53 protein-coding genes and 9 pseudogenes (1 of these 62 only partly in view) are annotated in these 56,712 nt (G+C 68.0%); 24 read left to right on the plus strand and 38 right to left on the minus strand.

The window, feature by feature from the left end; translation table 11 throughout:
* The coding region (locus AB0D18_RS37410) for a transposase (protein ID WP_362429560.1) at positions 1-161 on the plus strand (161 nt) is incomplete at its 5' end.
* Between the two features lie 15 nt (positions 162-176).
* Here AB0D18_RS37410 and AB0D18_RS37415 read toward each other — a convergent pair.
* Positions 177-514 (minus strand): annotated as a pseudogene (locus AB0D18_RS37415) (helix-turn-helix domain-containing protein); the annotation flags it as partial.
* Positions 515-601: 87 nt separating this feature from the next.
* Positions 602-967, minus strand: a complete 366-nt coding sequence (locus AB0D18_RS37420; RefSeq protein WP_362429412.1) for a VOC family protein — start codon at positions 965-967, stop codon at positions 602-604.
* Between the two features lie 95 nt (positions 968-1,062).
* Here AB0D18_RS37420 and AB0D18_RS37425 point away from each other — a divergent pair, with 95 nt between their 5' ends.
* Together AB0D18_RS37425 and AB0D18_RS37430 are read left to right on the plus strand one after the other, a co-directional pair.
* Positions 1,063-2,028, plus strand: coding sequence for a WYL domain-containing protein (locus AB0D18_RS37425; protein WP_362429414.1), 966 nt, complete (start codon positions 1,063-1,065; stop codon positions 2,026-2,028).
* Between the two features lie 62 nt (positions 2,029-2,090).
* A complete protein-coding gene (locus tag AB0D18_RS37430; RefSeq protein ID WP_362429417.1) occupies positions 2,091-2,240 on the plus strand; it encodes a hypothetical protein in 150 nt (49 codons plus the stop codon).
* Between the two features lie 203 nt (positions 2,241-2,443).
* Here the strand turns inward: AB0D18_RS37430 and AB0D18_RS37435 are convergent, their stop codons facing one another.
* The 4 genes and pseudogenes from AB0D18_RS37435 to AB0D18_RS37450 all read right to left on the minus strand — a co-directional run.
* A complete protein-coding gene (locus AB0D18_RS37435) occupies positions 2,444-2,806 on the minus strand; it encodes a transposase (RefSeq protein ID WP_362429420.1) in 363 nt (120 codons plus the stop codon).
* Between the two features lie 679 nt (positions 2,807-3,485).
* Positions 3,486-4,190 carry a hypothetical protein gene (locus tag AB0D18_RS37440; protein ID WP_362429423.1) on the minus strand — a complete coding sequence of 235 codons (705 nt, stop codon included), beginning with the start codon at positions 4,188-4,190 and terminating at the stop codon, positions 3,486-3,488.
* A gap of 34 nt (positions 4,191-4,224) precedes the next feature.
* Positions 4,225-5,109 (minus strand): helix-turn-helix domain-containing protein, encoded by an 885-nt coding sequence (locus AB0D18_RS37445; protein WP_362429426.1) that lies wholly within the window; start codon positions 5,107-5,109, stop codon positions 4,225-4,227.
* A 500-nt stretch (positions 5,110-5,609) separates the two neighbouring features.
* Positions 5,610-5,759 (minus strand): annotated as a pseudogene (locus tag AB0D18_RS37450) (UDP-N-acetylglucosamine--N-acetylmuramyl-(pentapeptide) pyrophosphoryl-undecaprenol N-acetylglucosamine transferase); the annotation flags it as partial.
* A 486-nt stretch (positions 5,760-6,245) separates the two neighbouring features.
* Here AB0D18_RS37450 and AB0D18_RS37455 point away from each other — a divergent pair.
* From AB0D18_RS37455 to AB0D18_RS37470, 4 genes are all read left to right on the plus strand, one after another.
* Positions 6,246-7,826, plus strand: a complete 1,581-nt coding sequence (locus AB0D18_RS37455; RefSeq protein ID WP_362429429.1) for an ISL3 family transposase — start codon at positions 6,246-6,248, stop codon at positions 7,824-7,826.
* A gap of 105 nt (positions 7,827-7,931) precedes the next feature.
* The gene (locus AB0D18_RS37460) at positions 7,932-8,447 is read left to right on the plus strand and encodes a hypothetical protein (RefSeq protein ID WP_362429432.1); all 516 of its coding nucleotides are present in this window, start codon (positions 7,932-7,934) and stop codon (positions 8,445-8,447) included.
* Between the two features lie 444 nt (positions 8,448-8,891).
* The gene (locus AB0D18_RS37465; RefSeq protein WP_362429435.1) at positions 8,892-9,704 is read left to right on the plus strand and encodes a hypothetical protein; all 813 of its coding nucleotides are present in this window, start codon (positions 8,892-8,894) and stop codon (positions 9,702-9,704) included.
* 304 nt (positions 9,705-10,008) lie between these two features.
* A complete protein-coding gene (locus AB0D18_RS37470) occupies positions 10,009-10,134 on the plus strand; it encodes a hypothetical protein (RefSeq protein WP_362429437.1) in 126 nt (41 codons plus the stop codon).
* A gap of 107 nt (positions 10,135-10,241) precedes the next feature.
* Here the strand turns inward: AB0D18_RS37470 and AB0D18_RS37475 are convergent, their stop codons facing one another.
* The 4 genes from AB0D18_RS37475 to AB0D18_RS37490 form a co-directional block, all read right to left on the minus strand.
* Positions 10,242-11,375, minus strand: a complete 1,134-nt coding sequence (locus AB0D18_RS37475; RefSeq protein ID WP_362429440.1) for a serine hydrolase domain-containing protein — start codon at positions 11,373-11,375, stop codon at positions 10,242-10,244.
* Positions 11,376-11,484: 109 nt separating this feature from the next.
* On the minus strand, positions 11,485-12,672 hold the full coding sequence (locus tag AB0D18_RS37480) for a DUF4185 domain-containing protein (protein WP_362429443.1): 1,188 nt from the start codon (positions 12,670-12,672) through the stop codon (positions 11,485-11,487).
* A 148-nt stretch (positions 12,673-12,820) separates the two neighbouring features.
* Positions 12,821-13,933: an alpha/beta hydrolase-fold protein gene (locus AB0D18_RS37485; RefSeq protein ID WP_362429446.1), complete on the minus strand. Its 1,113-nt coding sequence runs from the start codon at positions 13,931-13,933 to the stop codon at positions 12,821-12,823.
* A gap of 220 nt (positions 13,934-14,153) precedes the next feature.
* Complete coding sequence (locus AB0D18_RS37490; protein ID WP_362429449.1) at positions 14,154-16,727, minus strand: helix-turn-helix transcriptional regulator; 2,574 nt, start codon at positions 16,725-16,727, stop codon at positions 14,154-14,156.
* Positions 16,728-16,882: 155 nt separating this feature from the next.
* Here AB0D18_RS37490 and AB0D18_RS37495 point away from each other — a divergent pair, with 155 nt between their 5' ends.
* Both AB0D18_RS37495 and AB0D18_RS37500 read left to right on the plus strand, forming a co-directional pair.
* A complete protein-coding gene (locus AB0D18_RS37495; protein ID WP_362429452.1) occupies positions 16,883-17,110 on the plus strand; it encodes a hypothetical protein in 228 nt (75 codons plus the stop codon).
* A gap of 128 nt (positions 17,111-17,238) precedes the next feature.
* Positions 17,239-17,388, plus strand: a pseudogene (locus AB0D18_RS37500) (TetR/AcrR family transcriptional regulator); the annotation flags it as partial.
* Positions 17,389-17,423: 35 nt separating this feature from the next.
* Here AB0D18_RS37500 and AB0D18_RS37505 read toward each other — a convergent pair.
* Both AB0D18_RS37505 and AB0D18_RS37510 read right to left on the minus strand, forming a co-directional pair.
* A complete protein-coding gene (locus AB0D18_RS37505) occupies positions 17,424-19,112 on the minus strand; it encodes a PQQ-binding-like beta-propeller repeat protein (protein WP_362429455.1) in 1,689 nt (562 codons plus the stop codon).
* Positions 19,113-19,125: 13 nt separating this feature from the next.
* Positions 19,126-20,526: a PQQ-binding-like beta-propeller repeat protein gene (locus AB0D18_RS37510; RefSeq protein WP_362429458.1), complete on the minus strand. Its 1,401-nt coding sequence runs from the start codon at positions 20,524-20,526 to the stop codon at positions 19,126-19,128.
* A 93-nt stretch (positions 20,527-20,619) separates the two neighbouring features.
* Between AB0D18_RS37510 and AB0D18_RS37515 the strand changes: the two genes are divergently transcribed.
* The 3 genes from AB0D18_RS37515 to AB0D18_RS37525 all read left to right on the plus strand — a co-directional run bounded on the left by AB0D18_RS37515 (position 20,620) and on the right by AB0D18_RS37525 (position 22,687).
* The gene (locus AB0D18_RS37515) at positions 20,620-20,748 is read left to right on the plus strand and encodes a hypothetical protein (RefSeq protein WP_362429460.1); all 129 of its coding nucleotides are present in this window, start codon (positions 20,620-20,622) and stop codon (positions 20,746-20,748) included.
* Positions 20,749-21,521: 773 nt separating this feature from the next.
* Positions 21,522-21,671, plus strand: a complete 150-nt coding sequence (locus tag AB0D18_RS37520) for a hypothetical protein (RefSeq protein ID WP_362429463.1) — start codon at positions 21,522-21,524, stop codon at positions 21,669-21,671.
* Positions 21,672-21,820: 149 nt separating this feature from the next.
* Entirely contained in the window at positions 21,821-22,687 is an 867-nt protein-coding gene (locus tag AB0D18_RS37525) for an SMI1/KNR4 family protein (protein WP_362429465.1), read from the plus strand.
* 16 nt (positions 22,688-22,703) lie between these two features.
* On the opposite strand, the gene AB0D18_RS37530 is transcribed toward AB0D18_RS37525, so the two are convergent.
* Positions 22,704-23,459 carry a transposase family protein gene (locus tag AB0D18_RS37530; protein ID WP_362429468.1) on the minus strand — a complete coding sequence of 252 codons (756 nt, stop codon included), beginning with the start codon at positions 23,457-23,459 and terminating at the stop codon, positions 22,704-22,706.
* Between the two features lie 166 nt (positions 23,460-23,625).
* Complete coding sequence (locus AB0D18_RS37535) at positions 23,626-24,474, minus strand: hypothetical protein (protein ID WP_362429471.1); 849 nt, start codon at positions 24,472-24,474, stop codon at positions 23,626-23,628.
* 414 nt (positions 24,475-24,888) lie between these two features.
* Between AB0D18_RS37535 and AB0D18_RS37540 the strand changes: the two genes are divergently transcribed.
* On the plus strand, positions 24,889-25,233 hold the full coding sequence (locus AB0D18_RS37540) for a transposase family protein (RefSeq protein WP_362429474.1): 345 nt from the start codon (positions 24,889-24,891) through the stop codon (positions 25,231-25,233).
* Positions 25,234-25,553: 320 nt separating this feature from the next.
* Here the strand turns inward: AB0D18_RS37540 and AB0D18_RS37545 are convergent.
* Positions 25,554-25,664 (minus strand): annotated as a pseudogene (locus AB0D18_RS37545) (IS5/IS1182 family transposase); the annotation flags it as partial.
* Between the two features lie 294 nt (positions 25,665-25,958).
* Here AB0D18_RS37545 and AB0D18_RS37550 point away from each other — a divergent pair.
* Entirely contained in the window at positions 25,959-26,408 is a 450-nt protein-coding gene (locus AB0D18_RS37550; RefSeq protein ID WP_362429477.1) for a hypothetical protein, read from the plus strand.
* A gap of 169 nt (positions 26,409-26,577) precedes the next feature.
* Here AB0D18_RS37550 and AB0D18_RS37555 read toward each other — a convergent pair whose 3' ends face one another.
* The 5 genes and pseudogenes from AB0D18_RS37555 to AB0D18_RS37575 form a co-directional block, all read right to left on the minus strand.
* Positions 26,578-27,228, minus strand: coding sequence for a transposase (locus AB0D18_RS37555; RefSeq protein WP_362429480.1), 651 nt, complete (start codon positions 27,226-27,228; stop codon positions 26,578-26,580).
* 132 nt (positions 27,229-27,360) lie between these two features.
* Positions 27,361-28,173, minus strand: coding sequence for an ISL3 family transposase (locus AB0D18_RS37560; protein WP_362429483.1), 813 nt, complete (start codon positions 28,171-28,173; stop codon positions 27,361-27,363).
* A complete protein-coding gene (locus AB0D18_RS37565; RefSeq protein WP_362429485.1) occupies positions 28,170-28,616 on the minus strand; it encodes an aldehyde dehydrogenase family protein in 447 nt (148 codons plus the stop codon). Before AB0D18_RS37565 ends, AB0D18_RS37560 begins: the two co-directional genes overlap by 4 nt.
* Before the next feature lie 113 nt (positions 28,617-28,729).
* Positions 28,730-29,200 (minus strand): annotated as a pseudogene (locus tag AB0D18_RS37570) (DUF6192 family protein); the annotation flags it as partial.
* Positions 29,201-29,615: 415 nt separating this feature from the next.
* Positions 29,616-30,188: a dihydrofolate reductase family protein gene (locus AB0D18_RS37575; protein WP_362429488.1), complete on the minus strand. Its 573-nt coding sequence runs from the start codon at positions 30,186-30,188 to the stop codon at positions 29,616-29,618.
* A gap of 163 nt (positions 30,189-30,351) precedes the next feature.
* On the opposite strand from AB0D18_RS37575, the gene AB0D18_RS37580 reads away from it, so the two are divergent.
* The gene (locus AB0D18_RS37580) at positions 30,352-31,020 is read left to right on the plus strand and encodes a winged helix-turn-helix transcriptional regulator (protein WP_362429490.1); all 669 of its coding nucleotides are present in this window, start codon (positions 30,352-30,354) and stop codon (positions 31,018-31,020) included.
* 85 nt (positions 31,021-31,105) lie between these two features.
* On the opposite strand, the pseudogene AB0D18_RS37585 reads toward AB0D18_RS37580, so the two are convergent.
* From AB0D18_RS37585 to AB0D18_RS37615, 7 genes and pseudogenes are all read right to left on the minus strand, one after another.
* Positions 31,106-31,326 (minus strand): annotated as a pseudogene (locus AB0D18_RS37585) (IS30 family transposase); the annotation flags it as partial.
* Positions 31,327-31,403: 77 nt separating this feature from the next.
* A complete protein-coding gene (locus tag AB0D18_RS37590) occupies positions 31,404-31,631 on the minus strand; it encodes a hypothetical protein (RefSeq protein WP_362429493.1) in 228 nt (75 codons plus the stop codon).
* Between the two features lie 59 nt (positions 31,632-31,690).
* On the minus strand, positions 31,691-32,539 hold the full coding sequence (locus tag AB0D18_RS37595; RefSeq protein WP_362429496.1) for an IS982 family transposase: 849 nt from the start codon (positions 32,537-32,539) through the stop codon (positions 31,691-31,693).
* A 539-nt stretch (positions 32,540-33,078) separates the two neighbouring features.
* Positions 33,079-34,050, minus strand: a complete 972-nt coding sequence (locus AB0D18_RS37600; RefSeq protein WP_362429563.1) for a right-handed parallel beta-helix repeat-containing protein — start codon at positions 34,048-34,050, stop codon at positions 33,079-33,081.
* Positions 34,051-34,251: 201 nt separating this feature from the next.
* Positions 34,252-35,082, minus strand: a complete 831-nt coding sequence (locus AB0D18_RS37605; protein ID WP_362429499.1) for a chitosanase — start codon at positions 35,080-35,082, stop codon at positions 34,252-34,254.
* A gap of 660 nt (positions 35,083-35,742) precedes the next feature.
* Positions 35,743-35,880 carry a hypothetical protein gene (locus AB0D18_RS37610; RefSeq protein ID WP_362429502.1) on the minus strand — a complete coding sequence of 46 codons (138 nt, stop codon included), beginning with the start codon at positions 35,878-35,880 and terminating at the stop codon, positions 35,743-35,745.
* Between the two features lie 329 nt (positions 35,881-36,209).
* Positions 36,210-36,388: pseudogene (locus tag AB0D18_RS37615) on the minus strand (5-amino-6-(5-phosphoribosylamino)uracil reductase); the annotation flags it as partial.
* Between the two features lie 173 nt (positions 36,389-36,561).
* On the opposite strand from AB0D18_RS37615, the pseudogene AB0D18_RS37620 reads away from it, so the two are divergent.
* Positions 36,562-36,714 (plus strand): annotated as a pseudogene (locus AB0D18_RS37620) (5-amino-6-(5-phosphoribosylamino)uracil reductase); the annotation flags it as partial.
* A 43-nt stretch (positions 36,715-36,757) separates the two neighbouring features.
* On the opposite strand, the gene AB0D18_RS37625 reads toward AB0D18_RS37620, so the two are convergent.
* A complete protein-coding gene (locus AB0D18_RS37625) occupies positions 36,758-37,408 on the minus strand; it encodes a hypothetical protein (RefSeq protein ID WP_362429505.1) in 651 nt (216 codons plus the stop codon).
* 136 nt (positions 37,409-37,544) lie between these two features.
* Positions 37,545-37,868 carry a hypothetical protein gene (locus AB0D18_RS37630; protein ID WP_362429508.1) on the minus strand — a complete coding sequence of 108 codons (324 nt, stop codon included), beginning with the start codon at positions 37,866-37,868 and terminating at the stop codon, positions 37,545-37,547.
* An 828-nt stretch (positions 37,869-38,696) separates the two neighbouring features.
* Here AB0D18_RS37630 and AB0D18_RS37635 point away from each other — a divergent pair.
* The 3 genes from AB0D18_RS37635 (at position 38,697) to AB0D18_RS37645 (ending at position 41,495) form a co-directional block, all read left to right on the plus strand.
* Positions 38,697-39,101, plus strand: coding sequence for a hypothetical protein (locus tag AB0D18_RS37635; RefSeq protein ID WP_362429511.1), 405 nt, complete (start codon positions 38,697-38,699; stop codon positions 39,099-39,101).
* Positions 39,102-39,704: 603 nt separating this feature from the next.
* Positions 39,705-40,331 carry a DUF6461 domain-containing protein gene (locus AB0D18_RS37640; protein ID WP_362429514.1) on the plus strand — a complete coding sequence of 209 codons (627 nt, stop codon included), beginning with the start codon at positions 39,705-39,707 and terminating at the stop codon, positions 40,329-40,331.
* A gap of 750 nt (positions 40,332-41,081) precedes the next feature.
* Positions 41,082-41,495 (plus strand): hypothetical protein, encoded by a 414-nt coding sequence (locus tag AB0D18_RS37645; protein ID WP_362429517.1) that lies wholly within the window; start codon positions 41,082-41,084, stop codon positions 41,493-41,495.
* Between the two features lie 92 nt (positions 41,496-41,587).
* On the opposite strand, the gene AB0D18_RS37650 is transcribed toward AB0D18_RS37645, so the two are convergent.
* From AB0D18_RS37650 to AB0D18_RS37675, 6 genes are all read right to left on the minus strand, one after another.
* A complete protein-coding gene (locus tag AB0D18_RS37650; RefSeq protein ID WP_362429520.1) occupies positions 41,588-43,609 on the minus strand; it encodes a phosphodiester glycosidase family protein in 2,022 nt (673 codons plus the stop codon).
* A 1,602-nt stretch (positions 43,610-45,211) separates the two neighbouring features.
* The gene (locus tag AB0D18_RS37655; RefSeq protein WP_362429523.1) at positions 45,212-45,652 is read right to left on the minus strand and encodes a hypothetical protein; all 441 of its coding nucleotides are present in this window, start codon (positions 45,650-45,652) and stop codon (positions 45,212-45,214) included.
* A 346-nt stretch (positions 45,653-45,998) separates the two neighbouring features.
* A complete protein-coding gene (locus AB0D18_RS37660) occupies positions 45,999-46,871 on the minus strand; it encodes a hypothetical protein (RefSeq protein WP_362429525.1) in 873 nt (290 codons plus the stop codon).
* Between the two features lie 108 nt (positions 46,872-46,979).
* The gene (locus AB0D18_RS37665; RefSeq protein WP_362429528.1) at positions 46,980-49,418 is read right to left on the minus strand and encodes a site-specific integrase; all 2,439 of its coding nucleotides are present in this window, start codon (positions 49,416-49,418) and stop codon (positions 46,980-46,982) included.
* Entirely contained in the window at positions 49,411-50,610 is a 1,200-nt protein-coding gene (locus tag AB0D18_RS37670) for a site-specific integrase (protein WP_362429531.1), read from the minus strand. The genes AB0D18_RS37665 and AB0D18_RS37670 overlap by 8 nt, the downstream gene beginning before the upstream one ends.
* Positions 50,611-50,664: 54 nt before the next feature.
* Positions 50,665-51,312 (minus strand): hypothetical protein, encoded by a 648-nt coding sequence (locus tag AB0D18_RS37675; protein WP_362429533.1) that lies wholly within the window; start codon positions 51,310-51,312, stop codon positions 50,665-50,667.
* A 52-nt stretch (positions 51,313-51,364) separates the two neighbouring features.
* On the opposite strand from AB0D18_RS37675, the pseudogene AB0D18_RS37680 reads away from it, so the two are divergent.
* The 4 genes and pseudogenes from AB0D18_RS37680 to AB0D18_RS37695 all read left to right on the plus strand — a co-directional run.
* Positions 51,365-51,751 (plus strand): annotated as a pseudogene (locus tag AB0D18_RS37680) (site-specific integrase); the annotation flags it as partial.
* Between the two features lie 50 nt (positions 51,752-51,801).
* On the plus strand, positions 51,802-52,146 hold the full coding sequence (locus AB0D18_RS37685) for a metalloregulator ArsR/SmtB family transcription factor (protein WP_362429536.1): 345 nt from the start codon (positions 51,802-51,804) through the stop codon (positions 52,144-52,146).
* Between the two features lie 335 nt (positions 52,147-52,481).
* A complete protein-coding gene (locus tag AB0D18_RS37690) occupies positions 52,482-52,745 on the plus strand; it encodes a hypothetical protein (protein ID WP_362429538.1) in 264 nt (87 codons plus the stop codon).
* A gap of 389 nt (positions 52,746-53,134) precedes the next feature.
* Entirely contained in the window at positions 53,135-53,563 is a 429-nt protein-coding gene (locus AB0D18_RS37695; protein ID WP_362429540.1) for an RICIN domain-containing protein, read from the plus strand.
* Between the two features lie 204 nt (positions 53,564-53,767).
* Here AB0D18_RS37695 and AB0D18_RS37700 read toward each other — a convergent pair whose 3' ends face one another.
* The gene (locus tag AB0D18_RS37700) at positions 53,768-53,938 is read right to left on the minus strand and encodes a hypothetical protein (RefSeq protein WP_362429543.1); all 171 of its coding nucleotides are present in this window, start codon (positions 53,936-53,938) and stop codon (positions 53,768-53,770) included.
* Between the two features lie 169 nt (positions 53,939-54,107).
* On the minus strand, positions 54,108-54,908 hold the full coding sequence (locus AB0D18_RS37705; RefSeq protein WP_362429546.1) for a DUF6042 family protein: 801 nt from the start codon (positions 54,906-54,908) through the stop codon (positions 54,108-54,110).
* Between the two features lie 750 nt (positions 54,909-55,658).
* Between AB0D18_RS37705 and AB0D18_RS37710 the strand changes: the two genes are divergently transcribed.
* A complete protein-coding gene (locus tag AB0D18_RS37710) occupies positions 55,659-56,096 on the plus strand; it encodes a transposase (protein ID WP_362429549.1) in 438 nt (145 codons plus the stop codon).
* 161 nt (positions 56,097-56,257) lie between these two features.
* On the opposite strand, the gene AB0D18_RS37715 is transcribed toward AB0D18_RS37710, so the two are convergent.
* A protein-coding gene (locus AB0D18_RS37715; protein ID WP_362429552.1) for a SpaA isopeptide-forming pilin-related protein crosses the window boundary here: on the minus strand, positions 56,258-56,712 show its 3' end. It continues 2,443 nt past the right edge of the window; 455 of the gene's 2,898 nt are visible here — the last part of the coding sequence; the start codon falls outside the window, past its right edge; it ends in the stop codon at positions 56,258-56,260.

Genomic DNA, 56,712 nt, shown 5'->3' on the forward strand with positions numbered 1-56,712 from the left:
GGAAGCGGCTCGGACGACACCGCTGGACCATCGAACGCACCATGGCCTGGCTCGCCGGCTGCCGCCGACTCCACCGCCGCTACGAACGCAAGGCCACCCATTTCCTCGCCTTCGCCAGCATCGCCTGCACCCTCATCTGCTACCGCCGAGTCGCCAAATGAGATGGCTTCTTAGGCGAGGCGGTTCAGTCGGGCCGATCGCAGGATCCGGTGCACTGTCGACGGGGCGATGCCGAGTCTCGCGGCGAGCTGGACCGGTCCTTCTCGTAGACGTTGGCGAGGCTGACGCACCGCTTCGTCACGGCCTTGGGAGTCCTGTTTGGAGACCTTCGCGGCCGTGAGGTTCGGTCCTGCATGGACTCGCCTGCAAGGTAGCGGTCGACCCAGCGCTTTACGGTCGGCCAGGAGACCTGGAACCGGGCCGCGACTTCGCTGATTGGCCAGCCGTCGTCGACGACGAGTCGAGGGACGTTCAGACGGTGGCGCGGGGTGAGGACGGCGTTCGGATGGGACATTTCTGCGCTCCTGGACAGGTTGAAGGGCCAGCCATCGTGTGTGGCCGGCCCTTCGACAACTTGAGGTGTGGAGAGGGGACGTACAGCTCAGTCGACCGGGGAGACCCGGATGAGGTTTCCATCGGGGTCAGTGATCACGAACGTGCGGCCGAAGACAGCGTCGTGCGGCTCCTCGACGACATGGACCCCCTTCGAGACCCAACTCGTGAAGACCTCGTCAACTGCGGACGATGGTCCCGGCATCATCAGTCCGACTTCGCTCGTGCGAGGAGTGCTCGGGACAGCGTGCTCGCTGTATCCCGTCCACAGCGCGAACAGGACGCCGGGGACAACCTCGAAGGCCACGTAGTGGGGACTGGTAAAGGTCGGTTCGAGCTCGAACAGGTCGCTGTAGAAGGCGGTAGCGGCCTGGGCGTCGCGAACGCCGATCAGGAACAGGTTCGGTGCGGCCATGGAGCGCTCCTCAACTAGTTGATTTCTTGGTACTGCTCCAGCGGATCGTCTGATCGCGACAGAACCTGTCACCTTTTCTGCGAACATTGGCGAGCATGAAGGCTTCGCGGCTCTTGCACCTACTGCTGCTCCTGCAGACCCGTCAGCGCATCACCACCAGCGAGCTCGCCAAGCGGCTGGAGGTGTCTCGGCGGACTGTGCTGCGGGATGTGGAGGCACTCTCAACTGCGGGTGTGCCTGTTTATGCAGAACGGGGGCGGAACGGCGGGATCATCTTGCTCCCCGGTGCGCGGCTCAACGCATCCCACCTGGACCCACCAGAGCTGGAGGCGCTCTCCGTGGCTGGCTTGGACAGCGCGCAGCTTGAGGGCATGGGCCTGTCTGGGGTGTGGGAATCGGCCGCGCGCAAGATCGCTGCCCGCCAGGCTGGATCACCTGGGCCACCGAACTTGCTGCGATTGGCGGACCTGGTGCTGGTGGAAAGCACCTCGTGGTTCGCTGGCTCAGAGGCGGCGATCGACGTAGCGGATCTGGCTACGGCACTGCGGCACCGCCGTCGGCTGCGCATCCGGTACCGGCGCAGCGCCGAGAGTCGGGCCTCGACGCGAGTGGTCGACCCGTACGGGATCGTGGCGAAGTCAGGCCGCTGGTATCTCATCGCCGACGACCAGGGGGACGGTCGGCTGTTCGCTCTGGAACGACTCTCGGCCTGCGAACAGCTCAACGCGCCGGCTGTTCTTCGACCTGGTGAGACCCTTCACACCAGGTGGGCCGCGTTGAAGGCACGCACCGAGGCGCAGGGCCGCGTGAGCGTGACCATCCGCCTGCCGGAAACTGGCATCGACCTGGCGCGGCGCATACTCGGCAACCGCATCCACGAAGTTTCCGACCCAGAAGATGGTTGTTGCACCGTCGTCGTGCGCTATCCCAACATCGAGTCAGTGCGCCAGCTCCTCCAATTCGGTGACCATATCGAGGTGCTCGCCCCAGAGAGGGCCCGCGAACGCATCAGTCAGCTCGCCAGAGACCTGCTTGAACGCCACTCGGCCCCCACCTCGTAACTGCTGATCGGAGCGCCGTGCTTTCGATCAACGTCTCCGGTCAGTACATCTAGGCGGCACCCATGACCACCACACCCGCCCCGCTCCCCGCGCTCTCCTCGTACGGACCCCGCCAGACCGCCGACTGCCGCGCCCTCGCCGACGGGCAATCCGACCGGGGCTCCCTCCCCGTCTCCCTCCGGAACGCCCTCACCCCGGACACCTCCCGGTGACCGCCGCACTGCCGCCCGCCGCTCTGCTGCCGCCGTACGCGCGGCGACAGCAACAGGGCGGACGCACCCACTAGTGCGACGCCGTCGCCGTCCGCACCCGGAACGGCGTCCGCGCCTTCGCCGTCCTCGACGGCATCGGCGACACCCCCGCCGTACGCTGATGCGGATCCGCGATTTTGGTTCTGGCCGCAGTTTCGTGAAGCTCATGGTCGGGTGGGGATGCGGATCCGGAGGAGCCGGAAGGATGCCCGGTTGCACATGCTCCGCTTGATCGTTTTCACTCGGTTCACGTTGCCTTCGACGACGCCGGAGCTCCATTCCAGGGTGAGGCCGGCGGTGACGGCGTCGAGGTCTTGGCGGAGGAATCCGGCGAAGCCGCGGACGGGTGCGGGAGCGTTCTGTTCGGCCTGGCGGATCCAGTCCATCAGCAGGTGTCCACGGCGGTATGTGGCCAGGTCGTGGAAGGTGCGGGCGAGGTCGCAGGCGCGGGTGATGTCGGGGCAGGCGAGCCGGACTTGGAGGAGTCGTTCGTAGTCTTTCGTGCTGAGGTCTTCCCGGCGGCACATGATCCACGAGGTGATCTTCCGAGGGCTGGGGATGTCGGCGCGGACGGGTTCGGCGGTGCCGTCGCGCAGGGCGGCCCCGCCGTGTCCGTACGGTCCGCCGGGTTAATCAGCAAGCGGCAGGCCAATCCCGCCCACCCGTCCGTGGTCGGAGCATCCGGACGGCTGTGGCACAACCTGACCGCCCATCGGGCACAACAAATCGATGGCAATCCGGTCACGGAAGACCGCGTCGCCGCCCGGCAAGGGGGCCGCGTCCTCGGCGGATGCGGCCCCCTCCCCCGGGGTGTCCGGATCAGTTACACAGGCGGATGAACCACACGGTCTGCCAGTTGAAGCTGGTTCGTGATTCGCCAGGCTGTGCCGTGGTCACGAGGCGACGTTGCCCGTCGTACATCCTGACCACGTCCCTGCGTCGGTTCTCCCATGAGCCGTGGTGCCATTGAGGGGTCTCGTACCAACCGCAGGACCCGACCTGCCATACCGGGCCGGGCCAACCGGCCTCGGAGTACCCGCAGAAGTAGTTGGAGGGGCAGGAAGCGACGGCTGCCGGCTCCGCCGTCTGCGCGGTGGCGGGGGTCGCGATGAGCCCTGCTCCGAGCAGGAGCACTCCCAGTACGCTTGCTGTGTGCCTTCTCAGCTGCACGGTGATGTCACCTTCCTGAGGCAGCGGTGTGCGGGCTCAGCAGGGCCTGACGTACCAGACAGGTCCCCAGTTGCCGGATGCGTCGGAGGAGTACGCGCCCGGTGTGGTGTAGATGAGTGACTTGCTCTTGTTGTACATGCGTGCCTTGGTGCCCGTGGACTGATTGTTGATCCACGAGCCTCCGCTGTTCCAGCCGTTGGGAATCTCGTGGAGGGCGCACGAGGCGATGTTCCACTGCGCGCCGGAGAAGCCGGCGCCCTTGTAGCCGCAGAAGTTGTAGTACGCACAGCTGGCTGCGGCCGTGCGAGGATCGTTGCCGTCGAGGCCGCTGTTCAGCGCGCGGGCGTACCTTTCGCCCGGCACGGCGAAGGTGACCGAGCTGCCCTTCACTGTCACCTTGTTGGCGGCGGTCTGCGTGCCGCCGGACTGTGCGACGAACGAGTCGACCTGCTTCTGGAGGCCGGTGATCTGCTGGGCGCTCAGCCCGTCCCGGAGTGCCTCGGCACGGAATGACACCGGGTGGGGAGCGGCGTCGGCGGCAAGCGCTGGGGCTGCGAGGCCCGCTGCCCCCACCAGAGCGACGACGACGGCTGCCGCAGCGTGTGTGTGCAGGCGCATGAGTTCCACTTCCTTCGAGGAGGCCCCGCGTACCGTCGCGTGGCGGGCTGCAGGGCGGTGGATGTCATCCACACCCTCGCCGCTCAGGGCGCCGCCCGTCTTGAAGAAATTCGCAGTGGCCATGTGCCGGAGTTCTTCGTACGGTCGTTGACCGGCTCTATTCGATGGCCCAAAGAGAACTTGTGATCTCGCCGTGTACCCGGTCGTCGGCCGCAGGACCCTCGTGGGCAGTATTTCGAGCGGCCAGAAAATTCCGGGGAGTGCATCCGGTCATGGCTTTGAACTCTCGGGAGAAGTGCGCTTGGTCGCTGAAGTGGCAGTCGGCGGCGGCCCGGGCGGGAGAGTGGAGATCCGTGAGCAGGCGCAGGGCCCTGCGCAGGCGGAGGACCCTGGCCGCGCTTTTCGGAAGAAGGCCGATTTGCTCGCGGAAGCGGTGTTCGAACTGCCTCCAGCCCCAGCCGGTCTGTTCAGCGACCCGCCGGATCGGCATGGCTCCGGACGAGCGGACGAGTTCCTGCCAGGCGTAGCGCACCCTGGGTGAGGAGGGCTGCCCGGCCGTCATCCACTGCACGAGAACGGCGTCGAGCCGGGTGAAGCGCTCGCCCCAGCCGGGGCCGGCCGCCAACTCCTCGGCAAGGAGCTGGAAGCGGCGGCCGAGCAGGTCTGCCGGATCGGTAAAGCACTCGGCGAGTTCACTCATGGGGACCCCGAACAGGGAGAACGCGGCCCACGGGGTGAGAGTCACCTCCAGGCCGTACTGCTTCCCGCCGTGCCGGCCGAACGTCGCATGGGTACTCAGACCGGAAATCACCGAACCGTAGGTGACCGAGGGCACGGTGGGATCGGCCGCGTCGGCGAGATCCAAGGTCTGATCGAAAGCGATCACCAACGTCACCACACCGTCGGGCATTTCGAGCCGTGTCCGCGGTCGGTCGAGGTCCAGCCGGTATCCCCGGTACCCCTGCACGCCAGGCACAAGCCGGGCATCGGGCAGAGCAGTGGCAGTCTCCCAAAGCCCTTGCGGGCAGGTTGAATACTGCATGAATTCCCCCAGGGCGGCTCATGGATACCCACACCCAGAATCCGCCACGGACGCCGCATACTTATACAGAAACCGATATCGTTCTTGCGAACCTTCTGGGTGGCAGGCCTAGCTCAACTCATTCTCGGGAGCAGGCACCAGGATTCGCCCGGGGGTTTCTGGTCAACTTTCCGAGCAGAGCTCGCTGGCTCTACTGCGCAACGCCACTATCTCCGCCCCTCCTGATGGAACATCCCGCGGAGATCATTCCCCGCAGCCCCACCCCACAGCTGCCTGGCCGGCACAAGACCACCGGCGGGTGGGGCCCACCGTAGATCTTGATGACTCCGCCGCACGGACAGGGCTGGGTCAGGGTTCGGCGCCCGTCAGGGAAATCGAGGGCCTTCTCGATCCGGCCACGACTTCCCTGACCCCCATAGGTCGGGACGAAGGTGCCTTCAACGAGTGCGCCGTGCTGGATTGAGGAGGGTACGGTGCTGCGCTTCCGCAGCTGCCCCGGGTCAGCCCCACACGGCGGACAGAATTACGTCGACCAACCGTTCCGCGGCGTCCGGCCGCCCGTGGGCGCGGGCCCGCTCCGCCATCGCCGCTCGCCATACAGGATCGGTGAGGAGCGGTCCCACCGCTTCCTTCAACCTGTCCGCGGTGACCTGCTTGCGCGGCGCGTCCAGGTCCTCCCGCAGGATCTGGTCGATCACCGCCTTGAACGGATCCAGGCGCGAGACCCGGGCCGGAAGCTGCTTGCGCGGCGCCGGCCACACCGACTCCAACGCCATCGCAACCGTCCGGCGGCCCGCCCCGTACTTCGCCGACAGAGCCCTGCTGGACAGCCCTTCGACCCGAGCGTCATGGCGTATCGCCGCGTACAACTCGACCTTCGAAAGGGCCACTTGAACCACCCAGGGCTAGCCGATGCACTCCGATACTCCCACCGCAAGCCCTCCGGTGGAGTCAAAACTCGGTTCTGGCGCAGATCTTGGGGAGCTGTCGCAGAGGGTTACCGCGGTGTTCGATTGGTATAGGGCGATGAAACGCGAGATCGAGTGCACCGTACCGACAGGCAGCGGGTGCTGACGCTCCCTCAGGTTTTGGCGGGTCCCTGTCGTTCGCGGCTGTAGCCGGTGACGGTGCTGGTCATGCACGCTGACACATCGTTCTGGTCCTTTCTGGTATTCGACGGAATTGACGACCTGGACGTCGAGGCGGTGACAGCCGTTTTCGGCACGGTCGACGTAGTGGCAAGAGGCCGGGCGGCCGGGGCGGTCTGCCCGGACTGCGGGCGCTTCTCGGAGCGGGTGCACGACTCCTACCAGCGCAGGCTCAGGGATCTCCCGCTCGGTGAACTCCGCGTGGTGATCACGTTGACGGTCCGGCGGTTCATCTGTGATGCGGCGGACTGCCCGCGTCGGACGTGCGCCGAGCCGTTCGCGCAGTTGACCACCCCGTACGCGCGCTTCACCAGTCGGTTCAACCGCGCACTGGAGCGCATCGGGCTGGCGCTGGCCGGTCGGGCCGGCTCCCGGCTGGCTGGCCAACTGGGCTTTCCTGCAGGAAGGTCGACCGTGCTGCGCCGGATCATGTCCCTGCCCGATCCGCAGTTCAGCACGCCGCGGGTACTGGGGGTGGACGATTTCGCCACCCGGCGCGGACAGTCGTACGCCACAGTGATCACCGACGGCGAACTCCATCACCCGGTCGATGTCCTGCCCGGCCGTGAAGCGGCACCGCTCGCCGCGTGGCTCACGGCGCATCCCGGCGTGGAGATCATCTGCCGGGACCGGGCAGGCGCCTACGCCGAGGGAGCCCGCCTCGGCGCCCCCGACGCACTCCAGATTGCCGACCGGTTCCACTTGTGGCAGGGCCTGGGCCGGGCCGTGGAAACCTGCGTCGCCGCCCACCGCGAATGCCTGCGCGCCCCCACACCGCCGAATACAGACACGCCACAAGGGGATCCGGGACTCCACAGCTCAGAGCCTGCTGGACGGCGGGCCCAGCGCAAGAAGGCCGCGCACGCTCTGGTCCACGACCTGCTCGAACAGGGCCATTCCCGCCGAGCGATCGCCCGCCACTTGGGCTGGGGCCTCAACACCGTACTCAGGTATGCGCGCGCACCGCACTGGCAGGACACCCTCCGTGAGAACCGGCCCCGACCCAGCCGACTGGACCCCTACAAGCCCTACCTGGAACGACGATTCGCCGAAGGCTGCACGAGCGTCACCAGGCTGCACCGCGAACTGCTCGCCGAGAACGCCCCCGTCACCTACCAGATGGTCCGGGCACACATCGCCGACCTGCGCGGCTCTCCGCCTCATGCGCCGCCAGCACCACCGACAGTGCGGCAGGTGACCGGCTGGCTCACCCGCCATCCCACCTCCCTGAGTGACGACGACCGCACCGCCCTGAAGTCCGTCCTGGCCCACTGCCCCGAACTGGAAACGGCTGCCGAGCACATCCGCGGCTTCGGCAAGATACTCACCGACCGCCTCGGCAGCACACTCCCCACCTGGATCGATGCCGTCGATACCAGTCACCTGCCCGACCTCACCGGCTTCGCCCTCCACCTTCACCGCGACCTCAACGCCGTGACCGCCGGACTCACCCTGGAATGGAGCTCCGGCGGCACCGAAGGCGCCGTGACCCGCATCAAAAAGATCAAGAGGCAGCTCTACGGACGGGCCGGATTCGAACTACTCCGCAAGATGATCCTGCTCCAGTGACCCGCTCAGTCCAGGCCTGCTGCGGGGACAGCAGTTCGTCGGTACCCACGGCGAGCGAGATGGGTGCCTGCCAGGCAGCGAGTCGCGTTCTGGCAGGCTGACCAAGTGAGCGGCAATGTAGAGGCGTCCGGCGACCGGTTTCGAGATCGACGCGAACGCAAGTACGGATATGACTTCCTCGATGAGGTTCTGGTGCACTGTCCTCGGTGTGATGGGTGCGCCACTGTCACGCCCCATCCCGAGATCCCGGCAGATGAGAAGGCTGCCGGCTACGGGAGCCTGGATCTCCATCGGCGGCTGCGGTGCACGGGGTGCGGCTTCTTCAAGGATCGGAAGGTCGACTCTGCTGTCGTGGGCAGCCCTGTCGATCCTTACTTCCAGCAACCGGTGTGGTTGCAGACGAGCTGCTGTGGACGCGTCCTGTGGGCCTATAACGTGCGTCATCTCGATCTGCTGGAGGCCTACGTGGGGGCCAAGCTTCGCGAGCGCGGAGAGCTTGTGCCTTGGGCCCCGACGAGTCTGGTTGAGCGGCTTCCCACCTGGTTGAAAGTCGCGAAGAACCGGACCGAGGTTTTGCGGACGATCAGGCGCTTGCGGTCCACACTGCCTGCTGGCGGGTGATCGAACGCGCGGTGATCACAGCTCAGGCACGGCCGACGGGCGTCCATCCAGCCAGTATGCAGGGGCCAGTCTCACCCGTTCGATGACGAGTCAGCGCACGTGAAGCGGTCTGGACACCCTCTGTGACCGCTCCCCAAGATCTGCGCCAGAACCGCGTCTGTGCAGGCGTGCTGCTCGGATGCTCCGCGGCCGTCGTCGCCGACGAGCTACTGCCTCCGAGGGCCATCGGCCCAGAGCGTGGAAAGACGGGGCGGGTCGACTACACCCGCATCACGCTCCTCGAGTGGCTAGGGCGGCCGTCAGCGGCTCCACCGAGGCGAGCCGAATCGGCCCCACCCGCGGGAGCGTTCGGAAGCATTGAGGGGTAGTGGCGAGGCGAAGTGGCCCCACCTTGGGCCTTGCGGTGGAACGGTGGTTGTGGTCCGCCGAGGGTGGGTGCTGCGGATGGCCTTGTCCAAGCAGGAGTTGTTCGACCGGATCCGTCGGGACAGCTGGCAGTTGAAGCTGTCGATCCGGGCGTTGTCGAAGAAGTACGGGGTGCACCGGCGTTTGGTACGTGAGGCGTTGGCCTCGCCGGTGGCACAACCTCGTAAGCGTCCGGTGCGGATCTCTCCGCGGATGGAGCCGTACAAGAAGACGGTCGACGAGTGGCTGCGGGCGGATCTGGCGGCTCCGCGCAAGCAGCGGCACACGGCCAAGCGGATCGGTACGCGGCTGGAGGAGGAGTTCGGGGTCGCGCTTCCGTACACCACGGTGCGGGACTTCGTCACCGCCCGCCGCCGGGCGATCGCCGCGGAGGAAGGAGTACCGGTCGAGGGCTATCTGACCCGGCACAACGTGCCCGGCGCCGATGCCGAGGTCGACTTCGGAGAGGTCTGGGTCGATCTCGCCGGAGAGCGGGTGAAGTGCTTCCTGTTCGCGTTCCGGCTCGCCTACTCGGGGCGGTCGGTGCACCGGATTTCCCGTTCCTGCGGGCAGCAGGCGTTCTTCGAGGGCCATGTGCACGCTCTGAGAGTGCTGGGCGGTGTCCCGGCAGGTCAGGTGCGCTATGACAACCTCAGGTCGTCTTCCGCAGCCGGCTGCGCGAGGAGAACCCGAAGTGGACCGCGCTGCGCGAGTTTTACGGGTTCAGCGCGTTCTACTGCGAGCCGGGACTTCGCGGGGCCCATGAGAAGGGCGGAGTGGAGGGTCAGGTCGGCTACTTCCGCCGCAACTACCTCACCCCCGTCCCGAAGGTTCAGACGCTGGAGGAACTGAACTTGCGGCTGGGTCAGTTCGAGGAAATGCTTCGCGCAGGTCGAGCGCGAGGGTGACACGGCGCAGGACGTCGGCGTACTCGCCCTCGACGGCGTCGCGCAGGCGCCCGATGGACTCGATCGTGACATCGGCTGGGGCCTGGGACACGATGCGGTCCCGGCGGGGGTCCCAGTCGGTGCAGTGGGTGCGCTCCCGCCCATCTTCTCCGCAGACCGTTTCTCTGGCACGTCGGCCACCCCTCGCGGGGGGGGGTCTCCTCAAGAACGCCCTGTGGGCCAGGGCGACGGGCGTGATGCTGGCTGCGGTGAGCATCGTCGTCAACTTCCTCTGGCTGCCCTACGTGCCGGTGTGGGCGCTGATCTCCATCGGCATCGGAATCTTCGTCATCTGGGCGCTCTGCACCACCCGCCCGGACACCACGACCGTCTGACCACCCTCCGTTGCGGCTGTCAGGCCGAACCGCCCGGGAACCCCCCGGGCGGTTCGGCGAACAGACCCCGGCCACGGCTGACCCGGCGTCGACGGCAGGACGCAGCCCTACGCCCGGTCCTCGCACAGCGCGGTGTCCAGCAGCGCGCTCAGCTTGCCGCCACCCGGGTTGCTGGCGAGGTAGGCGTTGGTCATCACGGAGGCGTGGCGCCCGTCCTTGGTGACCATGGTCTGCGTGAAGTAGCCGGGAACGGCGCCGTTGTGCCCCCAGGCCGCGCCGCCGCAGGAGAGGTTCACCTTCTGGATCCCCAGGCCGTAGCCGGCGCCTCCGACGTCCCGCACCTTTTCCATCTCGGCCAGCGAGGCCGGGGAGACGACCTTGCCGGCGGTCAGGGCACCGTAGAAGGTGCTGAGGTCCGTCAGCGTCGAGACCATCGCCCCGGCGGCGCTGAAGACGGACGGGTCGTAGGAGATGACGGCGCTCCAGAAGTAGAACGTCCCGATCCGGACGCCGTGGTAGCCGGGCACGGCCGGGGCGGGCAGCGCGCGTTCTCCGGGGGCGGGGAAGACGGTGTGGGTCAGACCGAGAGGCTCGACGATCCGTTGCGTGACGGCTTGGTGGACCGGCAGGCCCGTCACCTTCTCGATGAGCATGCCGAGGATGAGGTAGTTCGTGTTCGAGTACGTGAGGCCGGCGCCAGGCGCCGAGACCGGCGCGTTCTTCAGGCCTTCCTTCACGAGTCTGGCCGTCTTGAAGGTGCCGTCAGGTTCGGCCAGCGCCAGCAGGGAGTTCAGGGGCTCGTACCTCGCGATGCCGCTGGTGTGCTGGAGCAGGTGGCGCACGGTGATGCGGGTGCCGTCGTACCCGTTGCCGGTGACGGTTCCCGGCAGGTAGGTGTCGATGTACGCGTCGAGGGAGACCTTTCCCTCGTCGACGAGCTGCAGGACGGTCGCGGCGGTGAAGGTCTTCGTCTGGCTGCCGATGCGGAAGTGCTCGTCGGCCTGGATCGGCTTGCTGGTGTTGATCGTGCCGGTACCGGCGGAGAGCGTCCAGGAACCGGCGGCGTCACCCGCGTGGACCGCGGCGCCGGGGCCCGCGGCGGACTGGAACGTCTTGAGTGCCGCACGGGTGGCGGCGTGGTCGTCGGCCGGGGCCGCGTGGGCCGTGGCCGTCGACAGCATGACGATCGCCGCGGTCGCCGCGCCGACGACGGCCGCGCCTCTGTTTCTCATGAGCTTCATGGTGTTCTCCTCGGTCTGGTGGCAGGGGGCGGTCTGGTGGGAGGGGGCGGTGCGGTGGGAAGTGGGACGGGCTGTCGGTCCGTCGGAGATTCGGGGTCTCAACGGCCCTTCAGGGGTTGATCCCGTCGAACTGGAGGACGCGGTACGGCGGTTGGTGGTCGACCCCCGGCCACTGGGAGACGATGAGGGTCAGCGAGGTGGCACTCGCGCTGCCCGGATGGATGTAGCCGCCGTACAGGGTGGTCACCTGCGGTTTGCCCCAGTGGCTGGCCGGCCAGCGGTTGTCGCCGACGATCTGCGGTTTGGGTGCGGACCACACGGCGTCGGGCCTGGAGGCGGTCCGGGTGCAGATCGAGTAGTCCGTGACGTCGAAGTAGCTCATGCAGTACCGGCCCCCGATCCGTTTGACCGAGAACTCACCGATGTGGTTGCCGGTCAGGATGGGTGTCGGCGAGGCGGTGGTGGTCCACTGCCAGCGCCCGTCCTGGTGGGCCCAGTTCTGCTGCGCGCCGAAGTTGCCGGCCCGGAACTCGTCGGGGCGGATCCGGAAGAGCTGGATCACCCCGCCGTCGGCGGTGTTGCGGTGGCTGCCGTTCCAGCGCTTGGAGAAGATGTACAGCCAGCCGTCGGGGTCGATGCCCGCGAAGGACCACATGCCGTACGGGGACTGGTTCACGCCCTGGATGTCGCCCGGCCAGTGGTACGGGTAGTCGCGCCAGGTGACGCCGTGGTCGTCGGAGTAGGCGACGCCGGACATGAGGGAACCGTCGTACCCGGCGGGCGGGGTCCAGGTGCCGACCGAGGTGTACTGGATGTACGTGCGACCACCGAACTCGATGCAGTCGTTGGGTATACGGGTCACCTCGTGGCCGAACCCGTTGTCGGCACGCCAGTTGTAGTCGAACAGCTGCCGTGCCCGGCCACCGGTGGGCATGGCCCAGGTGAAGGAGATCGGGGTCGCACCCGAGGCGTCGAAGCCCGATTGGCAGAGCATGAGCGGCGACCCCAGGTAATCGCCGTACTGCTGCATGCCGGTCCAGCTGTCGCCGAAGACGTAGCCGTACGTGCCGTCGTGCTCGCGGTAGTACGGGATGCCCAGGTCGCTGGAGCCCACCCCCTGGGCGGCGGCCGAGTCGCCCGGCTCGTCGCACAGCGGGGTACCGCGCTGGAGGGCCGCGGCGGGGGCGGCGGGGGCGAAGAGAGCCAGACCGACTCCGAGGGCGGCGCTGCCGCCGGCCTTGAGGGCGGTACGGCGCGAGAAGGGGCTGCCGGAGGCACGGGACGACGGTTCGGGCATGGTGGGTCCTCCTGGGGTAGAGGCGGGATGGCGGAAGCGCGTCCGGGCGCGCGGGTACGGGCACCGGGTGCGGCCCCCGGTACGGGCTCCGGGTGCGGGTGCGGGTGCGGGTGCGGGATCAGGGTGCGGCCCGGCGCCCTGTCCGCGGTCAGCCGGCCGCGGCGAAGGCGGCTTCGAGGCGCGGCACGTAGTCGGCGAAGGCCGGGGCCCAGCAGCCGTAGTTGTGGCCCCCGTTGCAGGTCGGGGACAGCGAGACCCCGTTGCCGTAGTCGACGAGACGGCTGGGGATCTTCAGCTGGTCCAGGCGGGACTTGACGTTCTTGGCGGCCACCGCGGTCCGGGCGTCGAAAATGTCGTTGTTGCCGGTGTAGACCGTGACGCCGGTGTCGGCCAGCTTGGCGAGATTCGCCGGGGCGGCCGGATCGACCGCCTTCCACACGCGGTCGGCGTTGAAGACCGGGTAGGGAGAGCCGAAGATCGCGTCACTGTCCACGTAGGGGCCGTGATCGGGGCAGCCGAGCGAGCTGCTGGACCCGCAGATGGCGCCCGCCAGGCTGAGTTCGGTGGCGACGACGACCCCGCGCATCTCCGCCAGGCCGAGATCGATGGCGCCCGAAAGCGCGGCCACGTGCCCGAACAGGTCCGGGCGGGCCTGGGCGTAGTGCAGGGAGCCGAAGCCGCCCATGGACAGACCCACGACGGCGCGGTGGGCCCGGTCGGCGCGGGAGCGGAGGTTGGCGTCGATGAACGGGACGACCTGCTTGAGGTGGAAGGTCTCCCAGTTCGCGGCCCCCATGGCGGTGTTCTGCATGAGCCAGTCGGCGTACCAGCTCTTCAGGCCTCCGTCCGGCACCACGGTGATCATCGAGTTCGAGCGCAGGGCCGGAGCGGCGACGACGTCGTTCACGTTGCCGGCCGCGCCGTGCAGGAAGTAGGTGACCGGCCAGCGCCGGGTAGGTTCGGCGGCGTACCCGGCGGGCAGGAGGATGCGGATCTTGTGCTGCCCGGAGAGCTGCTGGGTGGTGACGGTGAGGGTGAAGTCGGTGGGGCTGTGCACCTCGGTGGCGCCGGGGACCACGGTCAGACCGTGAACGTTGCTGAAGTCGGGGAGCTCTGCCGCGGAAGCGGAAGTGGAGGCAGCGGCGGCAGCGGTGGCCGACGGCGCGGAGGCCGGCACTCCGGCCTGAGCCCCGGTGCTAGTGAGGGCGGCGAGCGCGAGGGCCGCGCCCAGTACGGTGAGGCGCCGGGGGTACGGAGTCATCGGGGGAACCCTTCGTCGGGAGGCTCGCGCCGCGGCGGACCGCTGCGAGCCGGACACGTCGAATGCTGATGTCCCCGCCTCCAGGCCGACAGGCCATGCCACCGGCCATCGGTGACCGGCTGCCCCCGGGGCCCCGGATCACCACGGTGCCGGGGCCCCGGATCACCACGGTGCCGGGGCCCCGGATCACCTCCGTGGCGGGCCGGTGTCGCCCCCGCGGTCACCGGGTGCCGGTCGACGGGGGCGGGAAGGTGGCCGGTGCGAAGTCCGGGTGCCGGTGGCGGAACGCGGAGCCGAGGTGGTGTTGCAACCGGACGTGGCGGAACTGGTACACCGCGCCTGTCCGGCGCAGCGCCCCCCGCCGGTAGGCGTCGTCCAGGAAGGCGGCGGGGTTCCAGGGGAGCCGACCGGTCAGGGGAAGCCAGAAGCGGGCGAACAGGAGCCACTGCCCCCATGCGGTGAAGGCGAGCAGGTAGGCGGCCGCACCGCCGAGCCCCCCGACCGCTCCGATGAACAGGCCGTCCTCGAGTTCCCAGTGCAGAGGGCCCAGCGACCCTTGGAGCAGCAGGACGACCAGCCGTCCGCCGAGGGCGATGGCCAGGGCGAACGTGGGGGCCAGGAACAGGAACTGCCGGACCACCGTGGTGCGGTTGGCGAACAGCAGGCCGTCAGGGGTGGCCGCCGCGGTGACGTCCACAGGTGCTTCGAGCATGGCGACGAGACCGAAGACGAGGCCGGCGGCCGTGCCGAAGACCAGCGCGAAGACCACCGTGTTGATCAGGGTTGCTTCGACGAGACGCGGGTCGATGAACGAGGCACCCGCCGCCAGTGTCCGTCCGGCGGTGAGCGCGCAGGCGCAGCCGATTCCCATGACGGCTCCGCCCAGCAGCCCGTGCCCGAACCGTACGGCGAACGTACCCAGGGGCCTGCGGGCGAATCCGTCGCGCGTGGCGCTCAGCGTCAGCCGGACCCGGGCGGGCTCGGAGCCCGCTCCTCCGGAGGCCCGGTCCGTGAGCGCGTAGACGGATCCGAAGGCGAGCCCGCCGGCGGGGCCCAGGAGGCAGCCCTGCAGGAGGAGCTCGACCGGATCGAGCGGCATGAGCAGCAGCCCGACCAGCCAGTCGGCCAGCGTGACGCTCAGAGCGGTGGCCAGGACGACGGCCAGGGTCCGCCGCGAGCGGGACAGCGAGTCGCCCAGCTGCCACCACGCGAGGTCCTGCCGCTCGCGGTCGAACCGGACCAGGTGGTGGGCGAGGTGGCCCAGCCAGCGCTCAGCCTGTACGGGGTCCGCGTACGGCGTTCTCGGTTGCCGCCCGGCGGTGTCCCGCTCCGGGGCCTGCCGCCGGTAGACGGCGGGCACGAAACCGGCCAGCAAGTGTTCCTCCAGGCTCCGTACGGAGGGGAACCGGGTGGCATCGAGAAGTTCGGCGGGGCACCGGCCGGGTGTCTCGCTGTACAGGGTGCGAGCGAGGATGACCATGAGCGGGGTCGTCAGTACCTCGGCGAGGCCGTTTTCCGCCCGGCCGCCCCGCTTGCGCAGTTCCTCCAGGACCGCGCCCCAGCCGGGCCCGGATGTGCCGCCGTCGTCCGTGCTTCTGCCGGACGGAACGGAGCGGGTGGTGCGGGGCAGGTAGTCGGCGAGGTCGTCGAGGGTGAGGTCGGTCAGCTCGACGCCCCCGGCCCAGACGAGCGGCGCGTGCGCCGCCCGGACCGCTTCGGCGTACTCGTCGCGCCTGCTGGTCACTACGAGCGGCCCGGAGGTCGCGTTGAGGGCGTCCAGGGCGTCGCGCCGCAGGCCCTCGGCGATCTCGTCGAACCCGTCCAGGACCGGGAGGATCAGGTCGGCGTCGACCAGCGCGGCGGCCAGCGTCGCGCCCCGGGAGCCGCGCCGGGCCAGATGGGGGTGGTCGCGCAGCAGCAGCCCGATGAGCCAGTCCCGCAGTGCCGTGGTCGACGGGTCCCAGGAACCGACGCTGAAGATGACCGGTACCCGGCCGTCGGCGGCCGGGGCCGCCAGGAGGTCCAGGGTGAGCCTGATGGTGAGGATGGACTTCCCCGACCCCGCCCGGCCGAGTATCGCCAGCCGGCCGGAGGGGATCCTGCGGTAGACCTCGGCCACGCCGCGCAGGTCGCCGACGAGATCCACGTCGGCCGGCGTCTCACCCGGCCCAAGCCGCTGGATGTTCTCCGCGCGGTCGGTCAGGTCGGCGGGCGTCGGCCGCCACCGGACCGGCAGGGGGAACGGGTCGTGCACCCGGCGCTGCGCCTCCTCGCGGCGCCAGCGGCGCCTCACCTCCGTCGCCAACTCCCCGGCGGCATCGGCGAGTGCCACCGGCACGGGCACCGCAGGGGCTCCGGTTGCCACGGGTCTCCGCACCTCGGGCGCGGGGTGCCGGACGCCGTCGACCGGAACCGCGGGACCGGAACCGTGCTCCGGCTCGGGTTCGGTTTCCGGTCCGGCCTGAACCAGAGCCTGAGCCTGGGCCGCCGGTCCGGGCCCGGCGGCCGGCCCTGCCGGCCCGGGCTCGCCGGCTGGTCCTGCCTGCCCGGGCCCATCGGCCGGTGCGCGGCGCGCACCGGCCAGAGTGGCTGCCAGGCGCCGGCGGTCCTCGTCCCCGAGAGCGAGCGCGTCGGCGAGCAGGTTCACCGTCCCCATCCGGTGGTTGGTGGACCCGCCGCTCTCCAGCCGGCGGATGGTGCGCACGCTGACCCCGGACCGCTCGGCCACCTGTTCCTGCGTCAGGTCGGCGTTGTCGCGCAACTCCCGTAACAACGTGCCGAGATCGTCTGCCACCGATCGTCTCCCCTACTCGCCAGTACGGACGGCGGTGAGCCTACCCGGGACCACCGGTCACGGATGGCCGGTTCCCTGGCCTGTGCAGCGGACATGACCAAGGTCACCGTCGGGGTCGGTGTCCCGCGCGCACCGACGCACAGCTAGGAGTCGACGTGGTCAACCGCTACTGGTGCGGCGAGTGCACCTTCAAAACCCCCTGGCTCGCCGAGCCCGAAGGACTGCGCCGGCAGACCGAGCACTACGCCGCCAAGCACCCCGGGACTCCTCCGGGCGGTCAGGTCGAGATCCGCCGCAGGAATCTGGCCCGGGTGCACCGGCCCCTTTTGCTCGTGGCCGTCCTGCTCGCCCTGCTGGCCGCCGTTGCCACGTGCCGCCCCTGACCCGGGGGTGCCGACCGGCGATGTGCCGACCGGCGAAGCCGTACCCGGGCAGATGCTCCTGTGTCATCGCGCCCCCTGAACATGAGTAGGTCTCATGTTTCAAGGGGATCCGATGGGATGATGGTGGTGTGGACTCAGACCGCACCGCAGGGACGCCGCGCCGACGGCCGGTCCAGAAGCGCAGCATCGAACGCTTCCAACGGTTGCTGGACGCCTGTGCCGAACTCCTGGACGAGACGGGCTATGCCGCCCTGACCACCAAGGAGGTGGCGCGCAGGGGGTGCCCATCTGCTTGAACAGCACCGTCCCGCGGTCAGCCTGTTGTGTATGCCACAGCCAGGCAGGTCCGCTCGCCGGTCGAGGACTTCTGCGGTTTGCCGATCCCCCCGCCGGAGACGAACATCCGGCCCTTGGCGTAAAGAGTCTCCGAGAAGTCGGGCAGGAAGGCACATTCCCCCTTGCGTGCGCTCCCCTTCTTCCGGTTCTCCAGCAGGGTCACTGGCTTGAAGGTGCCCCCGTCGATGCTGACGATCTGGCTGCCCTTTCCGGTCAGTGAGATTCTGTGGACGAGGAGGTTGCCGCCGTCCATCCGCAGTGGAGAAAGCTCGTACAGGTCGCCGGCTTCCGCCTTGTCGGATGTCGGCTTTCCCGTAGTGAGGTCGAACGAGACGATCTCGTTGGTCCGGCTGTACCGGTCGGTGCGGAACTCGTGCTCCTCGGTGGGCAAGTAGAGCCTGCCGTTGCCGACGACCGCGCCGTAACAGCCGTCTGCCACGTCGAAGCCGCAGTCCGCCGCGAACCGGTCGGGCGGCGCTGAGATGATGGTCTTGAGCGTGCCGGTCTTCTCGTCCACGGAGAAGAAGTCCGAGATGCCCGAGCCGTCGTCCTCGGAGTTGACGGACTTGGCGGCGATGACCAGCGGCCGGGTGGAGACGATCGACGGGTAGTCGAAGCCTTTCGGCATCCTGTACGTCGAAATCGGTGTGCCCGTAGCCGGGTTGATGTTCTGGATCTCCACATACCGGCTCTTGTACGGACCGCACCTGCGGACCGCCACGAGCGCCCCTCCGCCGCCGTAGCCTTCGTCGGCGCAGTTCTCGGATTTGACGTGGGGGTTCCACAGTTCACGGCCGTCGGCCAGGTCCCAGGCGGCGCCGCCTTTCTCGCCGGAGGCGGCGACGGTGTTCCCGCTCAGCGTGACCTCGTCGAAGCGCACCTTCTCGTCACCGGCCGTGCCGCCCGCGACGGACTTGCTCCACAGCAGTTTGCCCGTGTTCAGGTCGATCGCCCCGACCTCGGTGCAGGGCACGACGTCGTTCGCCGTCCTGGGCTTGACCGCCTCGAAGGCGATCGCGGTTCTGTTGCCCCGGGAGGTGTGGCGTGAGGCCGCGCAGGGCTGGCCGGGCAGCTGGATCGTCCACGACGGGGTGCCCGTGGCGATGTCGTACCCGCTGACCGAGTTCACGCCCGGCTTGACGTACACCGTGTCGGTCAGCCAGGAGCCGGCGACTTTTGCCTCGCCGGTCACAGCGGGGCGGGGTATTTCGAAGACGGCCCTGGCCAGTGGGTCCGGGGGTGCTGTCTCCCTTCCCGGGCCGTCCAGAGGCTTCTTTCCCCCCTTGTCGTGCTCGCTTCGCCCGGTCGGTCCTGACGAGTTCTTGGCGTCGTTCTTCTGCTTCTCGCCGCCACTGTTCGCGTACCAGACTCCCCCGCCGGCGATCAGCATCACGGCGACAGCGGCGCCGATGATGAGCTGCATCCGCGTCGTCAGCTTCTTGCCGCCGCCGGGGCCCGGGGGCGGCGTGAGCGCGGACTGCGGCTGCGGGGCCGGGGGCCACTGCGGCGATCCGTGTCCCGGTCCTTGCTGCTGCGTGGGGGCCGGAGGGCCAAAACCGCCGGGCGGGGGCTGCTGCGGGGCACCGAACCCGCCGGGCGGGAGCTGCTGCGGCGGGCCGAATTCCCCGGGGGGCTGGTGGGCCGGGGGTGGGGGCGGCTGCGTCACGTGTCCATACCTCTCATTTACCGAACACCATCACGATCTTTTTCTTCTTCTCCTCAGCGTCCGTGAGTCCGGTGGAGAGGGAGCTGTTCGCCAGGTAGAAGGCATCGTTCGCGTATATGTAGCGCGCCTTCCAGAAGGTGCTCTCGATCTGCGCCGTCGACGCCGGGTGCTGGAGCAGCACCTTCGGTGTGCCGCCCGTCGGAGCGAGCGTGGCGACCGCGCCGCCCGTGTCGGTGGAGGCTGCCATGTACAGCAGGACGTTGCCGTTCTCCACTCGCAGTGGGACCATCGTGCGCCCGGTCGGGGCCGGAGCACGCCACTTGGGTTTGCCGGTGTCCAGATCGAAGGCCACCACCGCGTTCGCCGTACCGCTGGCGGTGGAGTCGGTCCCCATGTACAGGGTGTTGGTGTCGGCGGCAACACCCCCGGTGCAGTCCTCCAGGTTCGGGGCCAGGGGCCTGACCCGACTGGCACATGTGGGTTCGTACTTGTCGTCACCGACCTGAATCCGAGAACGGAGCTTTCCCGCGTCGGTCAGCGCGAAGACTCCCCATTTCTTGGCGCCCCCGTCGCCGCGCTGGTACGCGGAGAAGACAAGCGGGCTGACCGAATAGACCTTCTCGACATACCAGTCGGGGGCGAGGCGGTAGGCCCACTTGAGTTTGCCCGTGGCCGGGTCGATCTCGCTGACCTCGTTCTGTTCCTGATTGGGGTCGCTCGTCGGGCATCTGGCAGCGGCGATCAGCCTCCGCCCGCCCGCGAAGGCCTCCGGCTGGCAGCTGCCCTGCGCGCGCCTGCCCCACAAATGCTTCCCGTCGGCAAGCGAAAAGGCGAACGACTGATGGCTGCCGGCCGCGGTCACCGTGGTGCCGCTGATGGTCAGCGTGATGTCGGAGGGCAACGGAGAGTTCCCCTCCTTCGGGAGCGGTCTCTTCCAGCCCGCCTCGCCGCTCCGCAGGTCGATCTGTTGGAGTGCCGTGCACTTGTCGCGGTCGCCGCGCTTGTAGACGCCGACGACGACGGTGCCGTTTTCGGCGGGCACAGCGGGTGCGGCACACAACCCGGTAGGGATGGGCAGGGTCCATCTGCGCTTGCCGTCGACCGCCGAGTAGCCGGAGACCGCCTCGTAGACCCCCACGACGACGGTGTCGCCCACGACCCACGGCCCAAACACCTCTGCGCCCCTGCCGGGCAGGTCCACATCATTCTTGAGCAGCCACTTCACCCTGGCCTCACCCGGCCTGCGCCCCGCGTTCAGGTCACCCTCAGGCCCGCTGCCGTCGCTGCCCGCACCCTGGCCGGCGGAGGCGGACCCGGAGGGCTTGACGCCCTGCGGCTTGGCCGCCGGCTCCTTCCTCTCTCCACCGCTGCCCGCGAACCAGACACCGCCTCCTATCACGAGGAGGACCGCCACGGCCGCACCGATGTACGCGGCAACCCTGCCCTTGAACCAGCCGCCGCGGCCACCACCGCTGCCGCCGCTGCCAGGCAGGGTAGGAGCGCCTGGATGCTGCTGCGCGGGCTGGCCGCCGTAGGGATTGAGCAGGCCGCCGTACGGACCGGGAACCTCGTTCCCCGGCGCGGCCGGTTGCTGGCCGTAGGGGCCGGACTGCGGTGCGTACGGGCCGGGCTGTGAAGCGTACGGGCCGGGCTGCGGAGCATACGGGCCGGGCTGCGGCGGTAATCCGTGAACAGGCTGGCCAGGCTGCTGCGGCGGCATGCTTTGCGGAGCCCCGTAAGGCGGGCCCTGCCGCGTGCCGGAACCCCCCGGTGACGGCTCACTGGGCGGATGAGTCATCAGTGCTTCCCCTTCATACAGCGCACTAAGCCGGCCAATGCCCCCTGCGAACCCTGCGAACGAGCCCCAAAAGAGGGCGAATCTGCACACGAACTACAGTGCTACGGTGCCGAGCGAGCTTCTTCCTACCACTCGGGCCACACCACGAAAGCGGCCCAACTGCCCCTGTACCCAAGGGAAGACCAGCCCGTTATCCCACCGTTACCGACCCCCGCGCCTCCTCACCATCGGCATGAGAGAACACCGTCCCCAACAGAGGCCCTCCAGCGTCCTCCGACAAGCAAGGCACGGGAGTCAGGGGTCGTAGACATCGCCCTCGCGAACAGCACACGGATGCGGTAACGGACGGGCGCCCGAGGCCCCTGCTGCGGGAGTCGGCGTACGAGCCGTTTGATGGTGCGGCTGGTGTCGGGCCTGCCGTCGTACGACGCCGTCCGCGCCGAACTGTCCGGCCTCTGCCCGCTCCTGGACGATCCGGACCCCGAAATCCGTGTCCGTATCCGTATCCGTACCGCCTACCTCCTTGCCTGGGTCCCAAGAAAGGCACCCGTACGGTCCCCGAGCTCCTGGCGCAGTTCGACCATGGGCTCCACGCCGTCCCGATCCTCGTGGTGGTCCTTGTCGTAGTCCTCGGTGCGGTCCTCGCCGGTATGGGGCTGCCGATCGGTGTCCTTGAGTTCTTCGGCGACATCCTCTGGCTCGCCTGCCAGTGCTCCACCGCGCTGCGCGTGACCCGGCCACTGCCGGGCGAGGGGATCTAACTCTTGGGGGTGCGGATCCTCTGGAGGGGTGACCAGCAAGCCCTTTACCACCTCAGCTTGAGCAGATCCTGTGGTCCCACTGCTGGCCGCAGAGTACGGGGCAGCCTTGCTGAACCATGCTGTCGGCGGCGGATGCTTGACTCACGGGCATGGACGACGAACAGCTTCTGACCGCCGTGGCCGAGATCCTGTGGCCGGACCGCCAGGACTTGACCTGCCGCCAGCACGGCGATGAGCCTGGTCACCTTTGCCTGCGCGTCTCCGCGCGAGCTGACCTGCGCCATGTCGTCGAGACGCTTTCTGATCGGTACGGCGATCCTTTTGGCACCGACCGGCTGCCGCCGCTTCCCTTGTCGGGGGAGGTCGACTGGGGGTACGTCTGGCCGTTCAGTAACCGGTGGGTCGCCTTGGGGCGGTCCAGCCAGGGCGAGGATGCCGGGCCCGCCTTGATGGTTGCCCTGCGCAGTACGCCGGTCGCGGAGCAGCTGCCCGTGGAGACCTCCTGGCTGGAGCGGCTCGTCGCGGTGACGGGCTGGATGCCGAAGACGGCGGGCCAGGTCGGCTGGGCGGCAGTCGAGTCCCGTCTGGGTGCGCCCTTGCCGAGCGACTACAAGGCACTCGTCGAGACGTTCGGACCTGGCCTGTTCGACGGTTTCCACTGCGTGTTCATGCCGGATGACCTGATCAAGAGCGCAGAGTTGGAAGCGACATTGGGGCAGGCGGCTTGGGAGCCGCATCCGCCGTTCCCGGCTCCGGGCGGGCTGGTGCCCTGGATGGGCAACGAGCACGAGCAGTCGTTCTACTGGATCACGGAGGGTTCCGATCCCGACCGGTGGCCCGTCTATGTCGGCGGAGACGGGCCGGAGGCGGGGACTCGGTTCGCTTGCACGGCCACGGAGTACCTGTTCCGTCACCTCACCGACCCGCAGCACCCCATCCCGATGCCGGTGGACTTCCGCGCGCACTGGTTCATGGACTGCTCCGGAAGCGGGGAGTTGGACGCGGCGATGGAATAGTGAGCCTTTTCCATCCTCACGCTGATGCGTGGTGAAGGACGAGGACGGCCTTCACGACGTCGGTGATTCGGTTGGTGCTGCAGCGGAGCTTTCGCAGGAGGCGCCAGCTCTTGAGGGTGGCCATGGCCTGCTCGCCGAGGCAGCGGATCTTGGCGTGGGTGGTGTGGTGGCGACGCTTCCATCGCTTGAGACGGCGCCCTCGAAACGGAACCCGGACGGGTCCACCGGCGCCTTGGTATGCCTTGTCCGCCCAGCACTTGAGGCCCGCCTTGGCGAGGGCTTCGATGGTCCCGTGCTGCCGCGCGGCGGTCAGGTCGTGGGTCGAGCCGGGCAGAGCCGGCTTGGCCCGGAGCAGTCGTCCGAACGGGTCGGTGAGGACCTGGACGTTCATGCCGTGGCGTTTGTGTTTCCCGGAGTGGTACGGGGTGTCGGCGGCGATGCGGTCGATCGGCAGCAGGGTGCCGTCGAGGATGACGAACGCCTTCGTACGGATCGTTCTCATCGCTTCGGCCAGGGACGGGGCGAGGGCGGCCAGGGCGTCGACGGCTTCAGGTATGTAGCGGTAGACGGTTGCGATCCCGATGCCGAATCCGGCGGCGAGCTGGGCGTAGGTGTCACCGCACCGCAGGTGGGCCAGGGCGAGCAGAGCCTGACGTGCGGCGGAGAGGCGCCGCCATCGCGTCCCGATCTCCTGCCGCCTGGCTGTGAGTTGTCCGGTCAGGAACCGCAGGGTGCGGCTGGACAGGTCGATCGAGGACGGGTAGACAAACACGCGAAGCTCCCGGCGGACACAGGTGATCTTGGTCGAGAACCCGTCTACCAGGAGCTTCGTCGTTGCGCAGGACCGTCCAACTCGCGGTCAGCAATACCAGCTTGGAAAACCCTCAATGCCAATTCTGAACACGGGCCCATCGCCGCCTGACCGGCCGGCCCGCTCGTCAGCCCACGAGCGGGCCGCCGACCGAAGCGGCAGGCACAGCCTGCGCACCCTTGGGAGGTGACGCCACGGTGACGGGCTTGCCCAAACCGGTCAGGTTCATCGTCGAAGACACCTTCATGCTGCCGAGATCGCAGACCAGAAGGATGCGGGTGACCAGTCCGTCCTTGGTCACCCACACGTCAGCGGTCGCCGGAAGCCTGTCGCCGATCTTCACCATCGGCTCTTCCACCTTCTCGCGACGCTCCTTCACCATCCGCAGCAGCACAGGCTTGTGGTTCAGCTTCCCGGTGTAATGCCGAGCCCGAACTCCGTTCACCTTCTGCTCGCCGGCCGCAGTGAAGCTGTGCGCCATGCTCACCTGGCGCAGCACGAACTCCGGGTCGTTGAGGGGCGCGCGCAACACCGAGTGGACCTCGGCCTTGTCCCGGGAAGTGGAGCGCCAGCCGGTGTCGCCGTTCGTCTCCTCGGGCATCCGGAAATAGACGGTGTTCCCATGGAAGATCTCATCCAGGGGCACCGCAGCATCGGAGGACGTGCCGGTCTGTGCCAGTGAAACCTTCAGGCGCCCCCGGTCGGCCTTCATGTCGAAGGTGCCCTTCACCGTGGTGGTGAAGTCCTGGCCCATGCCGGTCACCCTGATCCGGTCGTCGATCCGGGCCGTGCTCTGCTTCGTGGTGTCGACGGCGGCCTGTACTTCCCGGCCCGCGTCGGCGGCCGGTGCCGGAGACGACGCTGCGGACGTCGCCTGTTCCTTGCCCCCGGTCGCCTGGCCCTCGGAGCCCGACGAGCAACCGGACGCGAGTACGGCTATGGCACTGATGCTGATGAGAGTGGCTGAACGCCGCATGTGATCCCCGTAGGTGCTGATGGGACAAGGCGGAGTCCCCGTTACAGAAAGGGCATTCTATTGCCACAACTCGGCCCCGCCCCACCTGCGCCACCTGCGCCGCAACTTGACCGCGGCCCCACCCCCTAACCAGCTCGTGCACGGTTAGCGGTGGGAGGTGGGGCTCCGCATCGTCGATCATGGTCGTGTGGTGGGGAACGCGGCGCGCACAGCGATCATCAGCGACCGAAGGATCACGGGCCTGTCGGCCTCCGTGATCGGTGAACTCGTTGCCGAGGTAGGGCCGTTATGGCATCAGCGGCACCAGACCAGGCTTGCATCCCGGCCGCGGAAGCGTGCCGTGGGCGCCGGCGCGAAGCACCGCATGGTTTTCGTCGACCGGCTCCTGGCCACGCTCGTGCACCTCGCCACGGGGTGATTCATGACGTACTGGCCTGCTGGTTCGGCGTGGACCGCTCGACCGTCACCCGTGCCATCGGTGAGGTGCGGCCCCTGCTTGCGGAGCGCGGATGCACCATCAGCCCCGACGTGCGTCTGCGCACCCTGGCCGAGGTCGTTGACCACCTCGGCCAGACCGGGAAGACCGGCATCATCGACGGCACCGAGATCCGTGTCCGCCGCCCGGCCGCCGGCCGCAAGGACCGGGACAAGTTCATCTCCGGCAAGAACAAGCAGAACGCAGTGAAAGCCATGGTCTTCACCGACGGGAACGGACAGCTGCTGTTCTGCAGCCCGACCAGACCGGCGGACGCGTCCTGACACCCCCGCACCGCAAGTTCAAGAAGAACGCCCCGGACTGGTACGAGGAGATTCACGAGCGCCGACGCAAGGCCCACTCCTCACGCCGAATCCGGGTCGAACACGGCATCGCCCACCTGAAGAACTGGCGGGCGCTGGCCCGTCACCTCGGCCGCCGCGAGCACATGGACGACACCGTCCAAGCCATCGCCGGCCTCCTGTCCCAGCAGCAGACCGCAGACCGGAACCTCGTCTGGCAGACGTGAGCACCGAAGCCCCACCGGCCCCCTCGACATCCCACCGCTAACCGTGCACGAGCTCGTTAGGCACTGTACGGCGGGTCAGGGGCGGAGCCACAGCCAGATCGCGGCGACGGTCACAGTGCCATGGAAGATGTAGGCCCTCTTGTCGCAACGCGTCGCCACGGACCGGAAGTTCTGGCTCTGGCCCACTTCGTGTGGTCGCGTACTCAGTGTGGCTGTTGATCTCTGTGTAGTGGCGCCGGGACCTGCCCGGTTTCGAGCGGGTACAGCCAGCGGCACTGCGAGTAAACAAGGTCCGGCTGCAGCGTGTGAGTCTCTGTTCTCGTCGCCGGACCTGTCCGTAGGAGTAGAAGCCGCGCAGTCGGAAGCATGGTACTTGCGCTGTAACGTCTACCCTCGGACCCTAATCAATGTTTAACTGCAGACATGGGAGATATCTGGGGGGCTATCGGGGCCGTGAGTGCCGCAGTTGGCACTATATTCGTGATCACCGCCTCTTTTTTCGCCTACTCGCAGATCAAGGAAGCCCGCCTGTCGCGGAACGTGCAACTCCTCCTCTCCTTCCAGGAGAAGTACCACGCGCCGGCGGCGCGGAAATTTCGACGCCGTCTCATAAGCGGAGAATTCGGATCGCCTGAGATTTTCGATCCAGCCAACATGAGTAGTGACGATTATCACTCATTCTGGCAACTTCACGATCAACTTGAAATGCTTGGCGTTTTGGTCGAGAAGAAGTTACTGGCCTTCGACCTTGTGCTGGCTTGCTTCCACCGGTCCCCGCCGCAGGTATGGGCTGCCATCGAGCCATACATTTTGGAACGGCGTACCCGCGCTTCCCCTTTGGAGAGTGTGCACTTCGAGCGGCTGGTGGGACGTTACAGGAGTTCCCGTTCTCTAGGTGTCGAGTACTGGCATCGGCAGAACATCTTGTGAGTGCTTCTCGTTAGCGTGTAGGCACTACGCTCACTACGGGATGTCGAGGGGCAGGGTAGTTCGCCATATCGAGCGAACTTCAGTGGATTCTTTTCCGTCAAGTCGATATCGAGCTCCAATCAAGGCCCTGCCAGCAGTGGCCCTGGTTAATCATTTGGCGTTGCGGCACTTATGCCAACAAGACGCGCTTGCGCAGCAATTCGAATCCTGCGCGACCAAACATCTGACGCTTGAGCATCTTGATCCTGTTGACATGGCCCTCCACCACGCCGGAGTTCCAGGGCAGGGTGAGGCCGGCGGTGACAGCATCGAGATCGCGCAGAAGGTGCTGAGCAAAGTGGCGGAGGGTGGGCAGCTCGGTGGTGGTGCTGGCCGCTTCGATCCATTCGGGGAGCTGGTCGCCGTGCAGGTGCGTGAGCATGTGGGCAAAGGAGCGCACGCGTTCGACGAGTGCCGTCAGTTCCGGGCAGTTGGCCAGAGCAGCTTTGAGCTGGATCCGGTCGCTTTCAGGTAGGGCGTCGGGGTGGGTGAGGATCCAGCGCTTGACGGCGCGGGCGGATGGTGGCCGGGGGCCGACCGGCTGGGGCTTACCGCGAAGCGTCCTGCTGACGTAGTCGCGGACGCTTGCGTATCCGCGTGGATAGCCCTGTTCCTTGATCTCCTCCCATAGCTTCCAGGCGTTGGTGCAGCCTTCCTGCCAGCGCTGATCGAGGTAAGGCTTGTAGGCGTCGAGCCTGGTTGCACGGCTTTGCCACTGACCGGTGAACATCTCCTCCGGAGTAGTGGCGCGGGAGAAGCGCAGGATCGTGTTGAGGGTCATGCCGAGCTGCCGGGCGACGGATCGCTTGCTGTGACCGGCGGCGAGGAGAGCGTGGATGGTGGCGTGCTTGGCGCGGGTGCGTTCGGCGAACCGGTGCCCTGTCGGCCAAGGCGACAACGCGGCCGGTTCCGCCTACTCTTGTGGTTCCTCCGGCCGTGCTGGCATGGCGCGCAAGCAGCCTCGGTGCCGGTAGACGCATTTTTCGGCGGCCTCGCCCAGGTTGTGCCAGAGGTGCCATCGGTCGGCGACCTGGAGAGCTTGTGGGGCGCCGCGGGTAGCGCCTTCGGCGAAGAAGGTAGCCCGGTCACGGCAGATGATCTCGATGCCGGGCCGCTCGGCGAGCCAGGCCGCGAGCGTGTCGGTCTCCCGGTCGGGAAGGAGGTCGAGTGGACGTCGTGTTTCGACGTCGACGAGAACGGTTCCGTAGACACGGCCCTTGCGCTGGGCGTACTCGTCGACACCAACCACGCGCGGTGTGGTGGCGGCGGGGTCCGGAAGCGAGGCGATCAGCCTCAGCAAGGTGTTCCGACTCACCGGCGCCCCGACGGTATCCGTCATGCGGGCACCTGCCCGGCCTGCGAGCGCAAGGCCGATCGACACCAGCGTCGATCGCAGCCGCTCGGTCCGTCGTCCGAACCGGCGAGTGAGCCCTGGGACTTGCTCGGCGAAGGTCTGGCGCGGGCAGCAGTCCTTGGTGCAGACGAACCGCCGTACCCGTAACGACATCACGACGCACTTGCCCGCTGTTGGCAGATCACGGGGAAATCGCAGGTAGGAACCATGTATTCGCCCCGACCAGCATCCGCACCCCGGGCATGCCACCCGCCCTGCGGTCGTACGAGCCTCTATCCGGACGACCGTGTCGGTCACCTCCACTGATTCCACCAACACGCCCTCGACCGAGGAGAACAGCAGCTCATCCAGCTGTGGCAGCACCTTGTTCACGGGACGTCATTGGCGAGACGCAGGGCTTCCTCGTCGCTGCTGGAGGGCTGCACCGTGATGACCGGGCCGAAGATCTCCTCCTGGATCGCCCGGTCGTGTTGGCGCAGCCCCGTCACCACCGTGGGCTGGTGGAAGTATCCGGGACCGGGGAGCGCCTCGCCTCCGGTGACGACCTGCGCGTGCGGGGGCAGAGCGTGCAGGTGCTCCTGCACACGGGCCAACTGCGCGGCGCTGTTCAGCGGGCCGAAGAAAACGCTCGAGTCCTCGGGGTCACCGGTCGTGAGCCCTTTTGCCTCTTCGGTGAGCGCCGCCACGAAGGCATCGTGCGCGGAGCGATCGACAATGACCCGGCAGGCCGAGGCGCAATCCTGTCCTGCATTGAAGAGGGCGGCCCGGGCGATCCCCGAAGCTGCCTGCGCGATGTCGGCGTCGGCCGCCACCACGACAGGTGCTTTGCCGCCCAGCTCCAGATGCAGCCGTTTGAGATCGCCGGCGGCTGCGCCTGCTCGACCTGAGCATGGTTGACCTGGTGCCTTGCGGTGTCGTCGGTCATGGCCTTGAACGCCACCGACGGCCTGCGCAGCAGATCCGTCGCCACCTGGGCAGCGACCTGTTCGTGGGCGACCAGGTCGTGCACGGCCTCGACCTTCTCCTGCGCCGTCTCCGGGTCAGGCCCGTGATAGCCAACCCGCTGACGGGTCGTCTCCGGCGTCCACCGCCGCTTCCCGGTCCGCTCGTCCAGCGGCGGATTCATGATCGCCGCCCACCGCTCCTCGTCATCCGAGATCGCCGCGAGGACCTGGTGGGTATGGAAAGCCACCCCGGGGCGCCGGTGTTGCTCGGGCCACCTGCTGGCCACCCACCGGTACTCCTTGATCGTGTTGTAGGGCACGTTGGTGTCCTCCGACAGCCGGTGCAGCCACGCCGACACCCCGGACAGATCGTCCCCGACCGACCGGCCCCCGTACTCCTGCATCGGAGCAACCTCCAGCGCGCCGTCACCATTGACGAACTGACTCCTCGCCATCGTCTCGACAGCCTCACGCAACCGCTGCACTACCCGTTCGTACTGCGCGACGCTGACGTTGCCGACCTTCTCCGTACTGGGCACTGCTCCCACCCCCTGCCAGGCCGGAACACAGCCCCGTGGCCGTGAAAGGGAACTCCAGCCCGCCCGGTACCGGCGCGCTGCGCCCGCTGCGCGACCCGGAAGCGCCGGAACTCGACGATGACGACGACGGTGAGGGGGCGTGAGCGCCGCATCTGCCGTCCGGGGCGGTTTGTTGTAGGGGTAGCGCCGAGGTAAGCCCAAAAGCCGCCAGGGAGACGCGGTCATTGCGGGCCTCCATCTTCAGCCTGCACGAAGATCCGACGTCCGCCGAGCAGGCCCCCGGTGAGTGCGACGTCCGGGGGCGCGACGGCAGGACGAGTGCAGGGCCTTGTCAGCGGATGACGTCGAAGACGTTCAGCTGCAGGCCGTTGGCGTAGGCCGCGTGCTCGACCAGCTTGAGCTTCTGGGTGTCCTTGTCCGTGGCGCTGAACAGGCGCTTGCCCGCGCCGAGCAGCAACGGGAAGACGAGCAGGTGGAAGCGGTCGATCAGGCCGGCGTCCGAGAGGGCCTGGTTCAGGGAAGCGCTGCCGTGGACGATGATCGGGCCGCCCTCGGTCTCCTTCAACGCGGCGACCTCGTCGAGTGAGCGCAGGATCGTCGTCTCGCCCCAGTTCGACACCAGCTTGTCCTCGGTGAGGGTGGTGGAGACGACGTACTTCGGCATCACCTTGTAGTCGGCGAAGTCCGCCATGTCCGGCCACACCTGGCTGAACGCTTCGTAGCTGGTCCGGCCCAGCAGTACGGCGGCGGCCTCCTGCTGCTCGCGGCCCTTGATGTCGAACGCTTCGGGGAGGAACTCGATGTCCTTGAAGGTCCACCCGGAGTTCCGGTAGCCGGGCTCACCGCCCGGGCCCTCCACAACACCATCGAGCGAGATGAAAGCGGAGCTGATCAGAGTACGCATCTGAGGTTTCCTCGGTGTCGTGTCCGGCTCTCATAGAGCCGGCCTGGCCTGGCATGCGGCGCACAACGCGCTTCCTGCCGTCGATGTGATCACCGTAGCCCCGACACTTTCAAAAAACAACCAGTCGCTTCAAAATCAAAAGTCCCGAGGTAGGCTTGTCTGTATGGCAACGAAACGGAGCTACAACGACGCGTGCGGGACAGGCCACGCCCTCGACCTCGTCGGCGAGCGCTGGGCACTCCTGGTGGTCCGCGAGCTACTGCTGGGTCCCAAGCGGTACGGCCAACTGCGCACGGACCTGCCCGGCATCAGCACGAACGTGCTCGCCCAGCGCCTCGCCGAACTGGAGGCCTCCGGCATCGTGCGCAAACACCGTCTCCCTGCCCCCGCTGTCGCAGAGGCTTACGAGCTCACCGACTGGGGCCTCGAACTCGAACCCGTCGTACGGGCACTGGGCCGCTGGGCGGTGCGCTCGCCGGCCCACGACCGCACCGCCCATCTGAGCGCCACCTCGTTCGTCCTCTCCCTGCGAACCAACTTCGACCCCAGCCGAGCCCAGGGCGTGCAGGGGCGGTACGAGCTTCACCTCGGCGACGAGGTCTTCCGCGTCCTGATCGCCGACGGCGCCCTGCACGCCGGACGCGGCTACCAGCAGCAGCCCGAAGCCGTCATCACCGCACGGCCCTCCGCGCTCGCACGCGTCGTGTACGGCGGACGGCAGCTGGCCGACGCCGTCGCTGCGGGGGACGTCCGCGTCGAAGGCGACAGCAGCTCCGTCGCACACCTGACCGCCGTGCTCAGCCTTCCCGCTCCTGCTGCCCCCGCCTCGTGACTACGAGGCCCCGCTGGCAATGCCGAACACGAAGAGATGATCACGGGTACGCCGCAGCCAGCAGTGTCGGCAAACGATGGCGAGCTCAAGCGGTCAGCGCATCACCGCTGTTCAGGAGGTCAGCGTAGACCTCCGCCGGAGTGCGGTAGCCGTAGCCGTGGGTCTTGCGCGGGCGGTGATTGAGCTCGTGTGCGATGGCGTCCAGGTCGGCCTGGCTGAACGTGCGGAGGCCCGCGCCCTTCGGGAGGTACTGCCGTACAGCCGGTTGGTGTTCTCGTTGGTGCCGCGCGGCCACGGGCTCCGCGGCTTGCAGAGGTAGATCGGCATCCAGGTCTCGGCGGTGATGGCCTGGTGAGCGTCCCGTCGGGCTCGGTGACGGTGAGCTATGAGGGGCGGCCGGCGTCGGGGGGGCAGGTGGCGTTCCACCGCTTCGCGTGTGCGGGCGCCTGCCGCATCCGGCCGACGGGAGAGAATCCGCGGGCCAGGACGTGGGAGGCGAACACCTCCACGGGGTCCGAAGTGGCTCCGGTCGCGGGGAAGACCGGCACCTCCAACTCCGGGGTGGGAAGTACCGTGCCGCCGCGCTCGGCCGGCGCATCGGCCTTCCGCATCGCCGCACGCCCGCCGGTGCGGCCGGGCGGGCGTGCGGGGCTAAATGGTTGATGTGCTTTTACGTGCTGGTCAGCCGGGTGGGGTGGTCGTAGGGGATCAGGGATCGTTTCCTGTCTGCTCGGCAGGCCCAGTTGTGCCAGATCGCCGCGTTGAGGGCCAGGAGCCGCTGGAGGACCCTGGCCCACAGCCCGGAGAGCACCCGGCCCCCGCGGGTCTCCAGGCCGAGCTGGCCCTTGAGGGTCCAGTGCACCGACTCGACGCGCTGACGCAGCCCGTGCGGGAAGGTTCCCGGATCGCTCTCGTCCTTGCGGGCGGGACGGACCACGGTGATCCCGAGCTGGGCCATGCCGGCCTCGAAGCCGGCCCCGGCGAAGCCCTTGTCGCAGACGCCGGTGGCGCCCGGACGCGGACGGTTCTTCTCCCACGCGAACATCATCCGCATCGCGTCACGCTCCTTGACCAGCTTCGGGTTGACCAGGGCGAACCCGGTGACCAGCCCGTCCGGGGCACATACCAGCATCAGCTCGACGCCCCAGCAGAAGCGGTGGTGGGACTTGTCCACGCCATAGCCGGCCCACCCGAACAGGCCGGAGCGTTGCGCCGTCTGGCGCGAGGCCCCGCACGGAACAGCAGTGCCGTCCCACAGGCGGACCGTGTCGTGACGTGCCGCGGTCCGCGCCGCGAGCCACCGCACAGCCGCCTCCATCAGGTCACCGGCCCCGCGCAGCCGCCGGTGGTACTCGCTCTGCGACAACAGCCGCGGGAAGAGATGCCCGACCAGAACCGGCGCGCAACGAAGCCAGTGCCGCTCATCGTTGAACCGCAGCAGCACCTGCGCCACCGCCAGACACACCAGCTCCGCACCGGTCACCTCCAGCGGATGCCCCGGCCCCAACGCGCCCTGCACGAGGGGATGATGCCGTCGTCAAGCTCGACGTACAGTGCGGACAGGAGAGTGTCCAGATCGGTCTTCACAGCACCTCCCCACGAGTCGGGCCAGTGTTCTACACCACCGATTCTGGGCACTCTCCGTCATCCCGGACAGACGCAAAACACATCAACCATCTAGCGTCTCCGCCCTGTTCCGGCTCGGTCGCCTTGCACGGAGTGGGGGTGACACGCGTTCAGCGGGGCCTTCCAGCGCATGGTCCATTTCTTGCGGCCCTTGCCGGTCGGGTCCAGCGACATGAGCGCCATGTAGACACACTGAGCCTTTTCCAACCTGACGGTCCGTTGGGTCACCCCCGGCGTAGGAAGTGGCGAAAACCCCTGGTGGACGAATTCACGACCAAGATCACAACATCACCCCTGTTCACCAGCGTTCACACGGCGTCTACCGTGCCCCGCGCCTCCACACCGCCTGGTCTCCACAGCAGCTTCGGCTACCGAAGCCCCGCCGCATACGAGATCACCATGGCAGGCTGTCCAACACACCAAAGGTGTCCGTCAAAGCGGAGCAAGCTCAGACGTCACGGGAATGTTGGTGAGCCCCTTGCCGCCGGTCACCGTGTTGTCACGGTGGACCGTCGTCCGGCAACTCGCGCTGTTGTTGGTGACATTGACGGCCAGCTGGGTCGTCCCGGACGCGCCCGTCAGGCTTGACTTGTTTCCCCGGAACACCGTCCCGCAGCCCCAGCCGGGCTGTTGGGTGTGGGTCTGGTATCCGTCGTTGGTGGAGTTCTTCCCGGTGTTGCTCTCCACCAGGACGCCGTTGCCCTTGACGTCGACCCATGAGTCGTCGTAGTGAGCGCCGGTCATACCCCTTCCGTCAAAGGTGTTGCCGATGATCCTTGCTCCGGTGGTGCCTTCCTTGATGTCGATGGCCTCGCCGCCGACGCCGGGGCCAATGGTGTTGCCGAGTATCTGGACGTTGTCGCTCCTGTCGCTCAGGGTGTTGGCGCTGCCCACGTACACGCCCTCGCCCATGCCCGAACCGTCGGTGCCGGTGTCGTGGATCCGGGAGTTTCTGATGACCCCGTCGGAGCTGGACTTGCGAAAGTGGACGCCCTCCATGGAGAGGTGATGGACCACCACACCGTCTACGACGACTCCGCGGGCGGCGTCGACCATGATGCCTTTCTGGCCGCCGGTCACGGTCAGGCCGCTGACTGTCCAGTACGAGGCGCCGTTGAGGTGGAGGCCGTAGCCGCCGCTCGCAGTGAGGACGGCCCTGGCCGAGCCGGTGAGCTTGATGCGGGAGGCGGCGGTTGCCGCTCGGGTGGCCTTGAAGTTGCCGGTGTACGTACCGTCGGCGAGGTGAATGGTGTCGCCGGGCACCGCTGCGGCGAGCGCCGCCTTGAGCTGGGCGGAGGTGGATACCTCGACGGTGGCGGCGCGGGTCGCGGCCTGGGAGGGGCCGGTGAGGAGTGCGAGTATGCCGGCGCTGAGGGCGAGGGCGAGTGGGGTGCGGGTGCGCACGTGCATGGGGGCGCCTTCCTGTGAACCTGAGGTGGACGGACGGAGCGTTGCACTTGGTGCCGGTAGGGGCTCTCGGTGCGTCGTTCTCTGTACGGACTCTGTACGAGTCCGGCAAGCGTTCTCGGCCCCGGTGAGGGACGCCAGGCACGTGGGTTCGGCCTGCGGCACTGCCGCCCCTCCGCGGCATCGCGTTGCGTTGGATCAGCCGATGTGGAAGCTGTCCCCGTACACCTGCCAGTCCAGCGGGGTGTTGAGGTCGAGGTTGCCGTTGTTCAGGAAGACCCTCTGCGCGGTGTCAACCCGGCTGGTGTCGCTGTGCGCCTCCTCCTGCTGCATCGCCCAGACGCGGGCGTCGAGGAAGGCGTGCAGGTACGCCGTCTCATCGCCGCCCTGGGCCGGCGGCTTGGCCTTCTTGAAGGCGCGCTTGCGTATGTTGCTGAAGGTGGTCGGGTCGGTGCCGTCACCATGCATGACAATGGCGTCGTAGTACGCGAACTGCCCGAGCGCGCGCAGGCCGTCTGCTTTCGCCTGGGCGACGGCGGGGTTGAAGTAGACGCGGTCGCGCTCGTCCCTCTGGGCCTCTTGGAAGGCGCTGTCCTTGGCGGCGGTGGCCCAGTCCTTCGTGAACTTCGGGTCCAGACCGGCGTGCGAGTCCGTGCCGTTGACGTCTTCCAGAGCCGGGAGGTACTTGGCGAGGCGGTTGCCCGGCTTGCGTTGGGTGTAGAGCCGGACCAGGTCGAGCATGTCGCCGGTGCCGGAGCAGAAGCCGATGATGCCTGCGGTGTAACCGCGTCCGTCGCCGATGTCCTCGATGTACTTGTACTGGGCCTTCCAGTCGAGCGAGGAGTTCTCCGCGCTCGACACCAGCTTCATCGCGACCTCCTTCTTCGCCGGATCGTCCAGCCCCGGTGCGGCGGCATTGGCCTGAGGCACGGCCAGCAGTGTGGCGGAGACGAGGGCTCCGACCAGTCCCAGTGCGGCTCGGCGTGAGACGCCACGCGGGGATGTCGAGTTGATGGGCCGTGATGCCATGGATGGGCTCCCAAGGGGCTCGTGGGGGGCAGCGGTGAGCACTCCCGCTAGTTAGGAAGGTTTCCTATCAGAGGAATTTGCGTGCGCGGAACCTGTCGAACCGAGTTTTTTCGAAGCCATGCGACGGGTTTGAAATCGGAAGAAGGGGCCTCGGGGGCCCGCCCGGAATTTGCTGTAGTTCCGCCGCGAAGCAGACAGGTTCCTGCCGCGCCCACCTGGCCGCGCGGAGCCACATCCGCCTGTCCGGTGGGCGGTGCGCTCGACAGGCCGACCGGGGCGGGTACGCCCAGCCCGGCCGGGGTCTCCGGACCGAATCGGCACACCCGGCCGACAGGCCAACTGCTTTAGGCGCATAAATACGAACTGTCGCCAGGAAATTCACGGCGAACAGCCGAAGTACCTGTGCTCGTACGAAAGGCTCCCGGGGCTCTGTACGCGCCCCCAAGACACCGAGCAGCACTCATTTCAGGCCGCGCCAGCAGGCACTGTCAGACGGGAGTGTCCGTTATTCGTACACGCCTCAAATTCCTTGTACACAGCCTTCATTAGCTGTCGCACATCCGTGAAGGCAGTTCCGCACAGCGATTTCCTGCCGCGGTCCGCCTCCCCCAGCCTCGATCCCGAGACGCCCGGCCTACTCGCTCTGCCCTGTCCGCCGGCTCACGGAATCCCGGGGACCACGGGTCCGCCGATCGCGCCGGTCTCAAACGCGGTGGCGGGGAGGGTGAGCGAGCCGCCGTGGTGGATCAGGATGGCCACGAGCATGGCGTGGGAGAGGACGGCGGGGCTGGCGGCCATCGGGTCCTCCCCAGGAGCACCGTCCGCTCGCTGCTGTCCGGCCAGTAGTACACATGCCACGCACCCCTGCCGCGCAGCGACTCCCAGACGCGCCAGACCTTGCCCGACTACCCAGTGCGCGGTCGGATTTGCTGGCTCAACGCGATCCCCTTTACCGGATCCGAGGGCTCACGATACGGAAGACGGCACGTCACCGGCACCGGCACCACTCGCCGCGGCACGTACGTGGCCAGTCCGTCGTCCGCCGAGCCGTCCGGGTGCGACCGCAGCAGCCGCGTCCCGCGTACCGGCAGCGCGCCCGCTCGACGAGCTGAGCGCACCGGTGGGGTTCGGGAAGCCCGATTTGTGCAGGGTTCGAAGCTGGAGTACATCGTGGCCCCGGGCAGACGGATGTCGCTGGCGGCGAACTTCTTCAGCGCGGCCTCTCCTCAGCGTGGTCGACGGGGTCGGCCTCGCGGGAGTAGCCGCGCGCGAGCTCCGTACCGTCTGCGGCGACAATGGCTGCCCCGCCAGGAACCCTCAGGTCCTTCTAGCTGCGCGTTTCCCTCCGGCCGACGTTGGCGGAAACGGACAGCTCGCGCGCGCCGCCGGAACCAGACCGGATGGCGCGGCCCCGTAAGCACTGCTGAACCCGCCGTCGTGTTCCACCTGCGCCCGCCGCTCCACGAGAAGAGCAGGCCAATCCGACGCGTCGTCACCGCGTGGCGGGAACCGGAGACGTTCGTGCCCGGCGCCGACGGCACCGAACGCCTCGGGGCCGTCGGCATCACCGTGATGGAGCTGCCCGAGTACGCGGACGCGGCCATGAGGCCGAATCGACACCTGCTCGGTTGAGCTGCCAATTCGGTCTGCACGCCTCCAGAGTTGGGAGCGTCCTCTACCAGTCGGTCAGGTCGATGACGTAGCGGCAGTGCGGGTCGTCGACGTCGGGGAGGGCTCTCCATTCCTCTTCCAGCATGGGAGGCAGCACCGCGAGAAGGGCCGTGAGCGCCCCGCCAGGCTTTACTTCGGCACCGATGACTCCGGGAATGTCGTCACTGTCCAGGTAGAGACGCAGAAGTCCCGCATCCCTGAACAGGAACCCCCGCAAGCGCGAAGGACTGCCTTCGGCGACGGGACGCGTCAGGGTGCGCAGCAGGGTGGAGGTCCAGTCGTCCGTGGTGAACGGGGCCTCGTTCACCTGCGTGGGGTCGAGTTGGACGAGGTGCATGCCCATGACCGCAGGGGCCGCCTCCGCGGGGCGAGTCAAGGGGGTGTGGGTGGTTGCGCCGCGGAGCAGCGCGACGATGTCGTCTGGAGTCCGTAGATCTTCTCCGTCGTGGAGGGGGACTTCGTACACGGTCAGGTGACCGGGGGCGGTTGCGTTCTGTGCGCCGAGGACGACGCGAACGGCCGGTGCCTGGTCTGGTGCGGGCATCACCCCTCGCACGTACTGATCGCCCTGCAGCGGCGCGTAGACGTGGTGGGTCAGGAGGCCGACTGTTTCTGCTTGGAGGTCGGCGATGTCCTCGTAGTCGTCGTCCGTCATCGAGGCTCGTTCACCCAGTTCGGGCACTTGTTCATGCCGTTGCAGTATGCGGTAATCACCCCGATCACCTGTCCTTTGCCCGCGTCGTACCTGCCGTCGGCTGTCTTGCGTGCGTACCGGGCCACGACGGTGACCTTCACACTTCCGTACCGCGGGTTGACGGCATTGCCGTAATAGCGGAGGTCGGCGCCGTTGACCTTGTCGACCTTCCACCTTCCACCTTCCACCCGATGGGGCTGTTGAGGAAGTCGCATCTCTTGATGTTGTGCTTTCCGGAGAAGTGGTTCCAGCCGGGTTCGCCGTTGCCCCACCGCGTCGGGATGACGCGGCCGTCCATGTCATTGGCACTGCACTTGACCTTCTTGTTCCAATACAGTCCTGCGTGGGCGGGGGCAGCGAAACCGATGAGGAGCATCGCGGCCGTGGCCACCGGGGCCACAATGCCGGTGATCTTGTTCATGTCGAGGGCATCCACACAACTGACCCCAATAGCCCTCAGAGGCCCTTTCCTCCCATCAGGGCTTCTCTAACGAACATGTTCGGCTGGCATTCCCGCGGAGGACTGGGCTGAGACGGCAGACCTCGACCCAGCTTCAACTCCCGCTCCGGTTCCGGACGGGCGGGGGGAAGTTCGCGCGGCACACCGAGGCCCTCCACCGGCTCGAAGGGCTGGTGGGATCGGATGACCCCCGGGGGCTCGACTTCCGCCGGGCCAACGCCGACCTGCGGGGCGAGGAGGGCGACCCGGCAGGTGCCGTCGTCGCATGCACCGAGGTAGTGGCCGACCTCACCCGCGCACAAGGCGCTGATCACCACGACACCCTCAACGCCCGGTCAAGCCTGGCTCGTTGGCTCGGCCAAGCCGGTGATCCCGACGGAGCAGCGGCGGCATACGCCGACCTGGCCCTCGACGCCGCACGCGCATTGGGCCCCGATCGCCTGCCGACCCTCGGCGCCCGGTTCTGCGCCGCCGGTTGGCGGGGCGCTGCGGGCGATCCAATGGGGGCGGTAGCCCACCTCGCCGCGTTGCTGCCCGACTACGAGCGGGTGTTGGGCGCGGATCATTCCGTTACGCTCAGCGCACGGAATGACCTCGCGGGCTGGCGGGGCCGGGCGGAGGGTCCGCCGCGCCCGTCGTGGCGCCCTCCGGATCACGGCGGCGAATGGTGGTCGACCCCCGTCCGTCCTTCGAGGAGGAGCGCGCTAGCGTTGCAGGCGATTCGGACACATGGAAGGACGTGCCTGCGAGGCCTGAGAGGGGCTCCTGACTCATGGGACTGATGCAGGAATGATCACCATCCTGGCGTTCATGGTGCTCACCCCGCTGGGTCTACTGTCCTACGTTGTCGGCAAGGCATCCTCGCCGCGTATCCGCCGGTGGTGTGCCGCGCTCCTGATCGGCCTGCCAACCGCGTTGCTTGTCGCCGTACTTGGCCCCTTCGGCAGGCCGGACGCCACGCCGCAGCCTCCGGTCAAGTACGGCAACCCGTACAAGCCCGGCTCTGTCGAGTACGCCCAGTACAACCAGGGCAAGGGCATCGCTGCTGCGCTCGCCAAGCAGGGAAAGAACCCTGGCTCCGGTATGTCGGATGATATCGGCCTTTGGTGTGAGGACCAATTGGCCCCTGTCGTCGGCAGCGGGGATGCGATCCCCGAGGCGATGGCGCAAGGATGCAGCGAAGGCGCCGGGTAGCACAGCCGCTGTCAACGGCCCCCACGCCGGCCGGGGGCGCGAGGTCGAGCAGCGCCCACCGGCGGCGTCCGTCCCCGTCGCGTTCCGTCCCGCAGTCCGCCGTTCCCCGGGCCGCGACCGCGTGCAGCCGCGAGCCGTCATCGGGGGCTTCTTCGCACTACGCACTACGCACAGCAGCGTGGACACCACAGTAGTACCGCAGCAGGGGCGGCCTGCTGTCCTGCAAGACAGACGGAGCAGAGAGGCCGGCTGCAGGCCGGCCTAGGTGGTGGCCGACCGGGACGGTGCCGCCGGGGGCGAAAGCCGCAATTCACCGAACGGCCCTCAGGCACACGGCCGGGGCGGGACGTCTCTCGGAGTCGTGAGCATCTGCGTCCCGACCCCGGAACTCGTAGGCAGAGGGTGCTGGGACACGGTAGTTGGAGCCACTCGTATGTGGTGGCCAGTGCGTTCTCATCGCGCGGGACACGCAGGTTGGAGTCGGCGGGCCAGAGTGGGGACCAACGGCCGTTGGTCACTCGACCTGGCACTAATCCGAAGCTCATTTCCACTGTGGCTGCCGGGACTTACACGTTGTCAGAGGCGTGAGCAAGGATCACGGGCATGACTGCCCACATCACCGACTACATGTGGTTCGAGGAACGTTCCCCGGACCTCGCAGATGCCTACTGCATCACCCTCGTCCACGAAGTCTCTCCAGCAGAGCTGCTGCGCCGGCTCGGAGGCCGGACCGAACCCTCTCGCACCGGAATTGCGGCACTGGTCGAAGCCGCCTATGACTCCCACGCCCCGTTCAACGGAACACGGACACTGTTCGGCATGACCACGATCGGTCCGTGGACCCTCATGGTCGAGCCCAACGGCTGGCACGGCGTCAACGAGGAGAAGGCGCTGCCCGCCTCAGTGGGCACCCGCTGGATCTCCCACTACGACAACAGCAACGCCAACAACGACGGCGCATTCCTCTGGAGCGAGAACACGGACCGGTGCCTTCAGTTCGACCTGCGTGACGCCGGCCAACGCCACGGATCCCGCCCGGATGACCTCCTGGAGGTCATCCGCCGCCTCGGCTTCGAGTTCCCGGAAGAGCCCACCGCGACGGACGACCTCGACACCGACCGCGCCGTCCCGGCCGCCTTCGCCCTCGCCGAGCACCTCACGCACCTCCGCCTCACGCCGATCCATCTCCAGGACACCGCCTTCATCTGCGGCAGCGCAGAGATCAAGTGACCAGCCACTGCAAAGCAGTAGAAGCGGACTCGATCGGCTGAGACGAGAACAGCGATTCTTGCACCTGACCAGGCCAACCGGGATTCTCGACGTTGCAGTGTCTTGGTCGTCGCAGGTCATCGGTGTGGCTGTGGACCAGAACCTTGTCGACGGGGCACGAAGTATTGACCGTGTCCTGGCCGCAGAGTTCCTGGTCTACGCCCCGGTCGTCCGCGGCCTCAGGACCTGGGTCTCGTCAAGCGCTTCAAGCACGACGCGACGGGCGTCTGGCTGCTGCCGGAGAATGACGCCTTCGCACCGATCTGGGGCGGCGAGGCCACCACCCTCGGCAAGGTCACCGCAGCACCGCGAGCACTGTGAGAACCCACCGCCCAGGATCTCGGCGGCGCTGCGCACTACCGCAGGATCTGCCGCGCTGCTGCTCTCACCCCGGTTCCCGACGGGTACGGACTGCTCCTGACCGTCGACGACAAGGGTGAGAAGCACACCCTGGCCACCGCAGACGTGGAGTACGTACGGGCAATCGCCGAGGCCTCTCCCACACCGGAAGCGCCGGCCGGGCTGGACTTGCCCACGGAGAAGTTCGTTGCCCGCCCGGGCCGGCCCGACGACTGGATCTGAGGGCTGCTCGCCGCATGGATTCGCCGGTTGGGAGGCTGCTGCGGTGACGCCCGGCGGGCCACCCGTGCAGCGGGCCCACCGCTGGGCATGCGGCGGCTCATCCATCCCTGCCGTGGCGTGCCTCTTTGCGTGGCCTGTCCCAGAGCAGCGGTGAAGGTCCAGGCCCGTGCTCGGCCACCAGCGGCACCCGCAACTCGTGGGCATGTACCGCTGCTGTTCTCGCTGCTGGTGGCGCTGTCGCGCTGGTCGGGCTTCCGGCTGGAAGACATCCGCCCCGCCGACACGGAGAACTGCGCCGCCCTCTTCTCCCGCGGCTCCACCTTCCTTACCCCGGTGCTCACCAGCACCCTCCTGTACGCCTTGGGCACCGTGGTCCTCCCCACGGCGGGTGCAGTACTGATCGCCACGTTCATCTCCCGGCTGCGCTTCCAGGGCCTGAGGCGCACGCTGTACTTCCTGCCCATGGGTCACCACCGTGGTGGCGATCGGGAACGTCTGGAAATTCATGCGGGAAGGTCACCTGCCACCAGTCGGCCCAGGTGAGGGGTGCGCCTTAGGTCGGAGCCCGCCGCGTCTTTGAGATGCAGGGTCGGCCAGGCGCCCTTGCGGTCTCCCTTGATCCACAATTTGAAGGACTACAGCTGCCCGCCTACTGCCACCGGCCGGAGCGGGGTGGCGTAGGCGGTGTGCGTCGCGGTCGACCGGGTGAAATCGTAGGCGCGTTTCAGGCCGGTGCCGGTGCGGCCGCCAGCCGTGGTGGTGATCCAGCCGCTCGCGCGGCCCTGCCCGAACTTCCAGGACGCGGCGTCGTCGAAGGCGGGGACGGACGGTCCGGCCAGGCCGACACTGACGGCCAACTCGGCGGTGGCGCCACCGACGGTGACCTTGACCAGCCCTGCGCCGCTACCGGTGCGCGAGGTGACAGCGAAGGAGCCCCGGCCGTCGTCGCGAACCTCGAACAACGCGCGGTCGTAGTCGAGGGTCACGTCACGTGGCTCGACGGGCGCACCTGCTCCGTGCGCGTCGAGGCCGACGATGCCGAAGGTCCCGCTCGCCGACGCGTCCGCGAGAGAAACGCGCCCGGTGGTCGGTTCGATCCTGGCAAGGTCGTCGAGCACAGTGAGCACGATGCTGCCATGGGCTTGTCCGCGCACCGCGCCTACCTCCGTGGTGCCGCCGCGGCGCGCTGTGAACAGACCGCGGCTGTCGACCCGGCCGACTGCGTCCCGTACGACCCGCCAGTGGGGTGTGCCCAGGGCCGGACCGTAGGTCTCGTCGTAACCCGCGGCGGTGAGTTGCCGCGTCAGGCCCGGGAAGACCCGCTCGGGGTTTTGCGCGCCGGTGGACACGGACCCGGCGGGCATGCGGGTCTCGATCCAGAATCCGCGCAGGCGGCCGGTGCCGTCCGGAGCGGTCAGGGCCAGGCCGTTGGGGACCGTGCGTTCGCTTCCGTCGGACGGGCTGTTCTCCAGTTGCAGAGTGTCCTCTCCAGGCTTGCGAGCGACGAGGGTGGAGGAGCCACCGCCGTCGAGGTTCAGTGCGCTGTACGCCCCGGCGCGTTTCATCAGCAGGCCTAGTTCAGTGAGGGTGGCACCCGCGCTGTCGGCCTGACGGCCGTCGACGGTCAGCACCTGCATGGCACGCCCGTCTCTGGAGAAGCCCACGGCGGTGCGGGGCGCGGCCGTGTTGTTGTTCTCTCCGTCATGGTTCTGTACGACGCCGTCCACGACGAGCAGTTCGCGGCCGCCGACCGCGGTGCGCGGCACGGGTCCACGGTCGGTGCGCGGCCGGTAGGCCATGGTCACCGGGTCTCCCGGTCTGAGCGGTCGGAGCACGGCCGCCCCGGCGCCATGGCCGACGAGGACGGTGGTGCCGTCGGGGATAGGCCCGCTGCCGGGCCGGCCCGTCACCGAGACGACCTTGCCGTCCCGTACGGCGGCCTCGGCGGCCGGAGTCGCATCGTCCACCGTCAGCGCCCGGTCGGCGTCGCCCCACCCTGCGGTGTAGGCCCCCACTCCCCCGCTGGGCACATTCGCGGCATTGTAGGCGGACAGCGGGTGGGTCCCGGCCGGGGTGGTGAGTGTGCCGTCGAAGTAGAGGGCTAGGACACGCCCGCCCACGCCGGGCCCCATGGCAACCGCGCGGTTGGCACCCGGGGACGGAGAGTGGACGACCTTGCCGTCCTTGATACCGGGGCCCCGTGGGGCGCCGGTCTGGTTGACGTCGAAGAAGTCGCCGTTGACGGCGGCGACCGTTCGGCGGCCCGCGCCCGGCCGGTGGGCCGCGGCGAGCTCGGCGACCGTACGAGAGTCGGTGACCCTGCCCGAGTACAGGTAGTCGGTGCGTACGTCGCCCCGGCCGAGGTCGACGGAAACAACGTCGACCCGCAGCCACTTGCCGGATTGGAGCCGGTCATACGAGTGAAGGCGCACTCCCGGTGCGATCGGTCGGACGCTGCGCGCGGTCTCGATGTCCTCGCCATCGACGACGGACCCGGACCTGCCGGGACCCGGGCGAGCCGGCGAAGGTGCGGCCGGCCCGAGGCTCTCGGCGACGAGGCGGGGGCCGGAGCTGGGGGCGCGGTCCATGACAGCAGGGGACTCTGCCCCCACCGTCAGGGCCGTCGCGGCAGCGAGCAGCACGGCGGTCCGGCTCACATTGCCAAGGTGCACAAGTCCTCCTAGGGAAAATCGGCACCGACGGGCGCTCGATGGTGCAGCGGCCAAGTCCACGCCCTCCGCCAGAGCGAACGGGTGATGCGGCGGGGCCAAAAGGTGCCGTACGAGGTGGTGTTCTCCTCCTCGGGCAGGGGCACGAGTACTCGTCACGTAACCGGCGGGTCGACTTCGGTCTGCTCCTGTGGGGAAGCACCTCGACGGCGACAGTGCAAGAACCCGGCGTGCGGCGCCGGTCACTGCGTTCACGGTGTTAGCCGCGCCAGCAGGCAGCCGGACGAAGTGCCGGCATGGAACGGCGCTCGGCTGCGAATCGGCCCCCCTGGGGGTGAGAGTGGGACTCCGGCCTACGGCACAGAGGGAAGACGAACAGGAGGTATGCGCCCAGGAGGACTCCGGTCGCCGCGACGGAAGTGAGCAGGGCCACCAGGGCAAACCGGGAGCGGGCGCCGGCCGGCGCGACAACTACGGGGAGCAGGAGAGGTAAGGCGGGGATCAGAAACCGCAGACGGCACATGAAGGAGTCCCGGTCGCCCTAGGTGATCGCCAGCAACACCGCGCTGTACAGGAGCAGCGCCACCGGTTGGCCCGGCCGCGCACAGCGTGAACAGTAGGACAGCGACACCGAGACCGAGGGCTAGCGTGGAACGGATACTTCGAGGTCCAAAAGGCATGGGGATCTGTCTTCGGCTTCGGAGCGGGAACCGCGCACAAGAGGCAACCAGGGCGGGCCAGGCACTGCGCAGCGCGTGCCCGCGGCCTTCGGCCCGCACACGGGCCGAAAATGGTGAAGAAGTTCATCCACTGCGGCGGCGTTCTGGAGGTTCGGACTCGTAGGTGCGGCCCTGGGCCACAGCCGATTGATCACACGCCATCAGAGCACGGCTCCCTTTCAAAGTCCCGCTTCGACGCATGCCCAGGCGCTAGTTGTATTGACCCGCATGGTTGTTGACACGGCTGATGGGTTGCTTGCCATCGAGTGCGGTGTCCGCTGGTTGAGGATGAAAAATCCGCCTCTCGCAGGTCGGCCGCCGTGCCGGATCGTGGCGAGGGCCACGGTTTCGGCTTCTCGACAGAGGCGGGGGACATCTCAGAGGCCGCTCGGGCCAACAGGAGCCCACGTCGATCCCGCCCACTTCTGTCTATTTGCTGCATGTTCACGAGAGGGATATCTCCCGCCGTGGTGTGCGAGAAGTGATAGATCCTGGCGGTATGGGGCGTTGGCTCGTTCCGCTGGTCATGCCCCACTGTCCCCACGACGCTGCGGAATATTTACTGCGCCTGACCTTTGAAGTGCTTGGGTCCTCTGATGCGGTCACCTCGGTGACCGTGCACTGATCTAAGCGGCTGAGGTGAAGGCTGATCCTCGGATTCAGGCTCTCACGGACGTCCCGCCCAGGCCTGGCGGCCGGGGGCGACGCGCAGTTGCTCGCGGACCCGCCCGCGCGGGTGCCGGCGCGTGTGCGGCCCTCCAGGACCTGCCGTCCGCCGTCCGCCGTCCGCCGGGTCCAGGAGGCATCGGTCCATCAGGACCGGCGCCTTCAGCTGGCTTTGGACCTGTGCCTCGCCGGCGGCGCAGGTGGTTCAGGCCGGGAGGCCGCTGATGGGTGGTGCGTTCTGGGCATGCACCAGCTGTGCGTTCAGTTTCATGATCATGCGTACGGGCAGCCGGTCACGCTCCACCATGCGCAGCGCGTGCTCGTTCATGTGAGTCCTGCCTTCCGGGGTCCTCACCATGTATCCGCGGGCGACCAACTCCCCGCGCACCCTAGTCACCGTGGCCGTGGCATGGCGGGTGGTGCCGGCCAGGACTTCCACGAGGAGCCCCGGGGGGCAGGTGGTGTACCGGTCGCCGTCCTCTGTGCGTGCGGAGGGGCCGGGCCTCTGGCCCTCCAGGTGGGCGACGACGTCGCGGCGTACGGGTGCGGTGAGACGGCGGGAGAGCATCACCCGGCCGTCGGGCAGCCGTACCGCGAGCGCGACCGGGTACGCGCGGGTGACCGGTGTAGCCCACCACCTCGGCATCCACGGTGTCCGCGCGCCTGATCTTCAGCCTTAACTGCACCACTTGGAGAACTGCTAGTGCGCATACCTGCGTGCCAGCCCTGTTTGGTGATCCAACTGGTCTGCGAGGGAGTACGAGTGCGGCAGGCCTGAGAAGGACCTGTCCATCCAGGCGACGATGCCTGGCTCAAGCTCCCCGCACGTCGAGGCAGCCGAGGCAGCAGTTTGACACCCGGACTACTGCTCCCGGCCGAAGCCATGATCAAGACGATGTTGCTGGAACGCCTCAGCTCCCCAGCAACATACTGAGTGGCCGGGCTACTGGCAGAGCCTCACGCCCGGCCGTCGTGGGGCCTCCTGCAGTGGCCTATTGGATCAGGTCGGTATGCGTGTAGCACTGCGGGCAGGAGTAGAGCTGCAGATTGTTCGCGTCGGAAATCTGGAGGCCAGGCGGGTTTGACACAGTGTCGTTGTCGATCACGGCGATGCCCTGCTCCTCGTTCGGGACCCAACCCCTTCTGTAGTCGCGGCATTCGTCCGAGGCGATGGTCAGCAACGGGCTCATCGTGGAGCCGCAGTTGATGCAGAACCTGGTGATGGGATCGGTGAGGCCCCAAGGCGGCCAGCCACCGACCTTCCATCCGGGAGCTTCGGACAACTCGGCGGAGTAGAACTCATCCGGTTCTTCATAGGAATCATCCATCTCGATGCCGGCCGCACGCCACGCGGTCCAGTCCCTCAGCCTCTGCTTCAACTCCTCGCCCAGCTCCAGAATGTTGGGGTACTCGGTGACTTGCTCCGGTGCGAGCACACACGGCTCCGGCGTGTAGCCGTACTGTGCCTCTGCCGGTTTGGGCGGCGAGGCGAGGACGCACGTGACGTCGGCGGCAGTTCGCCAGAACAGCTCGATCGTAGGCTTGTACTCCGGCGGGTGCTCCGAGGGACACCACAGCACCTGGAGCAGATCGGTCCGCCCGGGCGGCCGCAGCTGGGGCACGTCACGCACGTACAGCTGCGCCACGGGTATAAGAGGAGAGACCGGGCCCTCGTGCCACTTGTCGCAGTACAGCCATGGCTGCTCGGCGGGCCACAGCAGCGGACCGCCGACCGAACTCTCGTACGGTGACGGAGAGCCGGGGCGGGGATGCAGCCGGGTCGCCGTGCGTGCCAGCGGGGCCAGTTCAGGGAAGATCGCGGCCACATCGAACGGCCGTGGTGGGGTGGTACGGGTGATGTTCACGGCGGCGATATTGCCATCTGACTGTGACAACAGGGGTTCGCAGCCATCTGAGCGCGGCAACTCTTCCCTCAGGCGGTGTAGAGCGGCGTTAACCTGTCTTGTGATCCATTAGGTGGTGGAGCGGACCGCAGGCATGCCGAGTGGGACTCGGCTCGTGCGGCGGGCGAAGCGGGTTGCGTCGGCGTGCTTCTGGCGCAGCAGTTGGAGGGTGAGGTCGATGCCCTCGATCTCTCCTTTCCAGCCCTCCTGCTCAGCACGTTCTCGCCGATCGAGGAGGTCTTGCTCGATCTCCTCAAGCCGTTTGATCATCTCGGGGTTCACCTGCAGTACTGGGCATCGGATGCAGGCGTGTTCGTGGTTGCACGGGCTTCCGTAGGGGCGTCCGCACAGGCCGAGCTCGACCTTTCTGGTGTCGAAGTGACCCTCGAAGGCGTCCCATTCCTCAGCTGTGGGCTCGCGGTACTCGGCTTCGGGGCGCGTTCGCCGCCGGTTGGCGAGGAACTGCTGGTAGTGCCGTACGACATCTTCCTCGAAGACGGCGACGTAGCCCTGTGTGGTCTGGATGCTGAGGTGCCCCAGCAACGCGGCACCGATGTGGATGGGCACTCCGCTGTTGACGAGGTCGGTTGCGAACAGTCTGCGGAAGTCGTGGGCCGTGAAGTGGAGCCCGAGGAAGCGGTGGTCGGCCCCTTCGATCTGTCTGCACGCTTTTTTGAGCAGCCTGTTCACGACGCCTGCGCCAACGCAGCCGCTGGCGTGGTTCATGGAGCGCTGGAACAGGAACGGCAGGGGTTCGCTCATGAGTTTTTCGTGGTCGTCCCAGCGCCGTAGAACGCGGACGGGTTTGCCGCTGGCCGTCAGCCGTCGGAGGATCTCGGCGATCACGTGGAAGAGCTCGGCGGACATTGGGATGACGCGCTCGCGGTCGTTCTTCGACGGTGCGATGACCAACAGTCCGATCAATTCGCCGTTGGGCCGCTGGTATTGGCGAATGCTGAGGTGGGTGAGTTCGGTGAGTTCCTCGACCCGGACCCCGGTAAGACGCAGGACATGCACGATGGCCCAGGTCCAGAACGCCTCGTCCTCGCGGATCGCTGCGTTGATTGACTCGCCGGTCTCCGCATCGTGGCAACGCAGGGGTGCGTCTCCGTCCCAGAGAGTGTGCTGCTGGTCGTGGCGGGTCCACGGCCGGCGGTAGAGGCGTTCGTTGCACATGAACTCCTCGCCGGGGCGGGCCGTCTTCACGCTCGCCAGCAGTTCGCGGGCAGAGGCCAGTTCCGCGTCGACATGGTCGACGAGGGCGCTGAGGAGGGGCTGGAGCATCCGGACGCGGTCGTGCACGAGCTCAGTACGTTTCCTGGCCCGTGCTCCGTATCCGCGGGTGAGGGTGTGCGGGACCGGGTTCGGGGCCGCCCACGGCCCCCATCGTTCCGGCTCGGCCATGGCCCATGCCGACAGGTCCAGGTAGAACGCCCTGACCGAGAGCACGAGGTTGTCGAGGTCACGGCGCGGTGTTCCGTCGGCCTTGGTCGAGGTACGCTTCAGCCACTCCTGGAACGTCTCGGCGCTGAGACGAAGGTCGGCCTGGGCGGGGTTGATCGCTTCGATCTGCTTCCAGAAGACACCGGACAGCCTGCGCGCCAGCGATGAGGCCGAGGAGAAGTCCATGCCGTCGGCGACCCGTACCTGCATGTAGGCGACCAGGAGATTCTCGACCGCCTTGTTGCCGATGCCCTGCCTGCGTACAACTTCGCCCACGTCGCGGTGGTGGCCGTTCATCGCACGGACCACCGAGTTCGGGGCCAGCGCAGAGAAGTGCGCGATGGCGCACAACGTCTCCCACAGGACCTTGCCGCCGTAGACGCCATTCTCGTACCCGTTCGGGCTGACGCGCCGCCATTCCCAGGCGTAGTGCAGTAGCGCCTCGGGTGTGAGGTCGGCTGCGGGAATCTGTTGGCTGACCAGCACCAAGGCCAGGTCCTCGTAGGCGCGTTGGCCCGTCCGGCCGCTGTAACCCGTTTCAGCGATGCCGCGGCAGAACCGGTCCAAGAGGGGGTCCTGCTGGCAGCGGAAGAAGATCTGCTCGAGATTGGGCAGCACGGTCCGCCTGAGCACGGCCAGAGACGGCCGGATCGCCCGGAAGGCGATCAGGAACGTCAGCCCTTGGGTGAGCGTTCCGCCCCCGGGCCTGTCCTGCGCGTAGTCGGTGAGCGTCTTCGAGGCCGACTCCTCGTCAAGACCTGTCGCAAGCCAACGCTCGTTCCACGTCGCGCCCGGGAACGCGGAGAGCAGTTCGACGATCAGCTTGAGGGAGTTTCGCATCTTCGAGCGGTTGGCCGAGGATTCTTCGCGCGCGTACTCGCCCACCACCCCAAGCAGCTCCTCAAGGGATGCGCGGGACAGATCACCCAGTGGGCTGGGTAGGTTCGGCTCGGCGGCACGTGCTTCGACCATTCCGGCGTTGCGCACGAACTTGGCCGGTGTCTCGCTGCCGGGCAGGGGGGTGCGCCGTGTACGGCCGGTGGTCGCAGACAGGGACCTAGCCACCGAACACCGCCTCCACGTCGCGCGGGTCATAGCCGGCGGGCAGTGACGAGGCGGTTCGCGGCCGGGAGTAGAAGGACTGCAGACGGTCGAACATTTCCTCCACCCGGGGCACGGTGTACTGCGTCGTCGTCCTGATGTCACGGTGCCCGAGGATCGTCTGCACGTCCGTCAGATTCAGCGATGGGTCGCTGGCCATCCGCACCGCTGCGGTATGCCGAAGATCGTGCAGCGTCCAGTTCGTGCCCAGCTTCGCATCGGCGCGCTGCAGGACGCGGCGCATCGCCGCGTAGGTCAGCGGCCGATCCGCCCCACGGCGGGCACGCCACACGATGTCCTCGGGATTAAGGGGACCACGTTGACCCGCATAGCGCGCCAACAACAGCAGCGCTTCCGGTGAGAGAGGCGCCGTACGCATCTCACCTCCCTTCGAGAGGACGCGGATGCGTTGGCCCGCCCAGTCGACGCAGGACTCGCGCAGGCCAAGCAGTTCGGTGGCGCGGGCGCCGGAACTGACGTAGCAGGCGAGCAGGGCCTTGTCCCGATGGCAGCCCATGGAGTCGAACAGCTCGTCCCACTGCCCGTCCGGAATCGAGCGGGGCGACTTCTTGGGAGCCTTCTGTCGCAGGCGAGAACGCCGGACGATGACATGGGGATCATCTGGGGAGCGATGGCGATGAGCCATCGCCTGACGGTGTGACTCCGGGACCGGGTTGATGACCGGCCCGACCCCGAAATGAGCGTGGTACTCGTAGAACCCTCGTGTCGCGGCGAGCGTGAGATTGATCGTCGAGGGGCTGTATCCGGCTGGTAGTACGCGCTTGCCCGTTCTGATGTTGACCGAGCCCGGTGGCGGGGATTCCGGGCGCCGTCGGACGCGTTGCGGATTGCGGGCCGCGCGGAGCCAGCCCACGAGCACAGCAACGTCGTTCTCGGTCGCAAGCGTCCACTGCACCTCAAGGGCCCAAAGGACCCTGAACCAGGTGAGCAGTGCATAGCAGTAGGCACGGGCAGTCCGAGGGCTGACGTCGCCCAGTACAAGATCGCGCACCCAGGCTGCGACGGCGCCGACGGGCTCGCCGCTCTGATCGAAGAGAACGTAAGGGACGTCTCGCTGACCAGATTCTATGACCGCCCCGACGCGAGGCGGGTCGATGCGGCCCGAGATCAGCAAACCGCGGATGTCTTCTCCCACTGAGCATTCCTCCTGATGGTTGCTTACACCACCGGGAGCCGCTCCAAGACGGCTTCACCAGAAGGTGCAGTCAACACACCACGCCCCGGGGCGCCCCCGCGGATACGCACCGTCCAGTCTTTTCAGCACCAGGCCCTCAATGCCCAGAGGGCGGAGCTGCTCCCACCACTGGCGGGCGATGTCCAGGTCTTGTGTCATCGGCACGGCCTGGAGCGGCGGTCCGAGCGGGGCCAGGGTCTCTACGAGGATGGCTCTCCTCTCCCGATAGGGACGGGTGCGGGGATCGCCGCCGTGGGCGGGGTGGTGGAGGATGTCGAAAGCGGCGTAGGACGCGGGGAGCTTCCGGATCAGGGCGCTCCCGGCGTAGGACGCGGGGAGCTTCCGGATCAGGGCGCTCGCCCTGGCGGCGCCGGCGGATGCCCGCGAGTGGACCGCGCCGAAATCCAGGCGCCCCTCCCGGTAGATCACCGCTTCGCCATCGAGGAGAACCCCGGGCTCCAAGGTGGCGGGGGTGTGCTCGATCTCGGGGAAGGCGTGCGTCATGTTGGTGCCGCGGCGGGATTTCAGCAGCACCCGGCCGTCGGCGTACCGGGCCAGCAGGCATCGGAAGCCGTCCCACTTGGCCTCGGCGGCGCAGCCCGTAGGAAGGGCGGGGCTGTTCACCGGAGCGGCGAGCATCGGTTGAGGCAAGGTCCAGGACATGACACACCCCTGCCGGGCCCGGTTGGGGGTCAGCTCACCCGCTTGGCGAACCGCGGGCGCCGCCCGGCTCCTGCCCCGCCTGCTGAAGGGCCGCACGCGGGGTCCGGTGTTCGTCACCCATCGCCGCCCGGGGCCCGGCAAGGTGGTCAGCCCCCGCGACGTGTGCCCCGACACCGGCTTTGCCCGGCTCTCCTACGGGCAGGCTCGAGCGCTCCTGGACGAACACACGGCCGTGCGTGGGCCCGGGACCGGCTGGGACCTTCACGAGTACCGCCACTCTTCCCTGTCCCACCTCGGTGAGCAGGGGACGTCGCGGCTGATGCTGATGACGAAGTCGAGGCCCAAGAAGCCGGAGAACGTGCGCCGGTAATTCAAGCCGTCGCCGGAGGCGATCGCGGAGCTGACAAGCCTGCTCGCCCCTGGGGACGGCAGGCGCTGAGCGCCATAATCCATAGTCCCCTGAATTCAGGTTCTGTGTACTTTCGGGGGGTGCTGACAGTTGCCCCTGCCATCGAGGTGCTGGCCCGCTTCGGCCGCGCCCTCGCCGACCCGATCCGCTGCCGGATCCTGCTTGCCCTGCGCGAGGCACCGGCCTACCCCTCCGACCTCGCGGAGGCCATCGGGGTCTCCCGGACCCGGCTCTCCAACCACCTGGCCTGTCTGCGGGACTGCGGCCTGGTCGTTGCGGCCCCCGACGGCCGGCGCACCCGCTACGAGCTGGCCGACGCCCGCCTGGACCACGCCTTGGACGCCCTGCGCCAGGCCGTCGTTGCCGTCGTTGCCGTCGAGCACGACAAGTCCTGCCCGGACGCCGCCGAGAAGGGCTGCTGCTGATGGCGTCCATATTCCTGGGGCCGTCCCCGGCCAATGTTTGTGACAGCATCCGGGGTCATGGCGGACCCTCAAACCGCGTTCGTGTCCGAAGCGGACGACGTCGAGCGCCACCCCTGCCCGCGCTGTCACGCATCGTCAGGTTCACCGTGCCGCTCGCGCTCCGGCGCGGTTGCCGGGACCTATCACACCGGCCGGTTCACAAAGGTGCCCCGGCTCGCGAAACTCCTGCGCGTGCCCACCCCCGCCGACCACCGCCCCGGCCACCCCCGCCGACCGCCGCCCCGGCCACCCCCACTGACCGCCGCCCCGGCCAGCCGTGGCGGCCCGGCACCCCCGTGCCCGCGCCCATCGACCCGGACACTCCGACCGCGGACATCCGCATCGGGTACGCCCGATGTTCCAGCCTCGCCCAGGAACTCCAGTCGCAGCTCGACGCGCTCGCCGGACACGGCATCCCCCGGGACAAGATCTTCTCCGAGAAGAGAAGCACCCGCGTGCGGGATCTGTCCCTGCCCGTCCGCATCCACCCCCGCGAGGCGCCGCATGTACGCGACCGTACGTCGGGCCCACGTCCGCCGTCACCGCCCCGTCCCCTTTGAGTCCGCCGTGTTCGTACCGGTTGTCCGGCCGGGCCCAGGAGCATGCGGACGCTCGAAGCTCCAGGTCGGCCAGCCGGATGTTCCCATGCCACAGGTGCTCGCGCAGGCGTGGGGGGCCGTGCGGGTGGTGCATAAACCCTTCTGCATGTGCCGAACGGGCGACGGGCGGAAAGCCGGTGACGGCGCGGGGCCGACGGTGCGTCAAGGTGGCCCGGATCCGGGGCAACCGGTGCCCCGGCCACGATCCGGAGATTTCCTGTGACCAAGGTTCTGGGACACACCGCCCTGCTGCTGGCTGCGGCGTTCACCATGGCGGGCACCGCACCAGCCGCGGCCGCGTCCGCCGCTCCGCCGCCCGGCAGCACGGTGACGATCAGCCTCAACAACGAGTGCCTGGACGCCAACAGTTCCGGCTCCATCACCCCCGCCAGCTGCAACTCAGCACCAGCCAGCGCTGGAAGTGGGAGAGCGTCGGCGACAAGACCCTGATGCTCCGCAACGTCGCCACCGGACAGTGCCTGGACAGCAACTATTCCGGCGACGTGTACACCAAGCCCTGCGACCGCAACAACAAGCACCACCAGTGGAGCTACAGCCACCTGGTCGGGACCTCGCACACGACGAAGGTGCCCACCCTGTCGCTGAAGAACGCCGCCACCCGGCGCTGCCTGGGCTACGGCGAGAAGATCGAGGGGGGCCTGGTGCCGGTCAGCGTCGGCGGAATCGCGACGGCCAAGGAGTGGGCGGGCCTGCCTGCCGCGTGGCGGACCAACAAGCAGATCTGCCTCTTCCCCATCTTGAAGGCCACCGTGGTTTAGACGCCCACACCGCTGCTTCGGGCACCGCCACCAGCAAACCCGGGGCGACCACCACCCGAGAACCAGCGCGCGGCTGGCGACGTCCGCTCGCCGCCAGCTGCGAAGTCATCCCGCCCGCTGCGCGATGAACGGGCGACCCGGCACCGGGCGCCTGCTCTATACCTCTATACGAGAACTGGGCCTTGTACTGGCGTCCCGAGACAGTCATGCCTCCACTAACGGGCGCAGCCAGCCCAGGCGGCGGAGCTCGTCCAGGTCGCTGCGGCGTACGCCGAGACGGACTGCCGCCTGTTCGGAGCCGAGGTAGAGGTGCGGGTCTTCTTGATCGATCAGGCCGATGCTCGCGCCGCCGGGCCGGTCGTGTTCGCGCAACACGTCACAGCTCCTCACTTCCGTTTCGCGCTCCTCGAACCACACAAGGACACCGACTGACCAGTCCTCACCTGTACGCACAGCGGGCCGGAGCCACTGTCAGTGGCTCCGGCCCGCTGCTGTACGACAGCAGCGGACCGCGCCCCCGCCCAGCGCGGTGTCGTGCGGGGTCTCAGTCGCCGATGCTGAGCTGGATACGGTGCTCGTGGAAGTGCTCCCAGTCCATGATCAGGCGGAAGCGACGGTGAGCTTCCAGGCGCTCCGCGTCGACCAGTTCCTCTCCGCGGTGCACGCGGCAATCGCCCGCCTTCACGAGTTCACTGAGAGCGATCCGGACGTCGTCGACATCCTGACCGGTGGCGGCTGCCAGGCGGTCCAGGGAGGTGAGGGTCTCTTCCGGTTCACCCAGATCGTCGACCAGGTGGCCGATGAGGGTGTCGACAAGCGGGCCGGTACGCATCGTCCAGCGGATCCCGTCCAGACGCTTGGTGAGTTCAGCGTCCAGGGGCAGCAGATCGCCGGGCAGCGGGAGCGCGGCGGGCATCGCCCACCGAGTGCCGTCCGGTGTCTCCTCGCGGCGGGCCAAGCCCCACGCCAGGTACAGCTCGGACAGGTCGCGCACTGTGGTGGGCACGGGGAATCCGGCTGTCGTCAGCATGGTGCTGAACTGGTCCCAGCGGGCCGCCTCGCACGCCTCGCGGCCCTCCGGGGCGGCCTCGTAGTCCCACTCCTCATCGGGCCAGGAGAACGTGAGGGCGCCATCGAGATTGCCACCGATCATGTCCCAGTGGCCGTCGAAGACTTCTTGCACCAGGTCGTCCAGTGAGCCGGTGAAATCATGGCAGGCAGTCCCGATCAGCATGGTCAGCGGGAAGCCCTGGCGGGGCAGCACGTGATCCCAGCCCGAGGGGAACCAGTCGTTGTGCATCGCCAGGTCCCGACGCGGACCGGGCACAGACGCGTTGGCAGTCATCCGCAGCTCTCCCTCGAAAACGCCTCGATGCCCGCAGCGTTCGCGACGGCGAGGCACGGCAGGCTCTCACGGATGTAACGCGGACCGACGCCTGCGGTCACCGCATACTTCGCCGTTCGAAAACCGGACGTCCGGCCCGGATGCCGCGCGCGGGGCGCAAGCGCGACGCCCTGGGCTGTGGCTTCTACGAGGTCGGGGCGTTCGCCGTCGGCCGGGTGGACCACCGTCAACAGCCCCCTCTGCCACAGAGTCACGGACGCTTCGAGCAAACCGAGTTGGGTGCGGCTCCTAGCTCATACAAGACATTCGTAACCGTTGGTCGAGTTCGCCGAGGTCGTGATATTCCGTTGCTCCGGCGGGATGCTGACGGTGTGTGATGACGTGTTGAAGCTGTTGCCGCAGCTTGCTGCGGCTTGCTGCGGCGGAGATCGGTTCGGCCGAGGAGTGCGGGGACAGGGTAGTGATTTCCGCGCGGTCCCGGGCAGGAGCCGCGGTCTGTACCGGCTGCGGCCGTGCCTCGCGCTGGGAAGGCCGGCTCGCGGCTGCTGCTCCCGTTGCACCACACCCTGAGCTGGGCGAGCCTGCTCACCTGCCTGCTGAAGATCCCCGATCCGCCGGAACCGACGTTGCGGGTGGTCGCCGTGGACGACTTCGCGCCGCGCCGCGGGCGCCGTTACGCCACCCTCATGGTCGACGCACGGACACGCCTGCCCGTCGACGCCTGGGACACCAGAGACGCCGAGCCCGTGATTGCCTGGCTGCGACGCCCGCCCCGGCGTCGAAGTGGTCTGCCGGGACGGCTCGGCCGCCTACCGCGGCGCGATGGACGTTGGTGCGCCTCATGCCCTCCACCTCAGCGACCGCTTCCACCTGTGGCAGAACCTCGGCCGCAAGGTCTACGAAGTGGTCACCACGCACCGCGACTGCCTGCCCGAACCCGGCGAGGAGACGACCGCACCACGGACTCCCGGCGGCCTCATGAAGGAACCCGGGGATCCGGCGCGTTCGGGCGGCCGTCGCCCTGGGCCGGTTGGCAGGTCTGCGGGTGTGGTTCGCGAGTCGGCGGCCCTCTCCGTGAAGGCCGCCATCACCCTGGTCGGGTCGCAAGGAACCCGCACGCTCTCTTTGCGACGCTCTTGGAGGGAGGCGGCGGCAGGCCGTCTGCCCGGCACACGCCGTCGTGTCTGACGCATCAGCGCGCCGGGGAGGCGGGTGCGCGGGAACACGCATGCAGGTCTGGTCTGTCGCGGAGCCTTCAGGGCTCCGCGACAGACCAGAGGGTGCTGCGTGGTGGGCCGTCAGGTGTTTGTCAGCTGTCGACCCACCCGGTTACGACATGACGCGTGGCGTCACTTGCACTTCTTGCCCTTGCAGATCTCTCCGCGCTTGTTGACCAGTGTGGTGGTCACGTTCGTGGAGCTGCGAGTGACGTTGTACGGGCCGAAGGTGTTCGGCCGCGGCAGGACGAAGCCGTCCGGCACGGCCGTCTCCTGCACGTAGTACGTGGCGTACGACAGCGGGGAGAAGACACAGACTCCGGCCTGGCCCGTGGCGCAAGCACTGCCGACTCGGGTGTCGGAGTTCTGGCGGCCGGCCTGGCCATTGGTCTCACGCCACAGCTGGAAGACGGCGCCGGCCAGCGGACGGCCCTTGTCGTCCTTCTTGTTGACCGTGAGCTTGCCCGGCTTGTTGGTCGGCGGAGGCGGGGTGATCTCCGTCTCGGTCTGACACGGCAGCGGCTTCTCGTCCTCACACGAGGCACCGGGCGTGGTCGTGGTGACCGCGTTGACCAGCTTCTTCCCTA

Source organism: Streptomyces sp. NPDC048442 (assembly GCF_040651475.1).
Taxonomy (GTDB): Bacteria; Actinomycetota; Actinomycetes; order Streptomycetales; family Streptomycetaceae; genus Streptomyces.

Coding starts and splice junctions, on each gene's coding strand:
- AB0D18_RS37640 (WP_362429514.1), top strand. CDS start 39,705: ATGACTGCCCACATCACCGACTACATGTGGTTCGAGGAACGTTCCCCG.
- AB0D18_RS37420 (WP_362429412.1), bottom strand. CDS start 967: ATGGCCGCACCGAACCTGTTCCTGATCGGCGTTCGCGACGCCCAGGCC.
- AB0D18_RS37455 (WP_362429429.1), top strand. CDS start 6,246: ATGCACGCTGACACATCGTTCTGGTCCTTTCTGGTATTCGACGGAATT.
- AB0D18_RS37675 (WP_362429533.1), bottom strand. CDS start 51,312: ATGTCCTGGACCTTGCCTCAACCGATGCTCGCCGCTCCGGTGAACAGC.
- AB0D18_RS37475 (WP_362429440.1), bottom strand. CDS start 11,375: ATGAAGCTCATGAGAAACAGAGGCGCGGCCGTCGTCGGCGCGGCGACC.
- AB0D18_RS37705 (WP_362429546.1), bottom strand. CDS start 54,908: ATGACTGCCAACGCGTCTGTGCCCGGTCCGCGTCGGGACCTGGCGATG.
- AB0D18_RS37575 (WP_362429488.1), bottom strand. CDS start 30,188: ATGCGTACTCTGATCAGCTCCGCTTTCATCTCGCTCGATGGTGTTGTG.
- AB0D18_RS37445 (WP_362429426.1), bottom strand. CDS start 5,109: ATGCAGTATTCAACCTGCCCGCAAGGGCTTTGGGAGACTGCCACTGCT.
- AB0D18_RS37590 (WP_362429493.1), bottom strand. CDS start 31,631: ATGCGGAAGGCCGATGCGCCGGCCGAGCGCGGCGGCACGGTACTTCCC.
- AB0D18_RS37440 (WP_362429423.1), bottom strand. CDS start 4,190: ATGGCCACTGCGAATTTCTTCAAGACGGGCGGCGCCCTGAGCGGCGAG.
- AB0D18_RS37610 (WP_362429502.1), bottom strand. CDS start 35,880: ATGGCCGCCAGCCCCGCCGTCCTCTCCCACGCCATGCTCGTGGCCATC.
- AB0D18_RS37535 (WP_362429471.1), bottom strand. CDS start 24,474: ATGCGGCGTTCAGCCACTCTCATCAGCATCAGTGCCATAGCCGTACTC.
- AB0D18_RS37555 (WP_362429480.1), bottom strand. CDS start 27,228: ATGACCCTCAACACGATCCTGCGCTTCTCCCGCGCCACTACTCCGGAG.
- AB0D18_RS37655 (WP_362429523.1), bottom strand. CDS start 45,652: ATGCCGAGGTGGTGGGCTACACCGGTCACCCGCGCGTACCCGGTCGCG.
- AB0D18_RS37435 (WP_362429420.1), bottom strand. CDS start 2,806: ATGTGCCGCCGGGAAGACCTCAGCACGAAAGACTACGAACGACTCCTC.
- AB0D18_RS37465 (WP_362429435.1), top strand. CDS start 8,892: ATGGCCTTGTCCAAGCAGGAGTTGTTCGACCGGATCCGTCGGGACAGC.
- AB0D18_RS37480 (WP_362429443.1), bottom strand. CDS start 12,672: ATGCCCGAACCGTCGTCCCGTGCCTCCGGCAGCCCCTTCTCGCGCCGT.
- AB0D18_RS37625 (WP_362429505.1), bottom strand. CDS start 37,408: ATGACGGACGACGACTACGAGGACATCGCCGACCTCCAAGCAGAAACA.
- AB0D18_RS37485 (WP_362429446.1), bottom strand. CDS start 13,933: ATGACTCCGTACCCCCGGCGCCTCACCGTACTGGGCGCGGCCCTCGCG.
- AB0D18_RS37425 (WP_362429414.1), top strand. CDS start 1,063: ATGAAGGCTTCGCGGCTCTTGCACCTACTGCTGCTCCTGCAGACCCGT.
- AB0D18_RS37430 (WP_362429417.1), top strand. CDS start 2,091: ATGACCACCACACCCGCCCCGCTCCCCGCGCTCTCCTCGTACGGACCC.
- AB0D18_RS37525 (WP_362429465.1), top strand. CDS start 21,821: ATGGACGACGAACAGCTTCTGACCGCCGTGGCCGAGATCCTGTGGCCG.
- AB0D18_RS37515 (WP_362429460.1), top strand. CDS start 20,620: ATGCTGCTGCGCGGGCTGGCCGCCGTAGGGATTGAGCAGGCCGCCGTA.
- AB0D18_RS37580 (WP_362429490.1), top strand. CDS start 30,352: ATGGCAACGAAACGGAGCTACAACGACGCGTGCGGGACAGGCCACGCC.
- AB0D18_RS37630 (WP_362429508.1), bottom strand. CDS start 37,868: ATGAACAAGATCACCGGCATTGTGGCCCCGGTGGCCACGGCCGCGATG.
- AB0D18_RS37605 (WP_362429499.1), bottom strand. CDS start 35,082: ATGGCATCACGGCCCATCAACTCGACATCCCCGCGTGGCGTCTCACGC.
- AB0D18_RS37635 (WP_362429511.1), top strand. CDS start 38,697: ATGATCACCATCCTGGCGTTCATGGTGCTCACCCCGCTGGGTCTACTG.